Below are 48,547 nucleotides of genomic sequence, written 5' to 3'. Positions count from 1 at the left end.
CGGCCGGGGCGCGCCCCGGCCGCCCCTACCGCATCACCCGCCGGAGCAGGGCGCGCGCCGCTCGGCCGTAGGGCGGCTGGACGAGGCGCAGGGTGTCGGGGCGGAGCGGCTTGCGGGCGACGGGCTTGAGGTGGCTGAACGCCTCGAAGCCGGCGCGGCCGTGATAGGCGCCCGTCCCGGACTCCCCCACCCCGCCGAAGGGCAGGTCGGGGCTCGAGATGTGGGCGAGCGCGACGTTCACGGCGAGGGAGCCGGAGCTGGTGCCCTCGACGAACATCTCCTCCACCGCGGCGGAGCCGGTGAAGACGTACGCGGTCAGGGGCTTGTCCCCGGCGGCGATGCGGGCGACGGCCTCGGCGGGGCCGTCCACCGCGAGCAGCGGCAGCACCGGTCCGAAGATCTCCTCCTGCATGACGGGGTCGGACCAGTCGGCGCCCGCGAGGATCGTCGGCGGGAGGTAGCGGGACGCGCTATCGACCCCGTCGGATCCGCCGAGCACCACTTTCTCGTCATCGATCAGACCGAGCAGCCGGTCGAGGTGCCGCTCGTTCACGATCCGACCGTAGTCGCGGCTGCGGGACGGGTCCTTCCCGTACAGGGCGCGGACGGCGCGGATCAGGTGCGGCACCAGCGCGGTGAGGGTCTCGGGACGGGCCATGACGTAGTCGGGGGCGATGCAGGTCTGACCGGCGTTGGTGAACTTCCCCCACACGATCCGGCGCGCGACCACGCGCAGGTCCACCTCGTCGTCGACGAACACGGGCGATTTCCCGCCGAGCTCGAGCAGGGTGGGGGTGAGGTGCTCCGCGGCGGCGCGGGCGACGACCCGGCCCACGCGGCCGTTTCCGGTGTACATGATCAGGTCCCAGCGCTGCTCGAGCAGGAGGGTGGTCTCCGGGACCCCGCCCTCGACGACCCGCACCCAGGCGGGATCGAGATGCTCGCGCACCAGACGGGCGAGTGCGGCGGAGGTGTGCGGGGCGAGTTCGCTGGGCTTCAGCAGCACCGTGTTCCCGGCGGCGATCGCCGCGACCAGCGGGCCGAGGGTGAGGTTCACCGGGTAGTTCCACGGGGCGATGATCAGCACCGTCCCGAGCGGCTCGGGGTGCAGCCGCCCGCTCGCGGGGGCCAGCAGGGCGCCCATCGGGATCGCGCGGGGCCGCGCCCAGGAGCGGAGGTTCGAGGTCGCGTGGTCGATCTCGGAGAGGGTCGGGCCGATCTCGGTGATCAGCACCTCGGTCTCGCTCTTGCCGAGGTCCTGCGCGAGGGCGCGGGCGATGCGGTGCTGCTCGCGGCGGATCCCGCGGCGCAGCGCGGCGAGCTGCTCGAGCCGCGCTTCGACGGGTCGCGCATGGCCGAGGGCGGCGGACTCCCGCAGCGCCTCGACGTCGGCCAGGATCCGCTCGGCGACGACAGCGGGAACGGCGTCGGGCAGGGCGTCGTGATCGGTCGCAGGGCTCTGGTCGGTCTCGGGCGCGCTCATGGATTCCACGATAGGCGGACATCCTGCGCCGCCGCAGAGCCTCGCCCGCCGCGATAATGGACGACGATCACGGCGCCCGGCACCGGTGCGCCGAGTTGAGGAGTGGACCCGATGAGCATCCTGATGGCGGCCCCGATCCTGCAGAGCATGGCGTTGCTGGTCTCGGGCATCGCGAAGCTCGGCGACCGGCGCGGCACTCAGGATGCGATGGTCTCGCTGCGGCTCCCGCTGCGCCGCGTCCACCCGCTGATCGCGTCCGTGCTCCCCGGTCTCGAGATCGTGCTGGCGCTGATGGTGTGGGTGCCGCTCGTACCGCTGCAGGTGGTGCTCGGGGAGATCGCGCTGCTGCTGATGCTCGCGTACTTGGTGATCATCGCGCGCGCCCTGACCTTCGAGGAGAAGGTGTCCTGCTCCTGCTTCGGATCGCTCAGCGCACCCACGGTCTCGAAGGCGACGCTCGCCCGGAACGTGCTGCTGAGCGCGCTCGCGGCGCTGACCCTGGTCGCGGCCGCGACCGGCACGATGTCGGAGACGCTCGTGCGCACCCCCCTGCTCTTGCTCGTCCAGGTGCTCGTGCTCGCGGGGACGATCTTGCTGACCGTCCTCGTGGTCGCGGGGACGCAGAGCGAGGACGACGAAGAAGAGGCGGCGGCCGTCGCGCGGTCGCGGTCCACGGGTCCCACCGCTCCCGCGGCTCCCGCCGATCCGTCCGGCGCCTCGGCCGTCGGACCCGATCCCGCCGGTCCGTCGGCCGACGGCGGGCACGCCGCCGGTCCCGGCACCGTCCTCGATGCCGACGACGAGCTGCTCGATTACGAGCGCACGCCGATCCCAGCCGCGGTCCTGCAGCGGGCCGACGGCTCGCTCGTGACCCTGCGGAGGCTCACCGCGGATCGTGCGGCACTGCTGGTCTTCGTCTCCGAGGGCTGCGGGCCGTGCGAGCGGGCGCTGGACCGGATGCCCGGCTGGATCTCCGAGCTGGGCCCGTTCCTGCAGGTCATCGCCGTGGTGAAGCGGCCGATCGGGCAGCTCTTCCCCGGCACCCTGGAGCGGGTCGGCGAGCAGGTGCTGCACGACCCGGACTTCATCGCCCGCACCGCCCTCGACGCGAACGGCACCCCCAGCGCGGTCCTGCTCGGCGCCGACGGCCTGCTTGCGGGCGGTCCGGTGCGCGGCGGCGACGAGGTCATCCAGTTCGTCGAGGAGATCCTCGAGCAGATCCGGGAGGCTCAGGCGGACGGGGAGCTGGCATCCCCGTCGATCTGACGCGGGTGCGGAAACAGACGTCACCGCTGCGAGACTTCACGAGTTCTCGCAGCGGTGGATGGGGATCACGGACTGGAGCCAGCCGAAGATCGTCGCGAGCAGATTGCTGACCGCGTCCAGCGCACTGCGGACCGGGAGTGGCGACGTGAACAGTGCGTTGATCGCAGCGATGAGGAGCCTCAGGGTCTTCCCGACCGCAGGGATGCCCAGGAGAGCACGCAACGTGTCACGAGCTCCGCGACGCTCCAGTCCCGCTGCTCGTCGGCCGTCATCAGCTCGATCGCGAGGGCGCCCGCGCCGCCGAGGCGGAGGATCGGGCCGTCCGGCAGCGCGCCGAGCCATAGGTCGTGCCCGTCCCACTCGCTGACCATCGGGGGCCGTCGGAAGCGGGTCACGGGACGCTCGCCTGGACGAAGCGGCCCGCACCGCCTGCGTGGAGGTGGCCGGCGTCGGCCGGGACGAACAGCGCCCGCCCGGCGGTGAGCACGTGGCGGCCCGCGTCGGACTGGAGGAAAACCTCGCCCTCGAGGCCGAGGAGGGTGCGGGGGCCGCTGCCGGGAACGCGATGGCTCGCGCGATATGCGCTGGGCGGGTCCTCGAGCGTGGTCAGGGACAGCTCGAAGTCGTCGACCGGCGCGTAGTAGGCGACCGAGGTCGCGTTCTGCCGCTCCGGGGCGACGCGCACGGGCGGCGCGGCGGCGACGCTGACGCACTGCAGCATCTCGTCGGCGTCGACGCGCTTCGGTGTCAGGCCCGCGCGCAGCACGTTGTCGCTCGCGGCCATGATCTCGAGCCCCACCCCGTGGAGATAGGCGTGGAGGGTGCCGGCGGGGACGAAGATCGCTTCCCCGGGGCGGAGCGTGACCGGGTTCAGCAGCAGGGCGGCGACCACGCCGGGATCGCCCGGATGGTGCTCGGCGAGCAGCGCGACGGTGCGGTCGATGCGCGGGGACGGCGAGCGGCCGGCCTCGGCGCGCGCCGCGCATGCCGCGACGACCTCCTGCACCGTGTCCGGAGCGGGCCGCATCGACGCGGAGATCAGCATGCGGAAGGCGGCGCGCATCCCGTGCGCCGTGGGCTGGCGGGTGAGCAGTCCGTGCAGGCGGTCGGTCAGGTCCGTGCCGATGCCTTCGAGGATCGTCACGGCGCGCCGCGGGGTGCGGAAGCCGCACAGCGCCGTGAAGCGGGTCAGGGCGATCAGCATCTCCGGCTTGTGGTTGTCGTCGCGGTAGTTGCGCAGCGGCGAGTCGAGCGGGAGCCCGGCGGCGGTCTCCGCGGCGTACGACTCCGCTGCATGCTCCCGATCCGGGTGGACCTGCAGCGACAGCGGCTTCTCCGGGGCGATGACCTTCAGCAGGTACGGCAGGCGGGCGCCGAAGGCGCGATGCACGCCGTCTCCGAGCAGCCGGCGCGGGTCCGCCCCGATGAGGGCGTCCAGCCCGGTGCCGGACTGCGATCCGCCGACGAGCGGGGACGGCGCGAGCGGATGCGCGCCGTACCAGGCCTCCGCCCAGGGAGTGCCGTCCCCGTCACGGCCGAGGAACTCCGGGATCGCCGTGGTGGAGCCCCAGGCGTAATGCTGGATGCGGCTATCGAGCTCCCACATGCCCGGCGGTCCTCCCCTGTGCTGTCGTGCGGTCCTGCCTCGTCCCTGCCCGTCCGGGGGCGCGCCCGCCCCCTCGTGCCCCACTCAGCGCGGCACGTTGCGCAGGTTCGCGGAGGCCATGTCGAGCATCTTGCCCACGCCGCCGGCGAGCACGATCTTCGTCGACGCCGTCGCGAAGCCGCGGATCTGCTGCGGGCTGATCTTGGGCGGCATCGACAGCGCCGCCGGGTCCGTGACCACGTCGATGAGAACGGGGCCCGGGATCGCGAGCGCCTTCTCCATCTCCTTGCGCAGCTTCTTGGGGTCGGTGATCCGCACCGAGGTGATGCCGGCGCCCGCCGCGATCGCCGCGAAGTCGACGCCCTCGTGGTCGGTGCCGTAGTCCGGCAGACCCTCGACGAGCATCTCGAGCTTGACCATGCCGAGGCTCGAGTTGTTGAACACGACGATCTTCGTGTCCAACTGGTGCAGCTTCACGGTGAGCAGCTCGCCCATGAGCATGCCGAGGCCGCCGTCGCCGCTCATGGAGACGACCTGCCGGCCGGGGAACGCCTTCGAGGCGCCGATCGCCTGCGGCAGCGCGTTCGCCATCGTGCCGTGGTGCCAGGAGCCGAACAGGCGGCGCTTCCCGTTAGGAGTGATGTAGCGGGCGCCCCACACGTTGCACATGCCGGTGTCCACGGTGAACACGGCGTCCTCCGCGGCGAGGTCGTCGAGGGTCGCGGCCACGAACTCGGGGTGGATCGGCGTCATCCGCTCGACGTTCTTCGTGTACGCGGCGACGACGCCCTGCAGCGCCTTGTGGTGCGCCTTGAGCATCTTCTGCAGGAACTTCGCGTCCTTCCTCCCCTGCAGCAGCGGCAGGACGGCCTGCAGTGTGAGCGCGACGTCGCCGTGCAGCGCGAGGTCGAGCGGGACGCGGCGGCCCAGGCGGGAGGCGTCCGCGTCGATCTGGACGATCCTCGCCCTCTCGTTCTGCGGGAGGAACTCGCTGTAGGGGAAGTCGGTGCCGAGCAGGATCACGAGATCTGCCTCGTGCATCGCGTCGTAGCAGGCGCCGTAGCCCAGCAGCCCGCTCATACCGACGTCGTACGGGTTCTCGTACTGGATCCACTGCTTGCCACCGAACGCGTGCCCCACCGGCGCCTTCGTCGCCTCGGCGAGCGCGAGCACCTCCTCGCGGGCGCCCTCCACGCCGGCCCCGGCGAAGAGCATCACGGAGCGGGCCTCGTCGATCATCTCGGCGAGCCGGCCGACGGGACCCGCGGCCGGCAGCACGGCGCCCAGCTCGACGGCGAGGTCCTTCGTGAGCGGGCCGTCGACCTCCTGGTCCGCGACGTCGCCGGGGATCACGAGCACGGAGACGCCGCGCTTCGCGATCGCCGTCTGGATCGCGATGTGCAGCAGCGTCGCGCCGTGCGGGCCGGAGTTCACCATCTCGCAGAAGTGCGAGCACTCCTGGAACAGGATCTCCGGGTGGGTCTCCTGGAAGAAGCCGGTGCCGATCTTCTCCGAGGGGATGTGGGAGGCGAGGGCGAGCACGGGGGCGCCGTCGCGGTGCGCGTCGAAGAGCCCCTGGATCAGGTGCGTGTTACCCGGGCCGCACGAGCCGGCGCAGACGGCGAGCTTCCCGGTCAGGCGGGCCTCGGCGCCGGCGGCGAAGGCGGCGGCCTCCTCGTTGCGCACGTGCACCCACTCGATGCCCTCGGTGGTGCGGACCGCGTCGACGACGGGGTTCAGCGAGTCGCCGACCACCCCGTAGATGCGCTCGACGCCGAGGTCGCGCAGCTGGGTGACGAGGAGGCGGGCAAGACTGGTGCGGGCCATGGTTTCTCCTGGGATCGACGACGGAGCGGCCCGCGTCCTGCAGGCCGCGATGGGATCGAGCCTAGCCCTCCTCGCCCGGCTCCTCCGGGGTCGGGGTCTCGTTCCTCACGAATCGAACGGTCTGCACGCGGCGCTCGTCGACCTCGGTGACCTCGAGGCGGCCGCCGTCGATCTCGACCGCGTCGCCGACCTCGGGGATCCGGCCGAGGCTCGCCATGACGTAGCCGCCCACGGTCTCGTAGCCGCCGGTGTCGGGCAGGTCGATGCCCGTCGCGTCGCGGAACTCCTGCAGGATGAGACCGCCCTCGAGGCGGCCGTCGGCGTCGAGGATCCGCTCGGGGCCGCCCGAGCCGGGCCAGCCCTCGGCGTCGAACTCGTCGTAGATCTCGCCCACGAGCTCCTCGAGCAGGTCCTCGAGGGTGACGATGCCGTCGGTGCCGCCGTACTCGTCGACGACCACCGCGATCTGCAGGGCCCCGGCGCGCATCCGGTTAATCGCGGAGAGCACCTGGACGGTGCCGGGGATGTGCTCGATGGGCCGGGCGAGGTCGGCGAGCCGGGTGGTGGCGGGGTCGTCGGCGAGCATCAGGTCGCGCACGTGCGCGAAACCGATCACGTCGTCGACGTCCTCCCCGGTGACGGGATAGCGGGAGAAGCCGGTGTCGCGGATCTGGTCCCGCACGGCGGCGACGGTGTCGCTCCCGTCGAGGAAGCGGACCTGGTGGCGGGGCCGCATGACCTCGACGACGGTCCGCTCGGAGGCGTCGAAGACGTCCGCGAGCACCCGCGACTCGGCCTGGTCGAGGGCGTCGGAGTCGCGCACCATCGCCTTGATCTCCTCGGCGGAGACCGCCTCGCGGTTCGCATTCGGGTCGCCGCCGAGCAGGCGCACCACCAGGTTCGTCGAGGCCGACAGCAGCCAGATCACCGGGCGCATCGCCTGCCCGAAGAGCTGCAGCGGCGGACCGACGATGCGCGTCATCGCCATCGCGTTCTGCATCGCGAGCCGCTTGGGCGCGAGCTCGCCGAGGACGAGGGATAGGTAGGCGATGACCAGGGTCATCGCGATCAGCGCGACGGTGCCCGCGGTCCCCTCGGACAGTCCGAGGTTCGTCAGCACGGGCACGAGGGAGGGGGCGATCGTGGAGGCGCCGTACGCCGAGGAGAAGAACCCGGCGACGGTCACGCCGATCTGCACGGCGGAGAGGAACTGGTTGGGGTCGCGCACCATCGCCGCGGTCCGCGCACCGCGCTCCCCTGACTCTTCGAGCTGGTCGATCTGCGACTCCCGCAGATTCACGATCGCCATCTCGGTGCCGGCGAAGACACCGCCGACGAGGACGAACAGCAGAACCAGCAGGATGTTCACGAGCACGGAGGGGTCCATGGGGCCACGCTAGTGCCCCGGGATGCTCCCCGCCCACCGCAGCGGCGCGAGCGCTCACAGCAGCGGCAGCAGCTCCTCCCACACGGCGCGGAGGATCTCGGAGCTGCCCCGGCCCTCGAGGTGCGAGGTGACCGTCAGGACCGCTTCCCGATCGGGCATGACCAGCAGGAACTGGCCGTACGCGCCATCAGCGCGCCAGTGCCCCTCGGGGGTGCTGGCCCAGACGGCGTAGCCGTAGCGGGCGTTCTCCGGCTCGGCATCCCCCGTCGCGACCCAGGTCCCCTCGGCGTGGAGCGCGTCGATCCACTCCCCGGGGACCAGCTGCCGGCCCTCCCACGCGCCACGCTCCAGCAGCAGCCGGCCGATGCGGGCGAGCTGGAAGGGCTTGAGGTGGAGGCCCGTCGCACCCCAGGTGTGGCCGCCGCGGGCCGTGTGCCATTGCGGGTTCACGAGGCCGAGCGGCTCGAACATCCGCGGCATCAGCCAGTCGCGCAGGGTCTCCCCCGACTCGTGCTCGATGATCCGCGAGAGCAGGAAGATCGAGCCGTTGGAATACTCCCACCGCTCCCCCGCGGGGCGGGCGAGCGGGGTGGAGAGGACCAGCGCGGTGAGGTCCGGGTGGTCCCGCTCCGGGTCCTCGAAGCCGAGCACCGGGGAGCCGGAGGTCATCGTGAGCAGGTGCCGGATGCGCACGTCCTCCCAGCCGGCGGCGGCCCCGCCCGCAGGGACGGGAAGGTGTTCGAGCACCGGATCCTCCACGTCCAGCAGCCCCTCGGCCTGCGCGATGCCGATCGCGAGGGCGGTGACGGTCTTCGAGACCGAGTAGACGTTTGCCACCGTCGGATCGGCGAAGAGATGGGCGACGTCCTCGTGCCCGCGACGGTGCAGGTGCAGCGAGCGCACCCCGAGCTGCCGCTCGAGGATCCGCTGGCGCAGCGGCAGCAGGAGGAGGTGGTCCGGGAGGGCGACGGCATCATCGAGGCGCATGAGGACGACCCTATGCGCGTCGGCCCACGCGCGCCCCCCAACAGGTCTTGCCGGGACCTGCCGGGACCCGCCGGGTCTCGCACGATCCCGCTCCAGACCGCTCGCATCCGCGCGAGTCCGCTCGGGTCCGCTCGGGTCCGCTCGGGCCTCTCGAATCCGCCTCCGGAGGGAGACCGGTACCGACCAAAGTCCGGTGCGGAACTGCACGTCCGCTGGGAAGAATGCCCGGAGCGCCTCCTGCCGCGTCACCGTCGGCGCGATCGCGATCCGCTCGCCCCGCCCCCTTCCCCCGTCGGCCGACCCGCCGCCGTTTCGACCGAGAGGCACCATGAACGTCCTGCGCCGCTACGTCTTCCCCGTGATCTGGATGCTGATCCTGGGCATCATCGCCCTCGCCCTCGCGAAGATGGCCTTCTTCCCCAGCGGCCAGGAGCAGGCGGAGGACCCGCTCACGCCGAGCGCCGAGTTCGACCAGTTCGCGCTGGTCCCCGTCACCCGCGGCGACATCTCCTCCGAGCTGGTGCTCGACGCGCTGGTCCAGCCCGATCCCGGCACCGCCCTCACGGCGACCGCCGCCGGGGAGATCACCAAGATCTGGGCCGACGAGGGCGACGCCGTCTCCGAGGGCGACCGGGTGCTGCAGGTGCGGGTGCCGGTCGAGCCGGATCCCATCGAGATGCCCGTCGTGCAGCCCTCGACCGAGGACGGCGGGGAGCCCGCCGAGGAGCAGGCTGCGCCCGTCGCCTCCGGCTCGGGCGAGCAGGAGTACCGCTACGTGAACCTGCGCGCGACGGCCGACGGCGTGTTGCGCGACATGGACCTCGAGGAGTGGGACGGCCTGGAGCTGAAGCAGGAGGTCGCCACGATCTCCCCCGGCACCTACTCGATCGTCGCCGACCTCACCCCCGAGCAGCAGCTCTCCCTGCTCGACGTGGACATCGCCGCCACCGCGACCCTGTCCAGCAGCGTCGACCCGATCACCTGCGAGACCCCCGCGATCGACGAGGACTCCGAGGTCGAGGAGCCCGGCCAGCCGCAGATCGACCCGATGACCGGCGAGGAGATCCCCGCCGAGGTCTCCGCGGCCCGCCTGGAGTGCGCGGTCCCCGAGGGCACCCGCATCGTCGCCGGGCTCGAGGGAGAGATCCGCGTGGACCTCGGCTCCCGCGCCGGCGTGCTGACCGTCCCCACCACCGCCGTCCAGGGCGAAGCGGAGGCCGGCACCGTGTACGTCCTCGACGAGGCGACCGGCGAGCCGACGCCGGTCACCGTCGGCCTCGGCCTGCGCGGAGACGGGATCGTCGAAGTGACCGAGGGCCTCGAGGAGGGCCTGGAGATCCTCCAGTTCGTGCCCGGCGTCGACGCCCCCGAGGACGAGATGGTGGAGATGTGGTGACCGCTCCCCTGCTCGAGCTGCGCGATCTGCGCCGCTCGGTCCGCCTGCCCGGCGGCGAGGACCTCCACATCCTGCGCGGCATCGACCTGGTCGTCGAGGAGGGCGACCACATCGCGGTCGTCGGCCGCTCCGGCTCCGGCAAGTCGACCCTGCTGAACCTGCTGGGCCTGATCGACCGTCAGACCGGCGGCGAGCTGCTGTTCGACGGCCAGGACGTGGCCCGCATGGGCGAGCGCCGCCGGGCCCGCCGCCGCGGGGAGTCGATCGGCTTCGTCTTCCAGCAGTTCAACCTGCTGGACCGGCGCACCGCGCTGGAGAACGTGATGATGCCCCTCATGTACGGCTCCGCCGGCCAGTTCTGGCGGCGCGAGAAGCTGGCGCTGGAGATGCTGGACCGGGTCGGCCTCGCCGACCGCGCCGACCAGGTCCCCTCCCGCCTCTCCGGCGGCGAGCAGCAGCGGGTCGCCGTGGCGCGCGCGCTCGTGCGTCGGCCGCGACTGATCCTCGCCGACGAGCCGACGGGAGCCCTCGACGTGACCACCGGCGAGGCCGTCATGGCGCTGCTCGACGAGATCGCCCGCGAGTCCCGCGCAGCGCTCGTCACCATCACCCACGATCTGCAGGTCGCGGCCCTCTCCCGCCGCGCCTATCTGCTCGACGAGGGCCGGCTGCACGCGGTCGACGCCCCCGGCACGCGCGAGGCGCTCGGCGGAACCGCCGGGATCCGCGCCGGCCGCGCGGAGGTCGGCACGGCCGACGCGCTGGCCGCCGTCGGCGCGGTCGCCCCCGTCGGCCCCGGCGCGCCCGTCGGCCCCGGCGTCACCGCCGGATCGCGGCGCGGGGCCGTCGCCACCGCCTCCCCCACCACCCCGGACCTCCAGGAGGACCACGCATGACCGGGTTCATCGCCTCGATCGTCGAGGCCCTCGGCGAGCTGCGCGTGAACAAGGGCCGCATCCTGCTGTCCCTGATCGGGGTGGCCTTCTCCGTGTTCGCGCTGACCGCGGTGCTCGGCGCCGGCGGCATGCTCTCGAGCGCCCTCGAGCAGTCCTTCGAGCGCACCGGCGGCCGGGACAAGATCCTCACCGTGTACCCCAGCGGGGGCGGGGAGGTCACCGGCGCCGAGCAGGACGAGCTGGTCCTCGAGCAGGTGGACCGCCTCGGCATCGACCAGCGCTCCCGGAAGGCGTACGCCTCCACCCGCGTACAGACGCCGCAGGGTGTGCGGAACGCGGAGGTGACCGGTGTGGACCCCGCCTACGCCGGCATGTACCGGATGCAGCCGGAGGAGGGCCGCTGGATCGCGGACTCCGACCGCTCCCGCCTCGCCCCGGCTCTCGTGGTGAACCAGCCGATGTACGAGGCGCTCGGCCGTCCCGCCCTCGGCTCGGAGCCGGTCACGCTCTACGGCGAGAGCGGCACGCAGGGCACGGAGCAGGCGGTGATCATCGGCGTGCTCCCGGCCGACGAGATGACCGACTACGGCCTGATGGCCTACATGGCGGTCGACGCGATGGACACCCTGCCCGGCATGACCGAGGAGTCCGTGCGCACCTCCGAGTACGTGCTGTGGGTGCCGCCCGAGCAGTCCGACGAGATCATGGATCGCCTCGCCACCGCCCTGCGGGACACTCCCGCGGGCAGCTTCGACGTGTTCCCCTCCTCGTTCTCCGTCGACGACATCGGCTTCGGGGTGCTGCGCAATGCGATCGTCGTGGTCGCGCTGTTGGTGCTGCTGCTCGGCGGCATGGGCCTGGTGAACATCTCCCTGGTCACGGTGCGCTATCGGGTGCGGGAGATAGGGATCCGCCGCTCCTACGGCGCGACCGGCGGGCGCATCTTCTTCGGGGTGCTCATGGAGTCGGTGGTCGCGACGGTGGTCGCCGGCGCGGTCGGCGTGGCCGGGGCGGTGGCACTCGTCAAGGCGCCGTTCGTGACCTCCGCCTTCGAGAACCTGGGCCTCGTGGACGTGCCGCCCTTCCCGATCTCGGCCGTGCTCGCGGGCCTCATCGCCGCGACCGCCGTGGGCGTGCTCGCCGGGGCCCTCCCCGCACTCATCGCGACCCGCATCCGGGTGATCGACGCGATCCGGAGCTGAGCGGGAGGAGCGCCGACGGGACAACGGTCGTGAACCGCCCCCGTCTGCGCCCGGACCCCGAGCTCACACCATGCTGTCCCCGCGGTCGGCGAGGGCCTGCTCGAGCTCGTCCCGGATCTGGTCGCCCCCGTCGGCCTTCCACGTCGCGACGCCGTCCGCCCAGGCGCTGACCGGCTTGCGCCCCTGGAGGATGTCGCTCGTGAGGTCGCCGATGCGGCCGTTGATCGCCCCGCCTCGGCCCACCGGGGACGCGGGAGGGGGGAAGCCGGGCACCCTACTTTCGCAGAGAGACCTTCCACGAAATCCCCCCTCCTAGTCCCACAGGGAAGGCGGGCGTTGAGATCCCGCCCCCCCCCCCCGCGACGGACGCTCAGCCCCGCCGGTCGATCCGCGGCCGACGGGGGTTGTCGATCGCGGGACCGTCGATGGTCACCGCGTCGGCGCCCACCTGGACCTTCGAGATCCAGATCTGTCGGCCGGGATCCTCACCGACGTGATCGGGCTGCCAGGCGTGGTAGACGTACCAGATCCCGTCGGCGGTCCGCACGGGCATGCCGTGGCCCGGACCCGCGGCGACCTCGTTCGCGGCAAGGACGGGCTGGTCGGAGAGCTTGGTCCAGGGGCCCCGGACCGCATCGGCCACCGCGACGCCCACGCCGTAGGTCTCGTTCCAGTACTCGCCCGCCGAGTAGAAAAGCAGGTAGCGCCCCTCGTGGGCGATCACGGCCGGCCCCTCGATCGTGTAGATCTCCCAATCCTGGTCCCGCTCGAGGGCGATGGACCGCTCCCCCACCAGGGACAGCCCGTCGTCCGCGAGGCGCTGGACGAACAGGAAGGAGTCCTGGTCGGCGGCGTTGCCGTCGTTCTTCCACAGCAGCCAGAGCCCGCCGTCCTCATCACGGAACGGCGAGGCGTCGATGCATCCGCCCTCCTCGGGCGTCGACAGCAGCGGGGCGTCGGCACCGTCGACGAAGGGGCCCTCGGGGCGGTCGGCGATCGCGACACCGATGGCCTGGCGGTCCGTGGCCCGCTCCCAGGCGGTGTAGTACGCGTGGTAGCGCCCGTCCACCTCGATCATCTCAGGCGCCCAGTGCCGTCCGCGGTTCGCCCAGGCGGCGATCTCGGGCTGCCCGTCACCGAGCAGGCGCCAGGTCACGAGGTTCGGGGAGACCAGCACCGGCATGTTCCCGGCGGCCCCCGCGGTGGAGTAGAGGTAGTAGCGCTGGCCCACCCGGAGCACCCCGGGGTCGGGCTGGTTGGTGGCGATCACGGGGTTGGTGTATCCGGCGTCGGCCCGGGCGGCGGGAGCGGTCAGCGCGGCGGCTCCGAGGGCCGCTCCGACGGCTCCGGAGGCGACCAGGGTGCGGCGGGAGATAGGGGCGGTGGGCGTCATCGGCCTCGTCCTTCACTAGGGATGAACCGCGCGTCGATGCGCGGCCCAACACTTTCCTACGTGAGAATCACCGTGCTGTCCAGGACATCGCGGAAAGCGGGCGGCTCACACCGCGACGGCGGCGGGGGCCTCGAGATCTGTCGGACGGACCGTCGGGGTCAGCGGCGAGGTGCCCTCGTGGCGACCGAGTCGCACCATCAGCAGCAGCGTGATCAGCACCAGCACGACCGCCGCGGCGATCCCGCCGGCGAGCGCGGCCGGCGCCCCGGGCGCGGCGAGCGCCGCCCCGGAGGTGCCGGGGGCGGAGACTCCCGCGACCAGGGCCGCGACCCCGGCGCCGGCCCCGGTCCCCGCGGCGAGGGCGGAGACCAGCAGCGAGGGCACGGTCAGCGCGGTGGTCAGGGCGATGGGCAGCTCGAGGCCGCCGCTGCGCCAGGCGAGCACCGCCGCGCAGACGGCGACGGTGAGCGCGGGGATCAGCACCGGGGCGCTCAGCTCTCGGCCGATCAGGGTCACGGCCGCGGCGGCGAGGACCCCCGCGAGCGGGGTGCGGATCCAGGTCCCCGCGGCCTGTAGCACGATGCCGCGCAGCACCAGCTCGAGCCCCGCGGCCTGCAGCGGGGCGAGGACCAGCACCACCACGGCGAGGGCGAGCAGCGCCGCGACGGAGGGGGCGGATCCGGCGCCGGCGGTTGATCCGGCGTCGGCGGCGGACCCGGCGGCGACCCCGTCGGCCGGGCCGACCAGCGCGCCCGCGACGGCTGCCGCGGCCACCACGAGCAGCGCCCCGCCGACCACCCACGGACCCAGCGCCCGCAGCATCACGCGGCGCCAGCGGGCCTCGACGGACCAGACCGTGCCGAGCGGCCGCCAGCCGCCCACGCGCACGCCGACCATGCCGGCGGGCAGCCACAGCGCACCCATGGCGAGGGCCAGGCCGACGTCGAGCGGGCTGGCCGGATCACCGCTGGTCACCCCCAGGGCGACGTTGACGCCGGGCAGCACCGCGAGCAGCAGCACCGTCCCGACCAGCAGGGCCGAGGCTCCGATGACGTACACCAGCAGCGTCGCGAGCACGGTCAGCAGCGGCCGCGGCACCGTCGACCAGGAGGGCCGAAGTCGAGTCATCAGGGGGTACGGGGTGGCGTCCTCGGCCGGACGCGGAGCGGGGTTCTCTCGCATGGCGGATCCACTCTAGGCGGTCGGGCTGGGGCGGCCCGCCCTGGCAGATCGACGTGCCGGCCGTGGGCTGAGCCCGTCGGCCGCACGCCCTGCCCGGCCGCGCCGACGATCGCCCGGCCCGACCGCGCCGCCGTGCGGACGTCGGCCGGGCGGTCGATCCGTCGGCGGTGCGCGCTCCCTACTCTTGCCGCATGACCTCCCCGGCCCTCCCCCACCCCGAGGCGCCGCCCGTGCGCAGCGTGCGGCAGTGGCTGATCGCCCTCGCCCAGACCGTCGTCTGCGTGGTGCTGGGCGTGCTGATCTGGCTGGTCGCGCTCGGTCTGCTGCTCGACGAGTTCCGCTACCGCCCGCCCGTCGAGCTGGTGACCCTCTCGAGCGTCGACGCCGTGCTGGGGGCGACCGTGTCGCTCGCGATCGGGCCGCTCCGCTTCCTGCGTCCGGGACGGCTCGACGTGGCCGTGCACCTGGTCGTCGCGGCCGTCGCCGGTCTGAGCGTGTGGGCGGTGCCCGCCGGGGTGATCGCCCTGTACCGGGTGGGGCTGCGCCGCCGCCTGCCCCTCGACGTCGCGGGGATCGGGCTGACCGTCGCCGTGACCTGCCTCGCCCTGTTCGTCGACGTGCAGATCCGGCGCGCGCCCGTGGACCTGTCCGTCGGCGCGACGGCCGTGGTGATGCTGGTCGGCGCGACGGTGCCGGTGCTGATCGGCCACATCATCGCCACCCGTCGGGAACTGGTCGCGACGCTGCGGGAGAAGGCCGAGGTCGCCGAGCGCGAGCGGCTGGCGGCGGAGCGCGCCCGGGTCATCGCCCAGCGCGAGCGGCGGACCGCCGAGCGCGAGGCCGCCGCCCTGCTACGCGAACGGGAGGCGGACACCGCACGGGTCCGGGCGGAGGAGCGCGCGGTCCTCGCCCGCGACGTCCACGACTCGATCTCCCACCACCTGGCGATGATCGCGATGCACGCCGGCGCCCTCTCCTACCGCCAGGACATGCGGCCGGCGGAGATGCGCCGGGTCGCGGGGATCGTCCGCGACGGCGCCCAGGAGGCGAACCGGGAGCTGCGCAGCGTGCTGCGGTCCCTGCGCACCGGCGGCGGGGACGCCCCGCTCGCGACCGTCCCCACCCTCACCGAGCTGGTCGAGGACCGCCGGGCGGGCGGGCAGGACGTGCGCCTGGACTGGGAGGGCCTCACCCCCGAGGAACTCGCCACCCGGGAGCGGGCGACCGTCGTCGCGCTGGCCCGCATCCTCGCCGAGGCCACCGCGAACGCCGCGAAGCACTCCCCCGGCACGCCGCTGCGGGTGCGCCTGGTCCGGGAGGACGACCGCCTCGTGCTGCGAGCACGGAACCCTCTGGTCGCGGACGACCCGCGCGAGGTCACCTCCACCGGGCACGGCCTCGTGGGCGTGCAAGAACGGGCGCGGCTGCTCGGCGGCGACGCCCGGCGCGTGCGCACCGAGGACTCCTTCGAGCTGGAAGCATGGGTGCCATGGTGAGCGAGAGCAGCGGGAGCGCGCCGCAGGAGTCCCGGGTACGGGTGCTGATCGTCGACGACGAGGCGCTCATGCGCGCCGGTCTGCGGCTGATGATCGACGGCGCCCACGGCATCGAGGTGATCGGCGAGGCGGCCGACGGCGAGACGGGCCTCGCGCAGATCCGCGCGCTGGACCCCGATGTGGTGCTCATGGACATCCGGATGCCGCGCATGTCCGGGCTCGAGGCCCTCGCCGAGCTGACCGCCCAGGGTCTGCCGGCCCGGGTCGTCATGCTCACCGCCTTCGACACCGACGACTTCCTGCTCGCCGCGCTGCGCGGTGGCGCGATGAGCTTCCTGCTCAAGGACTCCCCGCCGCAGGAGGTGGTGCAGGCGGTGCTGGATGCCGCGCGGGCCAGGCCGAGGTTCTCGCCGGAGGTGCTGAACCGCCTGGTGCGGCTCGCGGCCGACGGGACGCCGACGGCGAGCGCGGGTCCGGTCCCTGCGGACGGGGCGGGTGCCGCGGCCGACGGCGGCTCCGGTGCGCGGGCCGACGGCGCGTCCGCCGGGACGACGGGGGCCGCGCCCGGGGGCGTGACCGAGCGCGAGTGGGAGGTGGGGCGGCTGGTCGCCCAGGGCCTCTCCAACCAGGAGGTCGGGGATCGGCTGTTCATGAGCGTCGCGACGGTGAAGACCCACCTGGGGCGGCTCTACCACAAGCTGCAGGTCACGAACCGGGTGCAGCTCGCGATCAGGGTGCTCGAGCTGGGCGGCTGAGTCCTGCGGGTCAGCGCAGCAGCAGCAGACCCACCAGCGTCAGCAGCATCGCCGCGCCGAAGGGGATCGCGATCCAGCGGGGGATCCGCTTGCTCCGCGCCGAGACCACCGTGGCGTGCAGCCCGATGACCGCCACGAACGCCAGGATGCCGGCGAGCACGAACAACAGGATCGGCGCGATGCTCATCGTGGTCCTCCCGAGGCGCGGCTCCCGCCCATGACCTGCCACCCTTCCTCTGCACTGCTCTGACCAGGGGATCCTATCGGGCACGCCTCCTCTCCGTCCGCACCGTCCGGAGCAGCTCCGGGCCGGTGCGAAAACCTCGTGCCGGCGGCGCGCCACGGGGCTAGGGTCGCGGCCATGTCCCCGGCTCAGTAGCCCGATGCCGACGGTCCGGCAGGCCCGACACGCCCGACCGGCGCTCCCGACCTCGCCGCCCTCGACGCCGTCGGCCCCACCACCTCCCACCACCTCGCCGCCCTCGATGCCGTCGGCCCCACCACCTCCCACCACGAGGTGGAGCGGTTGCTGCGCGGGGCCGGCTGGACGCCGTGCGGTTCCGGCGACTGGGCCATCGCCCTCGCCTCCCCCGACGGCGCCCTCGCGGCACGGATCAGCCCCTTCGACCCCGTCGGCCCCTGCACCGCACGGCTCTACACCGAGGCGGCCCCGACCGGCGCCGTGCCCCGGCTCGAGCGGCACCTCCGTCTCTCCGGTGGAGCGGACCTGCAGGTCATGGAGCTGCTGCAGCCGGTCGACGCGGAGGAGGCGGCCGCCTTCCTGGAGCGGGTGCACCGCGGCGAGGGCGACCTCGCCCCGCTGACCGAGATCCTGCGCACCGTGCACGCGGCCGCTCGCGCCGAGCTGGCCTGGTGCGGGCCGCTGGACACCAACCCGAGCAACGTGATGCGCGGGTCCGACGGACGTCTCGTGCTGATCGACCCGTTCTACGCCGACGGGCCCGCCCTCTACGGCATGGCGCACGAGGACCCGGACCGATTCGTCACGACCCTCCCGCCGGCGCAGCGTCGCCATCTCACCGAGATCCCCCTCGCGGAGTCCGGGCCCTGGCCGGAGAAGGAGCGGGAGGCGCTGCGGACCCGGCTCGCCGCGGCGGATCGGGCGCGCCCGACGGAGGCTCTGCTCGCAGAGGCGGCGTCGGCCGACGTGGACGGCTGGGGCTTCGACTGGCTCGTCGGCCGCGCGACCGAGGATCGGCCGCCATGGGCCTTCCACCGCCTGCTCGCGGCCGCGGTCGCCGAGGCCCCCGTGGCCGTCGACCTCGACACCGGCGGCGGCGAGGTGCTCGGCGGCTGCCCGCGCCTGGCTCGTGAGCAGCACGTCACCGAGTCCTGGCCGCCGAACGCGGAGCGGGCGCGCAGGCGGCTCGGACCGCGCGGCGTCCACGTGCACGAGACCGCGTTCGGCGCCCCGATCCCCCTGCCCAACGGGGCGGCGGACCTCGTCACCTCGCGCCATCCCGTCGACCCGGCCTGGGGCGAAATCGCCCGCGTCCTCGCGCCCGGCGGGGAGTACCTGGCCCAGCACGTGGGGCCGAGCTCGGCCTTCGCGCTGATCGAGGAGTTCTTCGGGCCGACGACGGCCGAGCAGCGTCGCGGCCGCCACCCCGAGGACGAGGCCGCCGCTGCGGAGGCCGCGGACCTGGAGGTCCTCGAGCTGCCCGAGGCCCGGCTGCGGATGGAGTTCTCCGATATCGGGGCGATCGCCTGGATCCTGCGGAAGTGCCCCTGGTGGGTGCCGGGCTTCACCGTCGAGGGTCACCGCGAGACGCTCTTGGCTCTTGATCGGCGGATCCGGGCCAAGGGACCGTTCGTCGCCCATTCCACGCGCCACTTGATCCGCGCCCGGAAACGCTGACACCCGGGTGGGCCGCGCACCCGCGCCCGCCCTCGCCCGCATGTGACCACGCAGTCATGTGCGGCTGTGTTCCATCAACGGAACACAGCCGCACATGACTGGTCGGTAACTCTGGGGGCTCGGGGCGAGGGCGCCGGGCGCCCGCGGCTCAGGCCGTCCGGCCGGGACGGGTGGTCGACTCGCCGGGGGCGAGGGCGCCGGGCGCCCGCGGCTCAGGCCGTCCGGCCGGGACGGGTGGTCGACTCGCCGGGGGCGAGGGCGCCGACGACGCGGTGCGGGACGTACGGGGCCTCGAGGGCAGCCATCTCCTCGGCGGTGAGCTCGAGGTCGAGGGCGCCGAGCGCCGCGTCGAGGTGCCCGGTGCGGGTCGCGCCGATGATCGGGGAGACCACGGGCGACTTCTGCAGCAGCCAGGCCAGTGCCACGTGCACCCGCTCCACGCCGCGGGCCTCCGCGATGCGGGCGACCTCCTCGACGATCGCCCGGTCGGTCTCCTCCGTCGCGTCGTACTTCGACTTCGCCGTCTGGTCGGTGCGGGCGCGCTCGGTGTCCGCGTCCCAATCGCGGGTGAGACGACCGGCGGCGAGCGGGCTGTACGGGGTCGAGGCGACGCCGAGCTCCCGCAGCATCGGCATCATCTCCCGCTCCTCCTCGCGGTAGAGGAGGTTGTAGTGGTTCTGCATCGAGATGAACTTCGTCCAGCCGTGGGTCTCGGCGACATGCTGCGCCTGCAGGAACTGCCATGCGAACATCGCGGAGGCGCCGAGGTGGCGGACCTTGCCGGAGCGAACCAGGTCGTCGAGGGCCTGCATGGTCTCCTCGATCGGGACCGTGTAGTCCCAGCGGTGGATGATGTAGAGGTCGATGTAGTCGGTGCCGAGCCGGCGCAGGCTCGCCTCCGCCTCGGCGAGGATCGACTTGCGGGAGAGCCCGCCGCCGTTGGGTCCCTCGTGCATCGTCCCGTGGACCTTCGTGGCCAGCACGATCTCGTCACGGTTCGCGTAGTCGACGAGCGCCTTGCCGACGATCTCCTCGCTGCGGCCGATCGAGTAGACGTTGGCCGTGTCGAAGAAGTTGATGCCCGCATCGAGCGCGTGCTTCATGACCGGGCGGGCGTCGTCCTCCTCGAGGACCCACTTGTGCACCCAGCGCTCGGGGTTGCCGAAGCCCATGGTGCCCAGGCACAGGCGGGAGACGTCGAGCCCCGTGTTCCCCAGCTTCACGTAGTCCATCTGCTGCTCCTCCAGTGGTGCGGGTGCGGACGTCCGTCGTCCGCTCGGCACCATCCTGCGTCCCCGCGGCCGACGGAGGGAGGCACTGCTGGGGCACTGCTCGAGAACGGATGGGGCACTGGTGGGGCATGGAACGGGGTCAGCGCCCGCTGAACAGTTTGATCAGGCGCCGGATGGTTTGGCCGAGGATTATCACCCCGGCGATGAGGAACATCCAGCTGACCTCGTCGCCGTACACCAGGTTCATCACCACGAAACCGCCGATGACCAGGAGCGGGATGATCTATATCAGGAGCGAGCGCCCGATCGCCGCGCGACTCGGACCGTCCCCCTGCGACGTTGTCTGCCCGAAGGTCGGGGCGAACCCTGCGGCGTCGAGGGGACGACCGCGCTCGTCGGTCTCGCCGGCCCGAGCGCCGGGATCATCGCGATCGGACCCGAACTGCGGTCCGTCAGAGCGGGGAGCCTCCGCGACGTCCGACGAGGCCGCAGCGAAGTCCGAGGACGTCGGGAAGTCCGACGACGCCGCGGTGCCCCGTGTCGAGAGCCCGAAGTCGCTCGAGAAACCGTCGGCCGACCCGGCGAAGGCGTCCCGTCGGCCGTCGGCGATCCCCGCATCGCGGCCCTGGGCGCCCTCACCGACTGCACCGCCGCCCCCGCCCGACCGGTCCCGGCCGCCCAGCCACGACGGATCGCCGCCGGGCTCACTGCTGTGCTGTCCCCCCATGATGCTCATCGCCCCACCGTACCGAGCGCACCGCCCGCGCCGCGCGCGATCCCCGCGCGCTACGGTCGAGGAATGCTGCATCTCGACGACTCCCAGGTCCGCGCCCTCCTCCCCGCCCCGGCCGAGCAGGTCGCGTTGATGCGCGAGACGCTGCTCGTCCTCGCGGGCGGCTCCGCCTCGGTGACCCCGAAGTCGCAGGTCGTCCACGAGGACGGCGGCTTCGCGAACGCCATGCCCGCCGCGTGGCCGGAGCGCGGCTTGCTGGGGATCAAATGGGTGACGGTCACGCCGTCGAACCGCGAACGGGGGCGGGAGATGATCGGTGGCCTGATGGTGCTCTCCGCCGCCGACGGGTCCACGCGCGCCACGATGGACGCCGCCGAGCTCACCGCCCAGCGCACCGCGGCCGTCACCGGCGCGTCCCTCGCCCTGGACGACCGGCCGGTCGTGTTCCTGGGCACCGGGGTGCAGGCCCGCTCCCATGCCCGGGTGCTCGAGGCGTTGGGCCGCGGTCCGCTGACCGTGTGGGGCCGGCGGCCCGAGGCGCTCGAGGAGCTGACCGCCTGGTGCGCCGAGAACACCCCCGACCTCGCGCTCCGCACGACGACGGACCGGGCCGCGGCGCTCGACGGCGCGGGCGTGGTGATCAGCGGCCTGCCGATCGGGCTCACCGGCCAGGCACTCCGCCCCGGCGAGGTCACGGCCGACGCGACGCTGCTGCCGCTGGACTACTCCTCCGTCGCCGGCGCGGCGATCTCTCGCACCGGCACGGTCGTGGCCGACGACCCCGAGCAGTTCGAGTCGTTGCGCCCCCTCAAGCACGGTGCGGAGTACCCGGTCGCGACCGGCGCGACCGGGGACCTGTTGCGGGAAGGCCGGCCGGACGGTCTGGTCGTGGCGCAGAACCTCGGCTCGGGGCTCGGGGACGTGGTCCTCGCCGACGCCGTCGCCCGCGCCGCCGGGGCCTGAGGAGCGGCGGGAGTCCCGGCAGCGACCGGCTCCGCGCAGAACCCCCACACTCCTGGGGGAATGACCGCCGGATTCGCCCCACTCTGCGGAGGTTCCCGGCGCTGAGGGCGGGGCGGGAATCGGCCCCCCTCAGGCCGCGCGGACCTGCGCGGCGCGGAGGAGGTCCAGCTCCTCGCGGGTGCTCCACCCGCTGAACAGCGCCTCCCCCGGCTCGAGGTCGCGCCCCGCGGCGAGGGGACCGAGTGGGACGGGCTCGTAGCCGAGGCGGTGCAGCAGGGAGCCGACGAGCTCCGCGGCGCCGTGATCGTCCGCGGCGAGGGCGATCACCCGACGCCCCGGGTCCCCCGATGCCCGGCCCTGCTCCTCGACGTCGTGATAGCCGATGTGGTTGAGCGACTTCACGACGGTCGCGCCCGGCAGGCGCGCGGCCAGCAGCTCGCTCGTGGACAGCTCGCCCGCGTGGTCGCCGAGCGCGGCGCGGGCCGCGGCGACCGCAGCGGCGTCGGCCTCGCCCCAGGGGTTCGTGACATCGACCAGCACGGTCCCGTCGAGAGCAGCCGGATCGAGGGCGAGGGCGACGTGCAGCGGCACCGTGAGCAGCACGACGTCGCTGGTCGCAGCCAGATCGCGGAGGCCGACGGGACGGGCTCCGGGCAACTGCGCGGCGAGGGCGGGAGCTCCGGATCGACCGTGCACGGCGACCTCGAGACCCGCCCGCATCGCGGTGCGCGCGAGGGCGCGGCCGATCTTGCCGGGGCCGAGCACACCCAGGCGGAGGGGACGCGGGGGTCGCGCTGCGGCGCGGCGCGCGTCCTCGACCCCGAGGGCAAGTCGGTCCGCCCCGGGAACCGACCCCGGAAGGGCCACAGCGGGCGAGACCGACGCCGCGGTGGCCGCCGCCGGCGCGACGGCACGTCGCCGAGCCGCCGCGAGCATCTCCCCGGCGAGCGCGTCGTTGCGGCGGTGGCACGGGGCGTTCGTGCGGGGCCGGGCGAAGGCGCCGATGGGCAGCTCGGAGGTCCAGGCGCCGACGGCCCACAGCCCCTCCCGCGGCGTGCCGTCCGGGGCGAGGACGCGATGGTCCGCGTCGACGTCGAGGGTCCCGGGCGAGGTGGTCGACTCCCGACCCACGGCTCGCCCGCCGGCGGCCACCAGGTCGCGCAGCAGCGGGTTGGTGGATTCGACGAGGGTCGGCGCGGGCAGGAAGGCGTCGAGCAGGGCGTCGGCCGTGGCCTGTGCCCCGCCGGCGCCGCGCGCCGTGAAGCGACCGAGGCTCTCGTCGGCCGTGACCTGGAGTCCGGGGCCGAGGAAGCGGACCACCCCCGCCCGTTCGAGGGCGAGCAGCTGGTGGAGACGGTGCGGCGGCGGACCGGAGTCGACGAAGCTGAACAGCGAATGCCACCAGCGGGGGTAGTCGTCGGCTGCCCCGCCGCGGAGGCGCTCGGCGGGCAGCAGGTCCACGAGGGTGCCGTGCATCCGCAGCAGCAGCTGAAAGAGTGTCCGCGCCGAGGTCACGTCACCGCGAGTGCGGGCGCGCAGGTCCTGCTCGATGTGGCGGACCACGGCGTCGCGGGTGACCTGCTCCGGGGCGTCGCCGACGAGCCAGGCCAGCGGCTCGTCGAGCCAGGCCAGCGGCGCCTCCCCGGCCGACAGGGCGGGAGCGCCCGGCACCTGCTCGGCAATCTCCGCGGCGATCAGAGGGAGGACGTCCGCGCGGAAGTCGAGGAGTCCGTCGGCCGCTTCGCGCTCTCGCAGCGCCTCGGCGGTGACGTGCACGAACGGCGCGAGCCTGGTGGGCGCCCCTTCGTCGCGGACCTTGGAGTGGTAGGGCACGCCGCGGCGTGAGCCGACCCAGAGCCGCGGCTCCTTCCCGGAGGGGAGGTAGTGGAGGCGATCGGGGTCGGCGTCGGTCGCGGCGGGCTCGAAGCGGCCACCGCGACCCTCGGTGAGCAGGGCCAGCAGGTCCACGAAGGCGAGGCCCATGCCGCGCACGATCACGTCCTGACCGGCGCCGAGCTGAGCGAGCGGGGCATCGGACGCCTGGGAGGGTCCCAGATAGACGGCACCGTGACGACGGGCGAAAGCGGCGAGCTCGTGCCGGTCCGCCGACGGGCGGGCGTCGGTGTGGCCGGCGGCGAGGAGGACCAGGTCCGCCTCGAGCCGCTCGCGGTCCTCGAGCTCGACGAGCCAGCCACCGTCCGCGCGCGGCGCGAGGGCGGTCGCGGTGGTGCGGTGCACGGCGACCTCGACCGACTGCGGCAGCGCGGCGAAGACCTGGCCGACGAACCACTCGAGGTAGAGCGCCTGCACCCGACGGGAGGCGAAGTCGGTGGGCTGCAGGGCGTGGATCTCGGCGAGGCGGGTCGTGCCCGCCGTGGGCGGGGCGATCTCGCCGCGGCGGATCCCTTCGGCCCACTCGGCGAGCGAGGGGCCGGCGACCACGGGCCCGTCCATCTCGACGGTCTCGTCGGGGTAGATCGACACGTCGGCGGCCCGCGAGTTCATGAGCAGCAGCGGGCTCTCGGCGGCTCGCCAGATCCGGCCGGCGCCGGGCAGGTGCGGGTCGACGATGTCCACCCGCAGGGGGCCGGTGACCTGGGGATCTTCGTGCGCGAGCCGTGCGGCGAGGCGCTCTAGCACGCCGATGGCGCGCGGTCCGCCGCCCACGAGCACGAGTCGCGGGGCGGGCGCAGTGCGCAGCGGAGTCATCGAGGGTCCCTTCCGAGGAGCTGTGTGGCGCACCATGACGAGTCATAGCGTTCACCTTGCATCGCCATTAGATTCGCTTATAACGTCAGGCCCTGCAACCCCGGACCGCCCTGCGGTTCACCTCCCGTCACGGAAGGCACGTCATGACCTCCTCCGTCGTCTCGCCAGAGACCGCACGCCGCACGCCCGCGGCCGCCGAGCCGTCCGCGGCCGTCGCCACCGGGCACGCCCCGGCCGCGGAAGCGCGCGAGATGCCGTGCCGCTCCCCGCACACCCCGGAGGATCCCGTCGGGGCCGACGCTCCCGACACTCCCGCGCCCGCCCTGCGCGAGGACCTCGTGGCGCTGCGGATCGTGCCCGCCCGCCACCCGGGGCGCGCCGTGCTCGCGGTCCTCGTGGGCCTCGTGGTCGCCGCGGTGCTGTGGTCCTTCGCCACCAACCCCCGTTGGGAGTGGGGCGTGGTTGCGCAGTGGTTCTTCGCGGAGTCGATCCTGCGGGGCCTGCTGGAGACGCTGAAGCTCACCGTCCTCGCCGGCGCGATCGGCTTCGGTCTGGGCCTCGCGCTCGCCCTCATGCGCCTCTCGCCCTCTCCCCTGATCTCCGGGGTGAGCTGGACCTTCTCCTGGATCTTCCGCTCCACGCCGCTGCTCGTGCAGCTGCTGCTCTGGTACAACCTGGGTTACCTCTACGAGCAGGTTCGGCTCGGTATCCCGCTGACGGACGTGACCTTCTTCGAGGCGCGCACGAGCGATCTGATGACGCCGCTGCTCGCCGCCGTGCTGGGCCTCGGGCTGCACCAGGCCGCCTACGCCGCCGAGATGATCCGCGGCGGCATCCTCTCCGTCGACCAGGGGCAGCTCGAGGCGGCGAGCGCGCTCGGTATCCCCGCCCGCGACCGCAACCTGCGGATCGTGCTCCCCCAGGCCATGCGCGCGATCCTCCCGCCCGCCGTGAACGAGGTGATCGGCCTGGTCAAGGGCACCTCGATCGTGTACGTCCTCGCGCACGCCGAGCTGTTCTTCACGGTCCAGCTGATCTACGGCCGCACCCAGCAGGTGCTGCCCATGCTGCTCGTCGCGACGCTCTGGTACGTCGTGATCACCTCGCTGCTCTCGATCGGCCAGTACTACCTCGAGCGCCACTACTCCAAGGGCGCGCTGCGCACCCTGCCGCCCACCCCGCTGCAGGCCCTCCGCACCCGGATCTCCCGTCGTCGCCCCACTCCCGCAGGAGCCCCCGCATGAGCCTCGCCTCCCTGCTCCGCCGCCCGCCCGCCCCACCGGCCACCCCGGCCCCGTCGGCCGGATCCACCCCGCCGGCCGGACCCGCCCCGTCGGGAGGCCGCGTCGAGATCCGCGACGTGCACAAGTCCTTCGGCGACCTCGAGGTGCTGCGCGGCATCGACCTCGATCTCGCTCCCGGCTCGGTCACCGCGATCCTCGGCCCGTCCGGCTCGGGGAAGTCGACCCTGCTGCGCGCGATCAACCATCTCGAGCCCGTCACCCGCGGCCTGATCAGCGTGGACGGCGAGGTGATCGGCTACCGCCGCGACGGCCAGGTGCTGCACGAGCTGCGCGAGGCGGAGGTGCTCCGCCAGCGCACCGGCATCGGCATGGTCTTCCAGGGCTTCCACCTCTTCGCCCACATGACCGCGCTCGCCAACATCGCCGAGGCGCCGCGTCGCGCCCTCGGGGTGCCGCGGCGCGAGGCGGAGCAGCGCGCCCGCGAGCTGCTCGCCCTCGTCGGCCTCGCCGAGAAGGAGGGCGCCTACCCGCGCCAGCTCTCCGGTGGCCAGCAGCAGCGCGTCGCGATCGCCCGCGCCCTCGCCCTGCGCCCGAAGGTGCTGCTCTTCGACGAGCCGACCAGCGCCCTCGACCCCGAGCTGGTCGAGGAGGTGCTCGAGGTGATCCGCGATCTCGCCCGCGACGGCACCACCCTCGTCATCGTCACCCACGAGATCTCCTTCGCCCGGCAGGTCGCGGACACGGTCGTGTTCATGGACCAGGGCCGGGTCGTCGAACAGGGCCCGCCCGCCGACGTCATCGACCACCCCGCCCACGAGCGCACCCGCGCCTTCCTCTCCCGGGTCGGCGCCGCCGCCCCGGTCCCCCCGCACGCCCCGATCCCCGAGGACCTCTCATGAGCCCCACCGCCCGCATCTCCCGCCGCGCCCTCACGGCGTCCGGTCTGCTCCTGCCGCTCGGCCTGCTCGCCGCCTGCTCCGACCCGACCCCCGCCGCGACCGGGGCCACCTCCGGCTCCGGGGCGTCCGACGGGGGCGGCGCCTCCGACGGCGGCGGCGCGAAGGCCGGCGCGATCGACACCTCCGGCACGCAGGAGCTGATCCGCGCGACCGCCGACGAGGAGATCGCCGCGCTGCTGCCGGCCGAGATCGCCGAGTCCGGCGTGCTGCGGGTCGGCATCAACGGCACCTCCTCGGCGCCGCTGAGCTTCCTCGCCGACGACAACCGGACGTACATCGGCTCCGAGATCGACATTGCCCGGATCGTCGCCGACAAGCTCGGCCTCGAGTTCGAGCTCAAGCTCACCACCTGGGAGAACTGGCCGCTGAAGCTCGAGGCCGGGGAGTTCGACGTGGTCCACGCGAACGTCGGCATCAACGCGGAGCGGCTGCAGAAGTTCGACTTCGCCTCGTACCGCGCCGCGTACATGTCCTTCCTCGTGAAGAAGGGCGCGGACTTCTGGCTCGAGGACGCCGACTCCCTCTCGGGGCGGATCATCGCCGTCGGCGCCGCAACGAACCAGGAGCGGATCCTCACGGACTGGAACGCCGAGCTGGAGGCCGCCGGCAAGGAACCCGCGGAGCTGAAGAACTACTCCTCCGACGCCGACACCCTGCTCGCCCTCGGCTCCGGCCGCATCGACGGCTACATCTCGCCCTACGCCTCGCTGAGCTTCATCGCCGCCCGGCGCGACGACTTCGAGCTGCAGGGCCGGATCAACGCCGGCTGGCCCGACGAGACCCTCGTGGCCGGTACCTTCCCCGCGGGCAGCGGCCTCGCCGCGCCGTACGCCGCGGCGCTGAACGCGCTGATCGCCGACGGCACCTACGGCCAGGTCCTCGACCGCTGGCAGCTGACCGCCGAGGCCCTCACCGAGTCCCGCGCACACACCCAGGAGAACCCGTGAGCACCACCGCACCCTTCCTGCCCACCCTCGCCGTCGACCTGGTCACCGCGCCGAGCCTGCTGCCGGACCTCGCCCGTCTCGTCCGCGGCCTCGAGCAGACGGGGATCGGCGCCCTCACCCTGAGCGACGGCGGCCTCCACCCGATCCACGTCGCCGCGCATCTCGCGCCGCTCACCCGCGCCGTCGGCCTGCTGCCGCGCACCGACGCGATCTACGTCGAGCCGTTCCACCTCGCGACCCAGTTGATGAGCCTCGACCACCTCAGCGACGGGCGCGCCGGCTGGCTGCTGCAGGCCGAGACGGACCCGTCGGCCGCCGCCGCAGTGGGCCGCGCCGTGCTGGGTCTCGAGGCCACCCACCGCGAGGCGGCCGACGTGCTCCGCGCCGCCCGCGCGCTCTGGGACTCCTGGGCGCCGGACGCCGTGGTGCGCGATGCCGCCCGCGGCGTGTACGTCGACGCCTCTCGGCTGCAGTACGCCGACGTCGAGGCCGAGACCTTCTCGGTGCGGGGCCCGGCGATCACGCCCCGCTCCCCGCAGGGGCTGCTCCCCGTGCTGGTCGCCGACACCGACCGCGCCGCGGTCGGCGAGCCGGTGACGTCCACCGCCGCCGACGGCCGGGTCCTCGACCTCGACGTCTCCGGAGGGGCGCGCGCGAAGCCGCTCGCCGGGCGCATCGCCGAGGCGCTCGACGCCGGGCCGACGGACGGGCCGGGCCGCGTGCGGCTGGTGCGGCTCGTCGGCCTGGACCTCGAGGCCGACCCCGTCGGCACCCTGGGCCAGCTCGCGGCCGAGCTGCGGTCCCGCGACCTGGTCGAACCCGCCCCGAACCCGCGCCGCAGCCTCCGGGCCCGGCTCGGCCTGCCCGTGGTGCCCTTCCGCCTCGACCCCGTGCGGCGCGCCGACCGCGCCCGCCTCGCCCGCTCCACCTCCACCCTCGAGGAGTCCGCATGACCACCGCCACCGCCCCCGGGCGCTCGGGCGCACCGCTGTCCGCGGAGGCCGCCGCCCTCGCGACGGGTCCGGCCGAGCACCCGCTCCACCCCGCGCACACCCCCACCGGACAGCTCAGCTTCGGCGTGTTCTTCCAGGGCGTGAACTCCTCGACGATCTGGCGCCTGCCCGAGAGCGGCGACCAGGTCGCGCGGGAGTCCTTCGAGGCGCTCGCCCGCACCGCCGAGCGGGGGCTGTTCTCGGCCTTCTTCCTCGGGGAGGGGCTGCGGCTGCGCGAGCACCGCGGCGTGCCCTTCGAGCTCGATGTCGCCGGACGGCCCGACGCGCAGACTCTGCTCGCGGCGCTGGCCGGCGTCACCGAGCGGATCGGCCTGGTCGCCACGCAGAACACCACATACAACGACCCCGTCGATCTCGCCCGCCGCCTGCAGACCCTCGACCTGCTCTCCGGGGGCCGCGCGGGCTGGAACGTGGTCACCACCGACAACGCCTGGACCGGGGAGAACTTCCGTCGCGGCGGCTATCTCGACCACGCCGACCGCTACACCCACGCCGAGGCGTTCGTGCAGGTCGCCGAGCAGTACTGGCGCGGCGAGCAGGTCGCGCACGACGGCGCCCACTACGCGGTGCGGGCGAGCGGCGACCTGCCCCGCTCCCCGCAGGGCCGCCCCGTGCTCTTCCAGGCGGGAGCCTCCCCTGCCGGGCAGGACTTCGCCGCCCGCACCGCCGACGTCATCTTCTCCCCGCACGGCGCGCTCGCCGCGGCCGTCGAGTTCCGTCGCAGCATCGTCGAGCGCACCGTCGCCGCGGGCCGCGACCCGGGCTCGGTGAAGATCCTGCCGGGCGCCGAGATCATCCTCGCCCCCACTGAGGCGGAGGCCGAGGAGAAGGTGCGCTGGGTGCGGGACCTGCAGATCGGGCCCGAGCAGGCCATCGCCCTGCTCGAGCAGTACTGGGGCCGGGACCTCTCGGACTTCGACCCCGACGGTCCGCTGCCCGATGTGCCGCCGGAGGTCGAGGAGTCGGGCGTGACCCGCGGGGCCGGCTTCCAGTTCGCCAAGGCCGAGGAGCTCACCCGCGCCTGGCGCGAGGAGGCCGCCGAGAAGGGGCAGTCGATCCTCGAGTTCGCCCGTGGGCGCGCCGGCGCGCGCCGCGGCGAGTTCACCGGCAGCTACGACGCGGTCGCGGACCGGCTCGCGGAGTTCGCCCGGCTCGGCGCGATCGACGGCCTGAACATCACCCCGTGGCTGATCCCCTCCGGGATCGACGACATCGTCGACCACCTCGTCCCGCGCCTGCAGGAGCGCGGGGTGTACCCGACGGAGTACGCCGGCGCGACGTTGCGGGAGAACCTGGGCCTCCCGCCGGTGTAAGGGTGGGGCGGTGGTGGGCCGCGCCACCGGCACGGCACCGGGGCGCCACCGGGCAGGTTTCCTACGCCTCAGCTCGCCCTCCGGCACGTTTCCTACGCCTCGGCGGCCACACCAGCACCCTCGCCGCCGTGATCCTCCAGGTCGCGGGCGGCCTCGTACTCCTCCCGCGCACGCCGGACGGCCGGGAGATTCGCTCCGGACCAGTCGAGCAGGGCGTCGAGCAGCGACTGCAGCGAGGCGCTGAGCGGGGTGAGCCGGTACTCGACGGCGATGGGCCTGGTGCTCAGCATCGTCCTCTCGATCATCCCGTTCCGCTCGAGCCTGCGCAGGGTGGTGGTGAGGGACTTCTGGGTCAGGGACGGAATCGTGCGGCGGAGCTCGTTGAAGCGGTGCGGGTGCTCGCAGAGCCGGTCGAGCACGTGCAGCGACCACTTGTCGAGCACCTGGGCCAGCAGTTCTCGTTGCTCGGGCGTGATCTGGGTGGTATCCGTCATGACACCTAGTCTCGTTGAAGTGCCTTTCGGACACCAGGTAGACATCGGATACCGAATCCACCGACCGGAAGGCACCCACCATGACCGTCGAGCTGCTCACCCCCGAGGGCATGTTCCAGCCCGTCCCCTACCACCACGTCTCCGTCGCCACGGGAACCCGTCACGTCCACGTCGCGGGCCAGATCAACCGCGACGAGGTCGGGACCGTGGTGGCCCCCGGCGACCTCGCGGGCCAGCTCGCCCATGCCCTGCGCAACACCGCGCGGGGCCTCGCCGGAGCCGGCGCCGACTTCTCCAACGTGGTGCGCCTGCGCTTCTTCGTGGCCCGCTGGCAGCCCGAGATGCTGGAGCCCTTCATGGCCGGGCTGAACAGCGTCGTCGGTGAGCTCGGGATCCCGCAGCCGCTGCCGCCGCTGTCCGTGATCGGCATCGACTACCTCTTCGAGCCGGACGTGATGGTCGAGGTCGAGGCGTACGCGATCCTCGACTGAGCGGGAGGGGGCGGGGCCTCCCGGCCCTGCGCTCCACGCCCTCCCCTAGCCCCGCCGAGGGGTAGGAAACGTGCCGCACACCCCGCGGAACGGCACCTTTCCTACTCCTCAACGCACACTTCCGCCCCCTCTCCCGCCGAGGGGTAGGAGACGTCTGCCAAACGGCTCTGAACAGCACCTTTCCGACGCCTCGGTGAAGAGCGCCATGCCGGCGAGGCCGCCCGACACCTTGGGAGCTGCACGCCGGCGAGGCCGCTCGACGAATCGGGAGCCTCAACCTGACCGGTGTGCCCCACCCCATAAGCAGACCTTGCCACCCGCGACTACCATGAACGCCATGGATCCCCGCAGGCTTCTCATCTTCCGGACCGTGGTGCGCAACGGCTCGATCGGCGCGGGCGCGCGCGAGCTGGGCTGGACCCAGCCGGCCGTGTCCCAGCACCTCGCCGCCCTCGAGAAGGAGGTCGGCACGCAGCTGCTGCTGCGCTCGTCCGCGGGGATCACGCCCACCGAGGCGGGGCGTCGGCTGGCCTCGCACGCGGAGGCGATCGCCGCGCAGCTCGATGCGGCCGAGCAGGAGCTCGCGGACATCACGGCACTGCGCCGCGGCTCGGTGCGCTTCGGGACCTTCCCGTCGGCCGCGGCGGTGCTGCTCCCGCCGGTCCTCGCGACCCTCTCGAGCACTGCGCCCGATCTCGACGTCACCTTCCGCGAGCTCGAGCCGCCGGAGGCGGTGGATGCGGTCCGCGAGGGCGAGCTCGACGTGGCCCTCGTGTTCCGCTATCCGTGCAGCGATCTCACCGACGAGGGCACCCTCGAGTGGAGCCCGCTGCTCGAGGACCGGGTGATGCTCGTGCTCCCGCAGGACCATCCCCGCGCGGACGACCCCGAGCTGACCCTCGCCGACTTGGCCGCCGAGCCGTGGATCGCGGGCTGCAAACGGTGTCGGGCGAACCTCATCTCGAGCGCGCGCCGCGCCGGCTTCGTGCCGACGGTGCGCCATTCGACCGACGACTCGATCGTGGTGCAGCGCCTCATCCAGCACGGTGGCGGGGTCGCGCTCATGCCCGAGACCTCCCTCGAGGCGGCACCGAACGACCAGGTGCGGGTGCGGCCCCTCGCCGGGCTCGACAACCGCATGATCGGCCTCATCAACCGCCGCGGTGCCCAGTCGATCCCCGCGGTCGCCGCCCTGCGCGACGCCCTTGTGGAGCAGACCCGCGAACGTCTCGACACCGCCGCCCTGATCTGACGCACGGCATACGGCGCAGCGGTCCCCGCACCAGCCCAGCCGTCGGCCGTACCCTGGACGGATGCCCGGCACCGAACCGACCTCCCCTGCGTCCCGGACCCCCGTGACGGCGTGGCTGCGGCCCGCGCTGATGATCGTCGGCGGCGCGGTGCTGTCGGCGCTGCTGGTGGCCGTGGATCAGCTGCTCGCCGCGATCGCGGTGGGTCTGTTCTCCCTGTTCATGGCGTACTGGACGAGCCCGCTGCGCTCCGGCCCGCACACGAGCCTCGCCCTCGCCCGCGAGGCCGGTGCCGGCGGGGCGACCCTCGTGCTGTGGGCGCCGGGCGATCCGGGGTCGGCGCGGCTGCAGACCGGCCTGCGCGGCCCCCGCGCGGACCTGGTCTGGGTGAACGTGCGCCGCGACGCCGACGCCATGGCGCTGCTCCAGGAGCACGGCGGGGAGAAAGCGCTGCCACTGGTGCTGATCGGCGATCACGCCCGGCGCGTCGAGTCCCCGGCCGAGCTGTTCGCCCTGCAGGACGAGGCCGCGCGAGAGGAGCCGCCGACAGCGACGTGGCCCGACGGCGAGCGCGGCCCCATGCCCGGCGCGGGCGGCCCTCAGGCTCCCGGCAGCTGACCGATCACGACGTTCCACTCGCGCGCGACGCGATCCACGATGACGCCCTCGCGCTTGAACGGGTCGCCGTCGAGCGCCGCGAGCGCATCCTCGGCGGAGTCCGCGACGACGATCAGCAGCGCCTCCGAGCCGTCGTCCAGCGGCCCGGACAGCAGCAGCGTCCCGTCGCGGTGCAGCTCGGCGAGGTGCTCGCGGTGCTCCGGACGGAACGTCGCCAGGCGCTGAGCGTCGTCGAGGTACGTGTACTGGACGGCGAAGACGGCCATGTGAACTCCCGGGGTCGTGGGGGCGGGCCGACGGGGCGGCGCCGCAGGGTCCGGTCCATCGTCTCGCACGGCCGACGGGGCCGGCAGCGCCGTCCGCGGGGCACCGCCGTCCGACGCGTGCTGGTCCCGCCGCGTGCTGGTCCCGCCGCGCGTCGGCTCAGCCGCGGATCGGCAGCCAGTCCAGGACGTCCTGGATGCCCTCGTCCCAGAACTCCCAGGTGTGGTCGCCGGGGCGGAGGCGGGAGGTGAGGTCGACGGAGTGCTCCTCGGCAGCGGCGATGAAGCGCTCGTTCTGGCTGATCAGGCCGTCCTCGGTGCCGCAGTCGAGGAAGAGGGCGGGCAGCGCGGTGGGGTCGGCGCGCTGGACGAGGCCCACCAGGTCATCGGCGGTGCCGGATACGTCGCGACCGCCCCAGACCCGCTCGCCGAGGGTCCCGGTCCAGCTCAGATCGAGGCTCGTCACGTCGAGCGCCCCGGACAGGCTCGCCGCGGCGGCGAAGCGATCGGGGTGGTTCAGGGCGAGCTTGAAGGCGCCGAAGCCGCCCATCGACAGGCCGGCGACGAAGGTGTCCTCCCGGGCGGTGGAGACGTGGAAGGTGCGCGCCACGAGCTGCGGCAGCTCCTCGGCGATGAAGGTCCAGTACTTCTCGCCCACCGCCTCGTCGGAGTAGAACGAGCGGCGCACCTCGGGCATCACCACGGCGATCCCCTTCTCGGTCGCGTAGCGCTCGATCGAGGTGCGGCGCTCCCAGATGGTGCAGTCGTCGCTGAGGCCGTGCAGGAGGTAGAGGACGGGCACGCCGCGCGCTCCGTCGGCGCCGTTGGTCGCGTCGGCGCCCTCCATGCCGATGCCGGAGGCGGCCTGCGGCATCAGCACGTTCATGGAGGTGCCCATGCCGAGGGACTCGGCGAAGAAGTCGGTGCGCAGGCGGATCATGTCTCTCCTCGGTGAGCGGTGCGGCGGGACGCTGCCCCGGCAGGCAGGGGACGTCGGCTCCGCCATCCCATCACGGTCCCGCCGCTCCCGCACCCGGCGTCCGCGCGATCCATGACCGGGCGTCCGCTGTCCGGACAGCCGATGTCCCGACCCTCCGCCCTGCGCCGCCGGCCGTCACCCACGACCCCTGGCACCGCACCCTCGCCACCGCCGACCCGCGCCTACGATGGCGCCATGACCACGACAGCGCCGTTCTCCGCCCCCGCCTGGATCCGCGACGCGATCTGCTGGCAGGTCTACCCGCTGGGCTTCTGCGGCGCGCCCCGGCACCGTGAGGACCTGGGCGGCGAGGGCTACGGCGGGGCCGACGGGGAGAACGTCGTGCACCGGCTCGGGCGGATCGCCGGATGGCTCGATCACCTGGTGTCCCTCGGTGCGAATGTGCTCCTGCTGAATCCGATCTTCGACGCGGTCTCCCACGGCTACGACACCCTCGACCACCGCCGGCTCGACCCGCGCCTGGGCGATGAGCGCGACCTCGACGCCCTGCTCGCCGCCTGCCGGGAGCGCGGGATCCGAGTGGTCCTCGACGGGGTGTTCAACCACGTCTCGGAGCTGCACCCGGTCGCGCGCCGCGCGATCGCCGTCGGCCCCCACGCCCCGGAGGGCGCGCACATCCGCTGGTCCGGCGAGCATCCCTACGGCTTCGAGGGCAACGGGGACCTGATCGAGCTGGACCTCGCCGACTCGGTGGTGCAGGACTCGATCGTCGACGTCATGACCGGATGGCTGCGCCGCGGCGTCGACGGCTGGCGGCTCGACGCGATGTACGCGGCGGGCCCGGAGGCCTGGGCCCCGATCCTCGAGCGGGTGCGGGCCGAGCACCCGGACGCCTGGATCCTCGGCGAGGTGATCCACGGCGACTACCCGGGCTTCGCGACCGCGTCGGGGGCGGACTCGATCACCCAGTACGAGCTGTGGAAGGCGATCTGGTCCTCGCTGCGGGACCGCAACCTGTTCGAGCTCGAGCACGCCCTGGGCCGTCATGCGGAGTTCCTCGCCGCCGACGGCGGCGCGCATCCGCTCACCTTCCTCGGCAACCACGACACCACCCGTATCGCCTCCCAGCTCGAGGACGGCCGCGACCTCGCCGCCGCCTACGCCCTGCTCGCGCTGCTGCCCGGCATCCCGGCGATCTACGCCGGGGACGAGTTCGGCGCGGTCGGGGTCAAGGAGGAGCGGCCCGGCGGGGACGATGCGGTGCGGCCCGCCTTCCCCGCGGATCCGGCGGCGGCGGGGGCGGAGGGGTCGGCGGGGGCCGCGGGGTCGCTGGCCGACGGGCCGGCTCCCGCCGGGAGCGCCGAACCGGTCGAGGGCGGCGGCTCCCCGCAGCACCTCGCTCTGCTCAGCCCCGCCGCGGCACCGCGGATCCTCGAGGTGCACCGGCGCCTGTTCGCCCTGCGCCGCCGCGAGCCCTGGCTCTCCACCGCCTCGGTCACGGTCGACGAGGGCACCCTGACGAACACCTGGGCACAGATCACGCTGACCCCGTCGGCCGCCTCGCCGGGCGTCGCCTCGGCGGGCGGAGCGGACCCGCGCCCCCTCACCCTGGTGTTGAACCTCGGCGACGAGGAGCGCCCCGCGCCGGGCTCGGTGCTCGAGGCGGTCAGCGGCGCGGACATGCTCGACGGGGTCGGCCCTGCGCCCGACGGGACGGTCCCGGCCCACGGTGCCGCGGTGGTGCGCTGAGCCGAGGTCCGGAACAGCCGGAGCCGACCCTTCCCTCCTCTGCGAGGACCCGCCGTCCCAGCCGCCGCCGAGGCGTCCGTCGTAGGCTCGGAACCATGAGCATCGCGATCAAGCCCGCCGAGTCCGTGAAGACCGCCCCCGTCGTCGCCGCGGGGCTGATCGGCGGATGGCTGACGGCCCGGGAGACCGGGATCCGGCCGCTCGGCGGGGTGGTCCTCGCCGCCGCCGGGATCTACGCGGGCCGCACCTGGCTCGCCCGCCGCGGCCCCGCCACCACGGCCGTGCTCGGCACGGCCTACGTGCTCGGCTTCGGCCTCTCCCATCCCCTCGCGAAGCGGATCGGCGCCTGGCCCGCGGTGCTGACCGTGACCGCCGCCTCCGCCGGGGCCGCCGCGCTGCTGTCCGACGCCGCCTACAGCGAGTGGAGCGAGATCGAGCCCGGCGCCTGAGGGGCAGACAGCCCCCGCACCCGGCTCCCCGTCCCCCGTCGGCCGGTTCACCCCGGCATCGCCCGCCGGCGACGATCCCCCCGTCCCGCCGTCGGCCCGGCGGGATCGTCGCCGGCGGGCGCTCCGTGATGCGAGGTGCATATATCTGCAGCTCGCCTCACCGGCGTCCCGTCGGCCCATCAGCACGGACCGGAACCCTGCTCTCCCCCACCACTCCGACAATTCGTCGCGACCCGCCCTGGAATGCGCTGTCAGACGTGGGAATAGTTGACTAGGCTAAGACTTCGTCCCCGACAGTCGGGGGCGAACTCCCCCCCGAGGATTCTTTCCCCATGCTCGGCACCATGAGCCGCCTCTGGCAGACGGTCCGCCCCATCCGCATCCGCCTCTATCTCGGCCTGCTCAGCGCCATGACCGCGTCCATCGTCGCGCTCATGATCCCGCAGGTCCTCGAATTCATCGTCAACCGCCTCGGCGACGACGCCACCGCCATCACCATCTGGACGGGCGGCGCGATCGTGCTCGCCCTCGGCATCGTCGAGGCCACCCTCATCTGGCTGCGCCGCACCTTCGCCGTCGCCCCCTCCACCACCGTCGAGAAGCAGATCCGCGTCAGCTTCTACGAGAAGGTCCAGCACCTGCCGGTCAGCTTCCACGACGGCTGGGGCTCGGGCCAGCTGCTCTCCCGCATGCTCACCGACATCAACCAGATCCGCCGCTGGGTCGCCTTCGGCATGATCATGGCCGTCACCAACGTCGTCACGGTGACCGTGGGCATGGTGCTGCTGATCCGCTCCAGCGCGATCCTCGCGCTGATCTTCTTCGTCGCCGCGGTGCCGGTGAGCATCATCGCCTACCGCTTCAACCGCTCCTTCTCGGTCCTCTCGCGCCTCTCGCAGGACCAGAACGGCGACCTCGCCACCACGATCGAGCAGTCCGTGCAGGGCATCCGCGTGCTCAAGGCCTTCGGTCGCGGCCCCTCCGCGCTCGAGGGCTTCACCGAGCAGGCCGAGGAGCTGCGCCGCACCGAGGTGCGCAAGGCGACCTCGATGGCCCGCTTCGACATGTTCATGTTCATGCTGCCCGAGGCCGCGCTCGGCGTGGCGCTGCTGGTGGGCCTGCACCTCACGGCCGAGGGGAGCATCACCACCGGCCAGCTCGCCTCCTACTTCGCCACCGCCACCCTCGTCGTCGGCCCCGTGCGGATGCTCGGCATGCTGCTGGGCCAGGCCGTGAACGCGACCACCGCGCTGGACCGCCACTACGAGGTGATGGACACGGTGAACGCCATCGTCTCGCCCGAGCAGCCGGTCGTGGTCGATCCGGCGACGGCCCGCGGCGCGGTGCGGCTCGAGGGCGTGCACTTCCGGTACGAGGACGCCCCCGCGCACGTCACCGACGTCCTCGACGGGGCGGACCTCGAGATCCTCCCCGGCGAGACCATGGCCCTCGTGGGCGTGACCGGCAGCGGCAAGTCGACGCTGCTGCAGCTCGTGCCGCGGCTCTACGACGTCACCGGCGGTGCGATCACCATCGACGGCGTCGACATCCGCGACATGGACCTGGTCACCCTGCGCACCCTCACCGCTGTCGCCTTCGAGGACGCCACCCTGTTCTCCGACTCGGTGCGGGAGAACGTGCTGCTGGGCGCCGATCCGACGCTCTCGGAGGCCGAGTCCGAGGAGCTGCTGCACCTCGCCTTGCGCACGGCCGACGCGACCTACGCCTACGACCTGCCCGACGGCGTCGACACCCGCATCGGTGAGGAGGGCATGAGCCTCTCCGGCGGCCAGCGCCAGCGACTGGCCCTCGCCCGCGCGATCGCCGCCATGCCCGCCGTACTGCTGCTCGACGATCCGCTCTCCGCCCTCGACACCCGGACCGAGGAGACCGTCACCGGCCGCCTCCGCGAGGTGCTGCAGGGCACGACCACGCTGATCGTCGCGCACCGCACCTCGACCGTCGCCCTCGCCGACCGCGTCGCCCTGCTCGACGACGGCCGCGTCGTCGCCGTCGGCACCCACACAGAGCTCATGGCCACCTCCGCCCGGTACCGCTGGGTGATCGCCAACCAGGAGGAGGAGCGCCGCCGCGACCAGGACATCGAGACGCTCACCGGCGAGCTCGAGCTCCGCGCCATCCAGGAGGAGGGCCGATGACCACCACCGCTCCGCTCGACCAGGACGGCGCCGACGGCGGCGCCCTCACCGCCGAGGAGGCCAAGTCCTCCCGGCGCCGCTCCTTCGCCCTGCTCGGCGAGCTGGTCTCGCCGGTCAAGGGCCAGTTCCTGCTGATGGCGATCATGGTGGTCGTCGCGCAGCTGGCCGTCGTCGCCGGTCCCGCGATCATCGCCTGGGGCATCGACCACGGCCTGCCCTCGCTGCTCGAGGGCGATGCCACCCCGGCGATCCAGGCGGCGGCCCTCGCCGTCGGCGCCGCGATCGTGGGCGGCCTGCTGACCTTCGGCTACGTGCGCCAGTCCGTCGTGGTGGGACAGCGGATGCTGCTCGCGCTGCGGCGGAAGGTCTTCCGCTTCACCCAGAAGCAGGACCTCGAGTTCCACGAGTCATACACCTCGGGCCGCATCGTCTCGCGCCAGACCTCCGACATGGAGGCACTGCGCGAGCTGCTCGACTCGGGCGTGAACGTCATGGTCGGCGCCTCGCTGTCGATGGTCTTCACGATCGTGCTGATCGTGGGCATGGACCCGGTGACGGGCCTGGTCATGCTGCTGATGCTGATCCCCTGCGTGGCGCTGACGGTCTGGTTCCAGAAGCGCTCGGCCGTCGAGTACCGCGCGATCCGCACCCACTCGGCGCGGCTGATCGTCCACTTCGTCGAGGCGATGGCCGGGATCCGCGCGGTGAAGGCCTTCCGCAAGGAGGACCGCAACCAGGCGGAGTTCGACACCCTCGCGCAGGACTACCGCGACGCCTCGATGCGCTCGATCAATGTCTTCGGCATCTACCAGCCGGCGCTGCGCGTGCTCGCGAACATCACCATCGCGGCGGTGCTCGTGGTGGGCGGCTTCCGGGTGCTGCAGGGCGACCTGCAGGTCGGCGTGCTGGTCGCGCTCGTGCTGTACTCGCGGCGCTTCTTCCAGCCGGTCGACGAGATCGCGAACTTCTACAACTCCTTCCAGTCCGCCGTGGCGGCGCTCGAGAAGATCGCGAACCTGCTGGCAATGCAGCCGCACGTGAAGGAGGCCGAGTCCCCGACGCCGCTGCCCACCTCGAGCGGGCAGGTGGACTTCGAGGACGTCTCCTTCCGGTACAGCGAGGCGGGCCCGCTCGTGCTCAAGCCGCTGGACCTGCACATCCCCGCCGGTCAGACCGTCGCGCTGGTCGGGCAGACCGGCGCCGGCAAGTCCACGGTCGCGAAGCTCATCGCCCGCTTCTACGACGCGACCGAGGGCAGCGTGAAGCTCGACGGCGTGGACCTGCGGGACGTGTCGATGGACGATCTGACGCGCAACATCGTGATGGTCACCCAGGAGGCGTACCTCTTCTCCGGCACGGTCGCGGACAACATCGCCCTCGGCAAGCCCGGGGCGAGCCGCGAGGAGATCGAGGCGGCGGCGCGGGCGATCGGCGCCGACGAGTTCATCGAGAAGCTCCCCTACGGCTACGACACCGATGTGAACAAGCGCGGCGGGCGCGTCTCGGCGGGGCAGCGGCAGCTGATCTCCTTCGCGCGCGCCTTCCTCGCCGACCCCCGGGTGCTGATCCTCGACGAGGCCACCAGCTCGCTGGACATCCCCTCCGAGCGGATGGTCCAGGAGGGACTCACCAAGCTGCTCGGCCACCGCACCTCGCTGATCATCGCGCACCGCCTGACCACGGTGATGATCGCCGACCGGGTGCTGGTGGTGCACGGCGGCGAGGTGGTCGAGGACGGGTCGCCGACGGAGCTGGTCGCCGCGGGCGGGCGCTTCGCGGCGCTCTACCAGGCGTGGCAGGAGTCGATGTAGGGGTCGGCCGTCCCCGGAGGGCCGGGGACGGCCCCCGTCGGCTCCGCCACTGTCCACCGACGGGACGTGAGCGGCAGGTGCCCTGCATATGACAGGTCTGGTGCCGCTCACGTCCCGTTCGTGGACGGCCGTCCCCCGGGCTGACCAGCTCAGGCGCCGAGCATCCCCCGCAGTGCCGGGTTGAGCCCCTCGACCTGGACCGGCATGGCCGGGCGGCGGAACAGCTCCGGCGTGACGAGGAAGCGCTGCTCGACCTCGCTCGATCCGGGCAGGGTCGAGACCTGCGTGCCGTTCTCGATGTAACCGCAGGCCCGCGAGACGCCGAAGGACGGCGCGTTGCCGAGGACGGCGGAGGACTCGGCCCGCAGCGCGCCGAGGTGGTCGAAGGCGAGCACGAGCATCGCCTGCCGCATCAGGGTCCCGTACCCGTTCCCGTGCGCGTCGAGCGTCAGCCAAGAGCCGGAAGTGACCGTGCGCCGCGCGGCGAAGCGCACGGCGGACACGTCCTGGGAGCCGATCAAGCGCCCGTCGGCCCAGATCCCGAAGGCGAGGGTCCACTCCTCGGGGCCGATGCCGCAGCGCAGCCGCCACTGGAAGCGCAGCGCGTCGAGCTCGCGCTCCTCGGGATCCGCTCGGTACCAGGGGAACACCTCGGGGGCGGTCGGGTCGGCGAAGATCGGCCGACGGAGGAGCGCGGCGTACTCGGGCAGGTCCGCGTCGGCCAGCGGGCGCAGCGTGAGCTCCCCGGCACGGACGACGAGGCCGAGGGGCGGATACAGCGTGGCGAGGTCCGGGAGCGTCGACATCGCCCCAGGGTAGGGGACTCCCCGAGGGCCCTCGAGGGCTTTTCCGCTCGGTCGTCCGGGCGGCTCTACCCTGGCTCCATGACCAACGACGTGCTGCTGACCGGCTTCGAGCCCTTCGACGGGGCCGCCCTCAACGAGTCGTGGGAGGCGGTGCGGCGCGCGACCCCGATCCTGCGCGGGAAGGGGCTCGCGGTGGAGGCGATCGAGCTCCCGGTGGAGTTCGGGCACGCGGGCGACCTGCTCGAGGAGGCCGTGCACGCCCTGCGACCGCCGCTGGTGATCGCGGTCGGACTGGCGGCCGGCCGCTCCGCGATCACCCCCGAGCGGGTCGCGATCAACCTCCGCGATGCCCGGATCCCCGACGGCGCGGGAGCCTCGCCGATCGACCAGCCGGTGATCGCGGGAGGCCCTGTCGGACACTTCACGAGCCTCCCGGTCAAGGCGATCGTCGCGGCGCTGCGGGAGGCGGGCCTGCCCGCGGCGGTGTCGCAGACGGCCGGCACCTATGTCTGCAACGACCTCGCCTATCGGATCGCGCATCTGCTGGCGACCGTTCCGGAGCTGGCCGGGGTGCGCGGCGGCTTCGTGCACGTCCCCGCGGCCGACGTCCTGCCCGTCGAGGAGACGGCCCGCGGGATCGTGCAACTGGTCATGGCGGCGCGGGAGACCGCTGTGGACAGCGTGCTCCCCGGTGGTGCCGAGCACTGACCCCGGGCATGTGATCGGCCTCGCCTCCGGAGTTTTCCACAGCGTTGTCCACAGTCGTGGAGGAATGACAGACCTGTAGTTCCGCAGGTGCGAACGACTTCCCGGGCGTGTTGCGACAGTGGCCGTCGTGATCGCGCCGTGATCTCCGTACCGGTGACGAGTATCCGGACCCGGGCCTGTCATGCCAGGTCAGAGGGGGTTACGCCACGGTATTTCCACAGGTCAGCGACGTGGGGCCCGCGCGCCGATCCGAGCGGGTGCGCCGTGGGCCGAGCTCGACCGGCGCCGGTGCGGACTCGTGGGAGTCTCCTGCGCCCACTGCCCGTCCACAGCCCATCCCCGGTTTTCCACAGTCATCGGGTCGACGTCCCCAGCGGATCCACGGTTATCCACAGCTACGTCCACAGCTGGGGATAGTCACACCGGTGTAGTTCCGCAGGTGGGTGCCCTGCGCGGGCAGCGGCGCTCCCGCCGTGGCCACCGGCGGGGCGTCAGCTCGCCGTGGTCGTCCGCCCGACCCTCACACCCCGAGCAGGGCTCACACCCCGAGCAGGGCTCACACCCCGAGCGCGGCGCGGGAGGCGAGGGCGAGGCGGGTGACGAGCTCGCCCGGGATCGGGCGGGCCACGGTGAAGGTGACCCCGGTCTTGGTGTGCTTGAGCCCCGCCCCGATGATCTCGTCGGCGTGCTCGGCGATCGCGGCCGCGTCGACGTACAGCCCGCACTGGCGGCTGAACGCGGCGTATCCGGCGACGATCGCACCGTCGATCCGGAAGCCGGGCATCCCGTAGCCCACGAACTCCTCGGCATCGGGCAGCGCAGCGGCGAGCCGGGCCCGCAGCTCCTCCAGCAGGGGGAGGAACCTTTCGGGGGCGGCGGTGAGATAGGCGTCGGGGTCGGCGGGGGTCGCGGTGGCGTCGGGGCCTGCGGCATCGTTCATGGCGCCGACGCTAGCGCCTGCGTCGACGAACCGGCAGACCCCTCGGCGTGCCGCGCCTCAGGCAGGCAGCAGCGCGAACCGTCCGAGCACGAGCGCGAGGCAGAGCACGAACCCCGCGGCGAGCACCCCGGCGTGGAGCAGGGCGGAGCGTCGGGCGATCGCCTGCCGGTCGGAGCCGGGACGCGCCTTGGGGCGCAGCGCGTACATCCCCGCGGTCAGCGCGCCGCCCATGAGCAGCCCGCCGATGTGGCCCTGCCAGGAGATGCCCTGCACCATGAAGGTGATCACCAGGTTCAGGGCGATGAGGACGATCAGCTGGGCGGCGTCGGCCCCCATCCGTCGGATGACGATGAACATGGCCGCGAACAGGCCGAACACGCCGCCGGACGCCCCCAGCGTGCCGCCGTACCAGCTCTGGCTCAGCGGATCGGTGAGCAGCACCACCGCGGTGTGGCCGGCGAGGACGGACAGCAGGTAGATGCCGGCGAAGCGCCAGTGCCCGAGCGTCCGTTCGAGCTGCGGGCCGAAGACGTACAGCGCGTACATGTTCAGCAGGAGGTGCAGGATCCCGCCGTGCAGGAAGCCGGCGGTGAGGAAGGTCCACGGCATCGCGAGTGCGCGGAACGGCGCGAAGATGCCCAGCTGGACGACGAGGTCCGGCGCCACCCGCTGCCCGACGTACGCGAGGACGCACAGCGCGATGATCGTGTAGCTGACGACGGGGGTCGCGCGGCCCATGGCGCCGCCCATCGCATTGCGCGGCCGGGAGGACGCCTGCTGGCGCTCGAGGTCCCGCGCGCAGTCCACGCACAGCACGCCGACGGCCGCGGGTCGCTGGCAGTCGGGGCAGACCGGCCGCTCGCACCGCTGGCAGCGCACGTAGCTCACCCGGTCGGGGTGGCGGGGGCAGACGGGCGGAGCCTGCGGCTCGGGGGCGTCCTCGGCGCTGTAGCCGTAGCTGGGTCGATCCATGGGGCCATTCCACCACGGGCACCTGGGGCGGGACCGGGCGCGGGCGCCGGAACCCCCGCTCAGACGGCGGTGTAGGGGAAGCGCGCGAAGAGGGTCTGGAAACGTCGGCGCTGGGGGTCGGAGATCGAGCCGAGCTCCCCGAGCACGAGGCGGCGCTTCCCGGCCGAGCCGGTGCGGGTCCAGGTGCCGACGATCTCGCCACGGCGCAGAGCGGCCCGCTTGAACACCCCGTTGTTGCCGGGTGCGAGGGCGGGATGGTGGCCCTCGGCGATCAGCGCGAGCCGGTCCGGGTAGCCGAGCACGAGCTCGTCGAAGCCGGGCAGCAGCAGCTCCTTCATCGTGTCCTTCTCGGCGTCCGCGTACTCCTCGGCGAGGCCGGGCCGGAACCAGAGCCGCTCCCCGTCGCCGCCGCGGGCGTCCTCGGGGCGGGCGTGGAGGCGCCCGTCGCGGTCGGCGAATCCGGACTCGAGCCGCTCCGCGACCTGTGCGATCGCGGGGCGCACCGTGCCGAGAGGCAGCTTCGACCACCAGGCGAGGTCCCGCTCCCCCGCCGGGCCGTGACTGGTCAGATACCTCAGCGCGAGCTCGGCGGCGGCCGCCTCGCGGTCCCCGCCGAAGGCGCCCTCGAGGTCGCTGCCGGCGGGCAGCCAGGTCGGGGCGTGCACGACGGCGGTCTCCTGCTCGCGCCACGGCCCGTAGGCGATGTCGCCGAAGGAGATCAGCTCGGCGATCAGGTGGTAGCCGCGGCCGCTCCCGGTCGCGATCCCCGCCGCTTCCCAGACCGCCATCACCTCGCTGCGCAGCAGGCCCCGGCCGACGCCGGGCGCGGAGACCGGCTCGGCCGCCGCAACGAGCACCTCGCGGGCCCGCTCGACCCTCCGCTCGTCGAGGTCGAGCGCCCCGCGGCGGGCGATCGCGGCGCGCAGCGGACCCGCGACGCAGAGCTCGGTCATCCAGGCGAGGGAGTCGGCGGCGACGGCGAAGACGGTGCCGCGCATCGGGTAGCCGCGCACGATCTCCCCGCGGTCGAAGGCGGCGAGCACCGGCTCGACCGCCCCGCCGCTGCGCAGCGCGAGGGAGGCGATCACCCCGGGCAGGTCCTGCCCCTGGTGGGCGGCGAAGGAGCGCGCGACCTCGACGGGCGCGAGGGTGCCGCTGGTCGCGTCCGGGACGCCGCCGATCGCGTCAGCGGTGCCGCCGGTCGCGGCGGACTCGGCGCCGCGTCCGGCGCGAGAACCGCAGCGCGCCGACCCGACGAGTCCCTGCGCGAGGATCCTGGCCCCGACGAGATGGCGCTGCGTCATGCGCCGACCCTACCGAGGACCACCGACTCCTCAGGGGCCGACGGTCGAATACATCGAAGGGTTGATCCGGGCTCCGGCGCCGCTTCCTAGCGTGGACAGCGCCCCGCCGATCTGGGGCTTTCCCGCTCCGACCTCGAAGGATGCCCCGTGCCCTCGACCTCCACCCCGCCCCCGCCCGTCGGCCACGCAGCCGCCGACGAGCACCTTCCCGCCCGCGAGCGCCGTCCGGCCCCCGTCGGCCGCCCCGTCGGCGAGCGCCTCGCCGCCCTGCTCGTCGGTCGCCGCTCCGCGTGGGCGGTGCTGGGCGTGTTCGTCGTGCTGCTGCTCGCCGTGATGGGCGGGATGCGCGGAGGGGGCCCCGTCGCCGGGATGGACGCCCTGCCCGAGAGCTCGGAGTCCTCGCGCGCCGCGGCGATCGCCGACACCCTCGAGGGCTCCCGCTTCCAGCCGGTCTTCGCCGTGATCACCCGGACCGACGGCGGCGCGCTCACCGACGCGGACGCCGCCGGGATCGAGACCCTCCGCACCGCGCTGCAGACCACCTCGGGACGAGAGGCGATCGGCCCCATGCCCGCCGCGGACGGCGAGGCGGACCTGCTGGTCACGACCGTCGACGCTCAGGCGGACACCGAGGCGATCGACGCGATGATCGCCGACCTGCGGGAGACCGCCCGGGACGCGGCCCCCGAGGGGCTGACGGTGTCGATCACGGGCGGTCCCGCTGTCGGCTCCGACATCCGCGGGGCCTTCGCGGGGGCGGATGTCCGCCTGCTCGCGGTGACGATCGCCGTGGTCGCGGTGCTGCTCCTGCTCACCTATCGCTCGCCGATCCTGTGGCTGCTGCCGCTCGCGGTCGTGGCGCTGGCCGACGGTGCCGCCGGGCGCGTCACCGACACCCTCGGCGAGCAGTTCTCCCTCGCCTTCGACGCGGGAGTCATCTCGGTGCTGGTGTTCGGGGCGGGCACGAACTACGCCCTGCTGCTCATCTCCCGCTACCGCGAGGAGCTGCACCGCACCGAGGACCACCGCGCCGCCCTCGCCCTCGCCTGGCGGCGCACGGTCCCGGCGATCCTGGCCTCGAACATCACGGTCGTCCTCGCCCTGCTGACGCTGCTCGCCGCGGTCATGCCCGCGACCCGCGGCCTCGGCCTCGCCGCCGCGGCGGGGCTGCTGATCGCGCTGGTCGCGGTGCTGTTCCCGCTCACCTCCCTGCTCGCTGTCTGCGGCCGACGGGTGTTCTGGCCGTTCGTCCCGCGACCGGGCGCGACCACGGGACACCGTGACGGGGCGGGGCACCGTGACGACGCAGAGCGCCGTGACGGGGCGGAGCACGGCCCCTTCGCGGCCGTCGCCCGCGCCGTCACCGGGCGGCCGTGGATCGCTGCGGTCGGCTCCGTGCTGCTCCTGGCGGTGCTGGCCACCGGACTGCTCGGCACCCGGGTGGGGCTCTCGCAGGACGAGCAGTTCGCCGCGGCGAACGAGTCCTCCACCGGCTTCGCGACGATGGCCGAGCACTACGGCGCCGGCGAGAGCGCCCCGCACCGGATCGTGGTCCGCGAGGACGCCGCCGAGGCGGCGATCGCGGCGGCCGAGTCGGTGCCCGGCATCGAGCGCGTCGCGACCACCGGGACCACGGCCGACGGATGGGCGGTCCTCTCCGCCGTCGGCTCCGCGGAGCCCGAGTCGCCAGCCGCCTCCGACGAGGTCGAGGGGCTGCGGGATGCGCTGCACGCACTGTCGGGTGCCGACGCCCTCGTCGGCGGCACAAGCGCCACCGCGGTGGACGTGCGCGCCGACTCCGCCCGTGACCTGGTGGTCGTCGGCCCGTTGATCCTGCTGGTCGTGCTCGCGGTGCTGATCCTGCTGCTGCGGGCGGTGGTCGCACCGCTCGTGCTGCTCGCGGTGAACGTGCTCAGCGCCGTCGCGGCGATCGGGCTGGGCCTGTTCGCGGGGCGGACCCTGCTGGGCATCCCCGCGCTCGACGTGACGGTGCCACTGCTGGCCTTCCTGTTCCTCGTGGCCCTCGGCGTGGACTACACGATCTTCCTGGTCCACCGGGCGCGGCACGAGGCGGCGACCCATGGCACCCCGCACGGCATGGTCCGGGCGGTCGGCTCCACGGGCGTGGTGATCACGAGCGCGGGCGTGGTGCTCGCGGCGGTCTTCGCGGCGCTCGGTGTGCTGCCCCTCGTCGTCCTCGGACAGCTGGGCCTGATCGTCGGACTCGGGGTCCTGCTGGACACGCTGCTGGTCCGCACCGTGCTGGTGCCGGCGCTGTTCGCGCTGATCGGCGAGCGCATGTGGTGGCCGACGGCGCCCACGGAACAGCTCGGGACCTCCTCGGAGGGCGTCACGGAGCCGGTGCCGGCGACCGCCTGACCTCCGCTCCCCCGACCACTCCGACCACTTCGGGAAGGCTAGCCTCACCTGTTTGTGCAGGTCAGGCTAGCCTCCCCTTGCTTGATTGGATTAAGTCCAAAGAACTATCCTCGGGGCATGAGCCTCCTCGACCTGCCTCCGCGCCCCGCCCCCGACGTCGCTCGACCGACGGCTCCCGCTCGCCCGACCGCCCCCGCTCAACCGACCGCCCGGGCGGTCCCGTCGTCGGCACCCACCGCGCCGTCGGCCCCGGCTGCACCGTCGACCGCGGCTGCACCCTCGGCCCCGGTCGTGGTGGCACCGTCGGATCCGACACCGAACCGGACCTCGTCGTCGGCCGCGACCCTGCCGTCGGAGCAGGCCGAGGAGCGGACCGCCCGCTCGGACCGCGTGAACCGGCTGCGCGCCGGGGTGCTGGGCGCGAACGACGGCATCGTCTCGGTCGCCGGCCTCGCTGTCGGCGTCGCCGGTGCCACGACGGACGTCCGCTGGCTGCTCATCGCGGGGCTCGCCTCGCTGGTCGCGGGCGCCCTGTCGATGGCCATGGGCGAGTACGTCTCGGTCTCGACCCAGCGCGACACCGACACCGCGCTCATCGAGCGCACCCGCCGCGACCTCGCCGCGCAGCCCGCCGTGGAGCACGAGCGGCTCATCGCCTCGCTCGTCGAGTCCGGGATCCCGGGCGACGTGGCGGGGGAAGTGGCCGACTCGATGGAGCGCCGCGACGCGCTCGCCGCCCACACCCGCTTCCGCCACGGCGTGGAGCAGGAGGCCGTGGTCTCGCCGGTCTCCGCGGCGCTCGCCTCCCTGGTCTCCTTCACCCTCGGCGGGGTCATCCCGCTGCTCGCGATCCTCGCGAGCCCACCCGCGCTGCGCCTCCCCGCGACCATGCTCGCCGTGGTCCTCGCCCTGGCCCTGCTCGGCCTGCTCAGCGCGCGGCTCGGCGAGTCGGGCGCCCGCGCGGCGACGATCCGCACGATCGTCGGCGGGATCCTCGCCCTACTGGTCACCTACGGGATCGGCGCGCTGCTGGGGGTCGCGATCGGCTGACACAACTGTCGGGCGCCTCGTCCTCAGGGACTGGCGCAGGGCATTTCTCCGGTGCGCCTCGTCAGGTACTGGCGCATAGCGTCGCAGTACGCCTATATAGCCGTAGTGGAACGCTACGCGCCAGTAACTGACCACCGGCCCCGGCGCACGGCAATCAGGTCCCGACCGGCAGGCCCAGCTCAGGGCAGACGCACCGGGCAGCGGCGGCCAGACCAGCAGCTCCGGCTCATGACAGCGGAACGGGACCCCCCAAAGGGGGCGGGTTTTTCCTCTCCTCCCGGGAGGGGGGGGACGGG

The 48,547-nt window shown here is 73.4% G+C and carries 43 protein-coding genes; 23 read left to right on the top strand and 20 right to left on the bottom strand.

From position 1 onward, the window contains the following. Positions 1–25 precede the first annotated feature (25 nt). Complete coding sequence (locus V1258_RS14935) at positions 26–1,483, bottom strand: aldehyde dehydrogenase family protein (RefSeq protein ID WP_329750425.1); 1,458 nt, start codon at positions 1,481–1,483, stop codon at positions 26–28. Between the two features lie 111 nt (positions 1,484–1,594). Between V1258_RS14935 and V1258_RS14930 the strand changes: the two genes are divergently transcribed. Next, positions 1,595–2,749: a TlpA family protein disulfide reductase gene (locus tag V1258_RS14930; RefSeq protein ID WP_329750424.1), complete on the top strand. Its 1,155-nt coding sequence runs from the start codon at positions 1,595–1,597 to the stop codon at positions 2,747–2,749. A gap of 179 nt (positions 2,750–2,928) precedes the next feature. On the opposite strand, the gene V1258_RS14925 is transcribed toward V1258_RS14930, so the two are convergent. The 5 genes from V1258_RS14925 to V1258_RS14905 form a co-directional block, all read right to left on the bottom strand. Further along, positions 2,929–3,144, bottom strand: a complete 216-nt coding sequence (locus V1258_RS14925; RefSeq protein ID WP_329750423.1) for a hypothetical protein — start codon at positions 3,142–3,144, stop codon at positions 2,929–2,931. Further along, complete coding sequence (manA, locus tag V1258_RS14920; protein WP_329750422.1) at positions 3,141–4,355, bottom strand: mannose-6-phosphate isomerase, class I; 1,215 nt, start codon at positions 4,353–4,355, stop codon at positions 3,141–3,143. The genes V1258_RS14925 and manA overlap by 4 nt, the downstream gene beginning before the upstream one ends. An 84-nt stretch (positions 4,356–4,439) precedes the next feature. Further along, complete coding sequence (locus V1258_RS14915) at positions 4,440–6,182, bottom strand: pyruvate dehydrogenase (protein ID WP_329750421.1); 1,743 nt, start codon at positions 6,180–6,182, stop codon at positions 4,440–4,442. Between the two features lie 61 nt (positions 6,183–6,243). Beyond that, positions 6,244–7,569, bottom strand: a complete 1,326-nt coding sequence (locus tag V1258_RS14910) for a hemolysin family protein (RefSeq protein ID WP_329750420.1) — start codon at positions 7,567–7,569, stop codon at positions 6,244–6,246. A 54-nt stretch (positions 7,570–7,623) separates the two neighbouring features. Next, on the bottom strand, positions 7,624–8,556 hold the full coding sequence (locus tag V1258_RS14905) for a serine hydrolase domain-containing protein (protein WP_329750419.1): 933 nt from the start codon (positions 8,554–8,556) through the stop codon (positions 7,624–7,626). A gap of 328 nt (positions 8,557–8,884) precedes the next feature. Here V1258_RS14905 and V1258_RS14900 point away from each other — a divergent pair, with 328 nt between their 5' ends. Genes V1258_RS14900 through V1258_RS14890 form a run of 3 tightly spaced genes read left to right on the top strand, consistent with a single transcriptional unit; the run spans position 8,885 to position 12,050 of the window. Next, complete coding sequence (locus V1258_RS14900) at positions 8,885–9,952, top strand: efflux RND transporter periplasmic adaptor subunit (protein WP_329750418.1); 1,068 nt, start codon at positions 8,885–8,887, stop codon at positions 9,950–9,952. After that, complete coding sequence (locus V1258_RS14895) at positions 9,949–10,848, top strand: ABC transporter ATP-binding protein (protein ID WP_329750417.1); 900 nt, start codon at positions 9,949–9,951, stop codon at positions 10,846–10,848. The genes V1258_RS14900 and V1258_RS14895 overlap by 4 nt, the downstream gene beginning before the upstream one ends. Continuing rightward, positions 10,845–12,050 carry an ABC transporter permease gene (locus tag V1258_RS14890; RefSeq protein WP_329750416.1) on the top strand — a complete coding sequence of 402 codons (1,206 nt, stop codon included), beginning with the start codon at positions 10,845–10,847 and terminating at the stop codon, positions 12,048–12,050. Before V1258_RS14895 ends, V1258_RS14890 begins: the two co-directional genes overlap by 4 nt. 63 nt (positions 12,051–12,113) lie before the next feature. On the opposite strand, the gene V1258_RS14885 is transcribed toward V1258_RS14890, so the two are convergent. The 3 genes from V1258_RS14885 to V1258_RS14875 form a co-directional block, all read right to left on the bottom strand. Then, positions 12,114–12,323: a hypothetical protein gene (locus V1258_RS14885; RefSeq protein WP_329750415.1), complete on the bottom strand. Its 210-nt coding sequence runs from the start codon at positions 12,321–12,323 to the stop codon at positions 12,114–12,116. A 97-nt stretch (positions 12,324–12,420) separates the two neighbouring features. Beyond that, on the bottom strand, positions 12,421–13,443 hold the full coding sequence (locus V1258_RS14880) for a glycoside hydrolase family 43 protein (RefSeq protein ID WP_329750414.1): 1,023 nt from the start codon (positions 13,441–13,443) through the stop codon (positions 12,421–12,423). Positions 13,444–13,548: 105 nt separating this feature from the next. Next, positions 13,549–14,625 (bottom strand): CAAX protease, encoded by a 1,077-nt coding sequence (locus V1258_RS14875; RefSeq protein ID WP_329750413.1) that lies wholly within the window; start codon positions 14,623–14,625, stop codon positions 13,549–13,551. Positions 14,626–14,816: 191 nt separating this feature from the next. Between V1258_RS14875 and V1258_RS14870 the strand changes: the two genes are divergently transcribed. Both V1258_RS14870 and V1258_RS14865 read left to right on the top strand, forming a co-directional pair. Next, positions 14,817–16,121: a sensor histidine kinase gene (locus V1258_RS14870; protein WP_329750412.1), complete on the top strand. Its 1,305-nt coding sequence runs from the start codon at positions 14,817–14,819 to the stop codon at positions 16,119–16,121. Further along, on the top strand, positions 16,115–16,876 hold the full coding sequence (locus tag V1258_RS14865; protein WP_329750411.1) for a response regulator transcription factor: 762 nt from the start codon (positions 16,115–16,117) through the stop codon (positions 16,874–16,876). The genes V1258_RS14870 and V1258_RS14865 overlap by 7 nt, the downstream gene beginning before the upstream one ends. 10 nt (positions 16,877–16,886) lie before the next feature. On the opposite strand, the gene V1258_RS14860 is transcribed toward V1258_RS14865, so the two are convergent. After that, positions 16,887–17,063 (bottom strand): hypothetical protein, encoded by a 177-nt coding sequence (locus tag V1258_RS14860; protein ID WP_329745682.1) that lies wholly within the window; start codon positions 17,061–17,063, stop codon positions 16,887–16,889. Positions 17,064–17,393: 330 nt separating this feature from the next. On the opposite strand from V1258_RS14860, the gene V1258_RS14855 reads away from it, so the two are divergent. Continuing rightward, positions 17,394–18,755, top strand: coding sequence for a methyltransferase domain-containing protein (locus V1258_RS14855; RefSeq protein ID WP_329750410.1), 1,362 nt, complete (start codon positions 17,394–17,396; stop codon positions 18,753–18,755). A 212-nt stretch (positions 18,756–18,967) separates the two neighbouring features. On the opposite strand, the gene V1258_RS14850 is transcribed toward V1258_RS14855, so the two are convergent. Together V1258_RS14850 and V1258_RS14845 are read right to left on the bottom strand one after the other, a co-directional pair. Continuing rightward, positions 18,968–19,987 carry an aldo/keto reductase gene (locus V1258_RS14850; protein ID WP_329750409.1) on the bottom strand — a complete coding sequence of 340 codons (1,020 nt, stop codon included), beginning with the start codon at positions 19,985–19,987 and terminating at the stop codon, positions 18,968–18,970. A 283-nt stretch (positions 19,988–20,270) separates the two neighbouring features. Beyond that, the gene (locus V1258_RS14845) at positions 20,271–20,723 is read right to left on the bottom strand and encodes a hypothetical protein (protein WP_329750408.1); all 453 of its coding nucleotides are present in this window, start codon (positions 20,721–20,723) and stop codon (positions 20,271–20,273) included. Between the two features lie 63 nt (positions 20,724–20,786). Between V1258_RS14845 and V1258_RS14840 the strand changes: the two genes are divergently transcribed. Next, the gene (locus V1258_RS14840) at positions 20,787–21,683 is read left to right on the top strand and encodes an ornithine cyclodeaminase (RefSeq protein WP_329750407.1); all 897 of its coding nucleotides are present in this window, start codon (positions 20,787–20,789) and stop codon (positions 21,681–21,683) included. A gap of 129 nt (positions 21,684–21,812) precedes the next feature. Here V1258_RS14840 and V1258_RS14835 read toward each other — a convergent pair whose 3' ends face one another. Next, positions 21,813–24,392, bottom strand: coding sequence for an FAD/NAD(P)-binding protein (locus tag V1258_RS14835; protein WP_329750406.1), 2,580 nt, complete (start codon positions 24,390–24,392; stop codon positions 21,813–21,815). Positions 24,393–24,535: 143 nt separating this feature from the next. On the opposite strand from V1258_RS14835, the gene V1258_RS14830 reads away from it, so the two are divergent. From V1258_RS14830 to V1258_RS14810, 5 genes are read left to right on the top strand one after another with little or no spacing between them, the layout of a single operon-like run. Beyond that, entirely contained in the window at positions 24,536–25,636 is a 1,101-nt protein-coding gene (locus tag V1258_RS14830; RefSeq protein WP_329750405.1) for an amino acid ABC transporter permease, read from the top strand. Next, positions 25,633–26,535 carry an amino acid ABC transporter ATP-binding protein gene (locus tag V1258_RS14825; protein ID WP_329750404.1) on the top strand — a complete coding sequence of 301 codons (903 nt, stop codon included), beginning with the start codon at positions 25,633–25,635 and terminating at the stop codon, positions 26,533–26,535. Before V1258_RS14830 ends, V1258_RS14825 begins: the two co-directional genes overlap by 4 nt. Then, entirely contained in the window at positions 26,532–27,542 is a 1,011-nt protein-coding gene (locus tag V1258_RS14820) for a transporter substrate-binding domain-containing protein (RefSeq protein ID WP_329750403.1), read from the top strand. The genes V1258_RS14825 and V1258_RS14820 overlap by 4 nt, the downstream gene beginning before the upstream one ends. After that, on the top strand, positions 27,539–28,495 hold the full coding sequence (locus tag V1258_RS14815; RefSeq protein WP_329750402.1) for an LLM class flavin-dependent oxidoreductase: 957 nt from the start codon (positions 27,539–27,541) through the stop codon (positions 28,493–28,495). Before V1258_RS14820 ends, V1258_RS14815 begins: the two co-directional genes overlap by 4 nt. Further along, a complete protein-coding gene (locus V1258_RS14810) occupies positions 28,492–29,868 on the top strand; it encodes an LLM class flavin-dependent oxidoreductase (RefSeq protein ID WP_329750401.1) in 1,377 nt (458 codons plus the stop codon). The genes V1258_RS14815 and V1258_RS14810 overlap by 4 nt, the downstream gene beginning before the upstream one ends. Positions 29,869–29,960: 92 nt before the next feature. On the opposite strand, the gene V1258_RS14805 is transcribed toward V1258_RS14810, so the two are convergent. After that, on the bottom strand, positions 29,961–30,362 hold the full coding sequence (locus tag V1258_RS14805; protein ID WP_329750400.1) for a winged helix-turn-helix transcriptional regulator: 402 nt from the start codon (positions 30,360–30,362) through the stop codon (positions 29,961–29,963). A gap of 80 nt (positions 30,363–30,442) precedes the next feature. Here V1258_RS14805 and V1258_RS14800 point away from each other — a divergent pair, with 80 nt between their 5' ends. The 3 genes from V1258_RS14800 (at position 30,443) to V1258_RS14790 (ending at position 32,721) form a co-directional block, all read left to right on the top strand. Continuing rightward, entirely contained in the window at positions 30,443–30,853 is a 411-nt protein-coding gene (locus V1258_RS14800) for a RidA family protein (RefSeq protein WP_329750399.1), read from the top strand. A 337-nt stretch (positions 30,854–31,190) separates the two neighbouring features. After that, the gene (locus V1258_RS14795; RefSeq protein ID WP_329750398.1) at positions 31,191–32,105 is read left to right on the top strand and encodes a LysR family transcriptional regulator; all 915 of its coding nucleotides are present in this window, start codon (positions 31,191–31,193) and stop codon (positions 32,103–32,105) included. A 61-nt stretch (positions 32,106–32,166) separates the two neighbouring features. Further along, the gene (locus tag V1258_RS14790; protein WP_329750397.1) at positions 32,167–32,721 is read left to right on the top strand and encodes a hypothetical protein; all 555 of its coding nucleotides are present in this window, start codon (positions 32,167–32,169) and stop codon (positions 32,719–32,721) included. Here V1258_RS14790 and V1258_RS14785 read toward each other — a convergent pair. Both V1258_RS14785 and V1258_RS14780 read right to left on the bottom strand, forming a co-directional pair. Then, complete coding sequence (locus tag V1258_RS14785; protein ID WP_329750396.1) at positions 32,703–32,987, bottom strand: YciI family protein; 285 nt, start codon at positions 32,985–32,987, stop codon at positions 32,703–32,705. The genes V1258_RS14790 and V1258_RS14785 overlap by 19 nt on opposite strands. A gap of 157 nt (positions 32,988–33,144) precedes the next feature. Then, positions 33,145–33,924: an alpha/beta hydrolase gene (locus V1258_RS14780; RefSeq protein ID WP_329750395.1), complete on the bottom strand. Its 780-nt coding sequence runs from the start codon at positions 33,922–33,924 to the stop codon at positions 33,145–33,147. A 234-nt stretch (positions 33,925–34,158) separates the two neighbouring features. Here V1258_RS14780 and V1258_RS14775 point away from each other — a divergent pair, with 234 nt between their 5' ends. The 4 genes from V1258_RS14775 to V1258_RS14760 all read left to right on the top strand — a co-directional run bounded on the left by V1258_RS14775 (position 34,159) and on the right by V1258_RS14760 (position 40,092). Further along, the gene (locus V1258_RS14775; protein WP_329750394.1) at positions 34,159–35,673 is read left to right on the top strand and encodes an alpha-amylase family glycosyl hydrolase; all 1,515 of its coding nucleotides are present in this window, start codon (positions 34,159–34,161) and stop codon (positions 35,671–35,673) included. A 95-nt stretch (positions 35,674–35,768) separates the two neighbouring features. After that, entirely contained in the window at positions 35,769–36,122 is a 354-nt protein-coding gene (locus V1258_RS14770) for a hypothetical protein (protein ID WP_329750393.1), read from the top strand. A gap of 332 nt (positions 36,123–36,454) precedes the next feature. Continuing rightward, a complete protein-coding gene (locus tag V1258_RS14765; protein WP_329750392.1) occupies positions 36,455–38,281 on the top strand; it encodes an ABC transporter ATP-binding protein in 1,827 nt (608 codons plus the stop codon). Continuing rightward, a complete protein-coding gene (locus tag V1258_RS14760; protein WP_329750391.1) occupies positions 38,278–40,092 on the top strand; it encodes an ABC transporter ATP-binding protein in 1,815 nt (604 codons plus the stop codon). The genes V1258_RS14765 and V1258_RS14760 overlap by 4 nt, the downstream gene beginning before the upstream one ends. A 149-nt stretch (positions 40,093–40,241) precedes the next feature. Here V1258_RS14760 and V1258_RS14755 read toward each other — a convergent pair whose 3' ends face one another. Further along, positions 40,242–40,898 (bottom strand): GNAT family N-acetyltransferase, encoded by a 657-nt coding sequence (locus V1258_RS14755; RefSeq protein WP_329750390.1) that lies wholly within the window; start codon positions 40,896–40,898, stop codon positions 40,242–40,244. Positions 40,899–40,976: 78 nt separating this feature from the next. Between V1258_RS14755 and V1258_RS14750 the strand changes: the two genes are divergently transcribed. Then, positions 40,977–41,606, top strand: coding sequence for a pyroglutamyl-peptidase I (locus tag V1258_RS14750; protein WP_329750389.1), 630 nt, complete (start codon positions 40,977–40,979; stop codon positions 41,604–41,606). Positions 41,607–42,162: 556 nt separating this feature from the next. Here the strand turns inward: V1258_RS14750 and V1258_RS14745 are convergent. From V1258_RS14745 to V1258_RS14735, 3 genes are read right to left on the bottom strand one after another with little or no spacing between them, the layout of a single operon-like run. Continuing rightward, positions 42,163–42,546 (bottom strand): iron chaperone, encoded by a 384-nt coding sequence (locus tag V1258_RS14745; protein ID WP_329750388.1) that lies wholly within the window; start codon positions 42,544–42,546, stop codon positions 42,163–42,165. A 57-nt stretch (positions 42,547–42,603) separates the two neighbouring features. Beyond that, positions 42,604–43,518 carry a rhomboid family intramembrane serine protease gene (locus tag V1258_RS14740; protein WP_329750387.1) on the bottom strand — a complete coding sequence of 305 codons (915 nt, stop codon included), beginning with the start codon at positions 43,516–43,518 and terminating at the stop codon, positions 42,604–42,606. Positions 43,519–43,577: 59 nt separating this feature from the next. Further along, a complete protein-coding gene (locus V1258_RS14735; protein WP_329750386.1) occupies positions 43,578–44,822 on the bottom strand; it encodes a DNA glycosylase AlkZ-like family protein in 1,245 nt (414 codons plus the stop codon). Between the two features lie 147 nt (positions 44,823–44,969). On the opposite strand from V1258_RS14735, the gene V1258_RS14730 reads away from it, so the two are divergent. Both V1258_RS14730 and V1258_RS14725 read left to right on the top strand, forming a co-directional pair. Continuing rightward, positions 44,970–47,201 (top strand): MMPL family transporter, encoded by a 2,232-nt coding sequence (locus V1258_RS14730; protein WP_329750385.1) that lies wholly within the window; start codon positions 44,970–44,972, stop codon positions 47,199–47,201. A gap of 117 nt (positions 47,202–47,318) precedes the next feature. Then, complete coding sequence (locus tag V1258_RS14725; protein ID WP_329750384.1) at positions 47,319–48,251, top strand: VIT1/CCC1 transporter family protein; 933 nt, start codon at positions 47,319–47,321, stop codon at positions 48,249–48,251. The last annotated feature ends 296 nt before the right edge of the window (positions 48,252–48,547 follow it).

Source organism: Brachybacterium sp. J153, from assembly GCF_036311905.1.
GTDB lineage: Bacteria > Actinomycetota > Actinomycetes > Actinomycetales > Dermabacteraceae > Brachybacterium.
Note: the sequence above shows the minus strand (reverse complement) of the source record. Positions and strands in the feature narration are given on the sequence as shown.

Excerpts from the sequence above, each read along its gene's own strand:
- V1258_RS14740 (WP_329750387.1), bottom strand. The coding sequence starts at position 43,518 with ATGGATCGACCCAGCTACGGCTACAGCGCCGAGGACGCCCCCGAGCCG.
- V1258_RS14860 (WP_329745682.1), bottom strand. The coding sequence starts at position 17,063 with ATGAGCATCGCGCCGATCCTGTTGTTCGTGCTCGCCGGCATCCTGGCG.
- V1258_RS14905 (WP_329750419.1), bottom strand. The coding sequence starts at position 8,556 with ATGCGCCTCGATGATGCCGTCGCCCTCCCGGACCACCTCCTCCTGCTG.
- V1258_RS14805 (WP_329750400.1), bottom strand. The coding sequence starts at position 30,362 with ATGACGGATACCACCCAGATCACGCCCGAGCAACGAGAACTGCTGGCC.
- V1258_RS14910 (WP_329750420.1), bottom strand. The coding sequence starts at position 7,569 with ATGGACCCCTCCGTGCTCGTGAACATCCTGCTGGTTCTGCTGTTCGTC.
- V1258_RS14820 (WP_329750403.1), top strand. The coding sequence starts at position 26,532 with ATGAGCCCCACCGCCCGCATCTCCCGCCGCGCCCTCACGGCGTCCGGT.
- V1258_RS14760 (WP_329750391.1), top strand. The coding sequence starts at position 38,278 with ATGACCACCACCGCTCCGCTCGACCAGGACGGCGCCGACGGCGGCGCC.
- V1258_RS14810 (WP_329750401.1), top strand. The coding sequence starts at position 28,492 with ATGACCACCGCCACCGCCCCCGGGCGCTCGGGCGCACCGCTGTCCGCG.
- V1258_RS14770 (WP_329750393.1), top strand. The coding sequence starts at position 35,769 with ATGAGCATCGCGATCAAGCCCGCCGAGTCCGTGAAGACCGCCCCCGTC.
- V1258_RS14830 (WP_329750405.1), top strand. The coding sequence starts at position 24,536 with ATGACCTCCTCCGTCGTCTCGCCAGAGACCGCACGCCGCACGCCCGCG.
- V1258_RS14725 (WP_329750384.1), top strand. The coding sequence starts at position 47,319 with ATGAGCCTCCTCGACCTGCCTCCGCGCCCCGCCCCCGACGTCGCTCGA.
- V1258_RS14755 (WP_329750390.1), bottom strand. The coding sequence starts at position 40,898 with ATGTCGACGCTCCCGGACCTCGCCACGCTGTATCCGCCCCTCGGCCTC.
- V1258_RS14745 (WP_329750388.1), bottom strand. The coding sequence starts at position 42,546 with ATGAACGATGCCGCAGGCCCCGACGCCACCGCGACCCCCGCCGACCCC.
- V1258_RS14835 (WP_329750406.1), bottom strand. The coding sequence starts at position 24,392 with ATGACTCCGCTGCGCACTGCGCCCGCCCCGCGACTCGTGCTCGTGGGC.
- V1258_RS14785 (WP_329750396.1), bottom strand. The coding sequence starts at position 32,987 with ATGGCCGTCTTCGCCGTCCAGTACACGTACCTCGACGACGCTCAGCGC.
- V1258_RS14840 (WP_329750407.1), top strand. The coding sequence starts at position 20,787 with ATGCTGCATCTCGACGACTCCCAGGTCCGCGCCCTCCTCCCCGCCCCG.
- V1258_RS14880 (WP_329750414.1), bottom strand. The coding sequence starts at position 13,443 with ATGACGCCCACCGCCCCTATCTCCCGCCGCACCCTGGTCGCCTCCGGA.
- V1258_RS14915 (WP_329750421.1), bottom strand. The coding sequence starts at position 6,182 with ATGGCCCGCACCAGTCTTGCCCGCCTCCTCGTCACCCAGCTGCGCGAC.
- V1258_RS14865 (WP_329750411.1), top strand. The coding sequence starts at position 16,115 with ATGGTGAGCGAGAGCAGCGGGAGCGCGCCGCAGGAGTCCCGGGTACGG.
- V1258_RS14790 (WP_329750397.1), top strand. The coding sequence starts at position 32,167 with ATGCCCGGCACCGAACCGACCTCCCCTGCGTCCCGGACCCCCGTGACG.
- V1258_RS14845 (WP_329750408.1), bottom strand. The coding sequence starts at position 20,723 with ATGAGCATCATGGGGGGACAGCACAGCAGTGAGCCCGGCGGCGATCCG.
- V1258_RS14765 (WP_329750392.1), top strand. The coding sequence starts at position 36,455 with ATGCTCGGCACCATGAGCCGCCTCTGGCAGACGGTCCGCCCCATCCGC.
- V1258_RS14800 (WP_329750399.1), top strand. The coding sequence starts at position 30,443 with ATGACCGTCGAGCTGCTCACCCCCGAGGGCATGTTCCAGCCCGTCCCC.
- V1258_RS14850 (WP_329750409.1), bottom strand. The coding sequence starts at position 19,987 with ATGGACTACGTGAAGCTGGGGAACACGGGGCTCGACGTCTCCCGCCTG.
- V1258_RS14795 (WP_329750398.1), top strand. The coding sequence starts at position 31,191 with ATGGATCCCCGCAGGCTTCTCATCTTCCGGACCGTGGTGCGCAACGGC.
- V1258_RS14875 (WP_329750413.1), bottom strand. The coding sequence starts at position 14,625 with ATGCGAGAGAACCCCGCTCCGCGTCCGGCCGAGGACGCCACCCCGTAC.
- V1258_RS14890 (WP_329750416.1), top strand. The coding sequence starts at position 10,845 with ATGACCGGGTTCATCGCCTCGATCGTCGAGGCCCTCGGCGAGCTGCGC.
- V1258_RS14935 (WP_329750425.1), bottom strand. The coding sequence starts at position 1,483 with ATGAGCGCGCCCGAGACCGACCAGAGCCCTGCGACCGATCACGACGCC.
- V1258_RS14900 (WP_329750418.1), top strand. The coding sequence starts at position 8,885 with ATGAACGTCCTGCGCCGCTACGTCTTCCCCGTGATCTGGATGCTGATC.
- V1258_RS14780 (WP_329750395.1), bottom strand. The coding sequence starts at position 33,924 with ATGATCCGCCTGCGCACCGACTTCTTCGCCGAGTCCCTCGGCATGGGC.
- V1258_RS14870 (WP_329750412.1), top strand. The coding sequence starts at position 14,817 with ATGACCTCCCCGGCCCTCCCCCACCCCGAGGCGCCGCCCGTGCGCAGC.
- V1258_RS14930 (WP_329750424.1), top strand. The coding sequence starts at position 1,595 with ATGAGCATCCTGATGGCGGCCCCGATCCTGCAGAGCATGGCGTTGCTG.
- manA (WP_329750422.1), bottom strand. The coding sequence starts at position 4,355 with ATGTGGGAGCTCGATAGCCGCATCCAGCATTACGCCTGGGGCTCCACC.
- V1258_RS14750 (WP_329750389.1), top strand. The coding sequence starts at position 40,977 with ATGACCAACGACGTGCTGCTGACCGGCTTCGAGCCCTTCGACGGGGCC.
- V1258_RS14735 (WP_329750386.1), bottom strand. The coding sequence starts at position 44,822 with ATGACGCAGCGCCATCTCGTCGGGGCCAGGATCCTCGCGCAGGGACTC.
- V1258_RS14775 (WP_329750394.1), top strand. The coding sequence starts at position 34,159 with ATGACCACGACAGCGCCGTTCTCCGCCCCCGCCTGGATCCGCGACGCG.
- V1258_RS14825 (WP_329750404.1), top strand. The coding sequence starts at position 25,633 with ATGAGCCTCGCCTCCCTGCTCCGCCGCCCGCCCGCCCCACCGGCCACC.